Genomic DNA, 55,846 nt, shown 5'->3' with positions numbered 1-55,846 from the left:
ACTGCTAGGCGCCCATCGCCAGCACGCTGACCCGTCTCCCGTGCCCCCACTGCCTACCCTTCCGTAACGCAGCTCGAACGAGTGGCCCAGCACGCCGCGCTGACGGGCCCCGCACCGACACCCCGTCGGCATCCCGGCCAGCCCGTCATGCCCGCGCGCCGGGCCCCCGGAGCCGGGTCCGGTTGGCGTCCAGGGTGGGTCCGGCGCGCGTCCGGCGGGCGTACGCGACGCGTGAGCCAGGGGTACGGGAGGCGTACGGGACCCGCCGCGTCCCCTGCGCGGTGGCCGCCCGGACCGCTCGCGGCGGCGGCCCGCCAGCACGCGGCGCGGCCCGGACCCCCAAGGGGCCCGGGCCGCGCCGCCAGGTCGCCGGCTCAGTCGCCGAGGCCGGCCGGGCTGCCGCCGATGCCGTCGTCGGGGGGCGTGTCGGGGTCCTCGTCGTCCCGCTCGGTCAGCACCGGCGAGCCGTGGTGGGACCAGACCTTCCAGTCGTCCCCGCTGCGCCGGAACACGTTCGTCGCCACCACGAGTTGCCCCACCAGCGGGCCGAGCGTGCCCTCCTCCTCGGCCGGGCCGCCGCTGAGGATGTTCTCCGTACAGGTGACCAGCGCGGTGTCACCGAGCACGGACACCTCGACGTCGGTCAGGAAGAACTGGATGTACTCCGTGTTCGCCATGATCAGCGCGTACGAGCGGAGCACCTCGCTTCGCCCGCGCAGCACCGGCCACCCCGGGTGGACGCAACTCACGTCGCCGTCCAGCCACATCGCGCCGAGCGCCGCCGCGTCGCCGCGCTCCATCGCCTCGTACAGGGCGGTGTTCGCCCGTTCCACCAGTTCGTTGTCCGTACGGGAAGTCACACCGCTCCCTCTGCGTTGGCCACGCCGACCCCACCTACCCCGCTCGCCTCGCACGTTCCGTCTGCCCCTGCCCGCTCCGTCTCCGTTCCGTGCCCCGCGCCCCCGGCCGCTCCCGCGCCGCGCGTCGCGCTCTCGATCGCCCGGGCGACCCGCACCGCGTCCGCGCTGGCCCGCACCTCGTGTACCCGCACCGCCCAGGCGCCCTCGCGGGCGGCGATGGCCGAGACGGCGGCCGTCGCCGCGTCCCGCTCGCGCGCGGGCGGCGGGCTGCCGGCGCCGCCGGCCAGCACCCGGCCGAGGAACCGCTTGCGCGAGGCCGCCACCAGCAGCGGCCGCCCGAGCGCGCGCAGCCGGCCCAGGTTGGCCACCAGCGCCAGGTCGTGGTCGGCCTGCTTCGCGAAGCCGAGCCCCGGGTCGAGGACGATGCGGTCGGGCTCGATTCCGCCGGCCACCGCGCGCTCCAGGCTCTCCTCCAGTTCGGCGACGACCTCGCCGACCACGTCCCCGTAAACGGCCCGGTTATTCATGTCGATGGACTGGCCGCGCCAGTGCATGACGACGAACGGCACCCCGGCCGCGGCGACCATCGGCACCATCGCGGGGTCGGCCGCGCCGCCGCTCACGTCGTTGACCAGCGCGGCGCCGGCCTGCACGGCGAGTTCGGCGACCGAGGCGCGCATGGTGTCCACGCTGACGACGGCGCCGGCGCCGGCCAGCTCCCGCACGACGGGCACCACCCGGCGCAGCTCCTCCGCCTCGTCGACGCGGGCCGCGCCCGGGCGGGTGGACTCGCCGCCCACGTCCACCAGGTCGGCGCCGCTGGCGACCAGGTCGAGACCGTGCTTGACGGCCAGCTCGGTGTCGAACCACTGGCCGCCGTCCGAGAAGGAGTCCGGCGTCACGTTCACCACGCCCATCACGGCGCACCGGTCCCACTCGGGCAGTCCGACCAGTCCGCCGAGACCCAGCCGCCCACCGCCATCACGCAACGTACTCATGCCTCCAGCCTAGGCGGCCCCTCCCGCCGGGCCCCCGGCCGGCGCCCGCTAGCCCGGACTCGCCTGCGAGGCGCCGGCGCCCACGCGCAGGCCCGGCCCGTCGGCCACGTCGGCGCGGCCGGCCTTCGCGGGCGCACCGCCGCCGGGGGCCGAACCGGAACCGCGCCGCCACCACCTGGGGCGCGGCAGCGACAGCGAGACGAAGCCCTCGGCCTGCATCGCGGCGAGGCCGATGCGCGGCAGGTCACGGGTGTTGCGGAAGACCACGAAGCGCGGCTCCCAGCGCGGCTGGAACTTCGCGTTGAACTTGTACAGCGACTCGATCTGGAACCAGCGCGACAGGAACAGCAGCAGCCCGCACCAGCCGCGCAGCACCGGCCCGGCGCCCAGCCTCTCGCCGCGCGCCAGCGCCGAGCGGAACATCGCGAAGTTGAGCGAGACCCGCTGCACCCCAAGCTCCGGCGCGGCCTGCAGGGAGGCCACGATGAGCAGTTCGTTCATGCCCGGGTCGGCGGACCGGTCGCGGCGCATCAGCTCAAGGGACATGCCGTCGCGCCCCCACGGCACGAAGTGCAGCACGGCCTTCAGATCCCCGTACGGGCCGGCGTCCGCGCCCCCGGTCTCGGCGTCCGTGTCGCGCCGGTGCGCCGTGGCGATCACCGCGTCGCCGTCGGCGGGGTCGCCGATCCGGCCGAGCGCCATGGAGAAGCCGCGCTCGGTGTCGGTGCCGCGCCAGTCGGCCGCCGCGCGCTGGACGCGCTCCAGCTCGCCGGGGCCCAGGTCGCGCACCCGCCGCACCCGGGTCTCGTAACCGCCCCGCTGGATGCGCCCGACCATCTGCCGCACGTTGCGCATCGAGCGCCCGCTCAGCGTGAAGTCGGCCACGTCCACGATGGCCTCGTCGCCCAGCTCCAGCGCGTCCAGGCCCGACTCGCGGGTCCACACCTGGCCGCCGGTCTCGCTGCACCCCATCACCGCGGGCGTCCACGAGTGCGCCCTGGCCTCGGCCATGAAGCGCTCGATGGCACCGGGCCACGCCTCCACGTCGCCGACCGGGTCGCCGCTGGCGAGCATCACGCCGGACACCACCCGGTAGCAGACGGCGGCCTTGCCGCTGGGCGAGAAGACCACGGCCTTGTCGCGGCGCAGCGCGAAGTGGCCCAGCGAGTCCCGGCCACCGTGCCGGGCCAGCAGCTCCCGAAGCCGCTCCTCGTCCTCGGCGGTCAGCCGGGCGGCCGGCTGCTCGGGCCGGAAGGCCAGGTACGCGGTGGTCACCACGGTCAGCAGGCCGAGGGCGCCCAGCGAGTAGCCGACCGTGTAACTGACGTCGCCCGTGTAGCGCACCGGGCCCTCGAAGCCGAAGAGGCCCCACAGCACGTGCTGGCACCGGTCCCCGAACGACGGCGAGCCGATGACCTTGCCCGGGTGCGAGCCGACGATGACAAGGCCGAGCACGAGGCTCGCCCCGCCGAGGACGACGAAGTTGGCCAGCGCCTTCCACCGGGTGCGCGGGTCGGGCAGCGCGGCGAACTCGCCCCGGTGCCGTACCAGCACCGCCAGCAGCACCAGGGACAACAGCGCGCCGGCGACGGAGTGCCGGTAGACGAGCTGGGCCGCGGCGCCCGCCGGCAGCAGGCCGGCCGCCGCGATCCAGGCCCGGCGTTTGCGCCGCTTGAGGCCGTGGGCGAGCATGAGGAGCAGCACGCCCACCACGATCGAGGCGGCGGCGGCCAGCGGGCTCACCGCGCCGGGCAGGATCTCCGCCACCGCGTGCAGCCTGCTGTGGCGAAAGCGCGGGAAGACGCCCGCGGCGATGTCGAGCAGGCCGATCAGTGCGCTGGCGGTGCCGATCACGGAGGGGACGGCCTCGGGTCGAGGGCCCCGAGCCACCCGTCGCAGCCTGGTGGCAACCACTTTGGACTCTTCACCGTCTTGCCTTGCAGACATGTACTTCCCGTCGCCCCTGTCAAGAGGATCTGCTGTCCGCTGTTTCACAGCTTTGGTCACATCGCGCGCCCTCTAGGACGGTGATTCACCGCACGGGGTTCATTCCGCGGCACGGGTGACCGGTCGCCCGTCAGAAAGCTCACCATGGGTCTCACCAGCAACAAGGTCGTGACGATCGCCGTCATCATGGCCGTGCTGTTCTTCGCCGCCACCGTCTGGCTGTGGCCGCGGTTGGCGGGGCGTACCCCCTGGGCCGTCCTCGGCCGCGTCGGCACGCTGCTGGCCACCCAGGTCTCGGTGTTCTGCGCGATCGGCCTGTTCGCCAACCAGACCTTCGGCTTCTACGGCTCGTGGGCCGACCTCTTCGGCACCGAGGACACCCCCGGCGTGGTCGTGGACCACGACACCCCGGCCCACAAGCGGGTCAAGGTCATCAGCACCCGCAAGGTCAACGTGCCGGGCGGCGACCGGCCGAGCGTCGGCGGGCGCATCGAGAGGGTCACCGTGCAGGGCCCGACCTCCCGGATCGCCAGCCCGGCGTACGTGTACCTGCCGCCCGAGTACTTCAGCGAGCCCGACCGCGTCTTCCCCGCGACCGTGGTCCTCACCGGCTACCCCGGCACCGCCGAGGCGCTGATCAACGGCCTGAAGTACCCGCAGACCGCGCACAAGCTGGTCAAGCGGGAGGAGATGCAGCCGATGGTGCTCGTCATGCTGCGGCCGACGGTCGCCCCGCCACGGGACACCGAGTGCGTGGACGTGCCGCGCGGCCCGCAGACCGAGACCTTCTTCACCAAGGACCTGCCGCACGCGATATCGGCGCACTACCGCACCGGCAAGGACGCGCGGAGCTGGGGCGTCATCGGCAACTCGACCGGCGGCTACTGCGCGCTGAAGATGACCATGCGCCACCCGAAGGCGTTCTCGGCCGGGGCCGGCCTCTCCCCCTCGTACGAGGCGCCCATCGACCGCACCACCGGCGACCTGTTCGGCGGCAGCAAGCAGCTCAAGCGCGAGAACGACCTGATGTGGCGGCTCGACCACAAGCCCGCGCCCCCGGTGTCCCTGCTGGTCACCAGCAGCAAGAAGGGCGAGCACAACTACAAGGACACCCTGAGGTTCATCGACAAGGTCAAGCGGTTGAACGCGGCCGGCGAGCCGACCCGGATCTCCTCGATCCTGCTGGAGAGCGGCGGCCACAACTTCAACACCTGGCGCCGCGAGGTCGCCCCCACCCTCACCTGGATGGGCAGCCGCCTGGTGGCCCCCGCCTCCCCCGCCACCTGACGCCCCGCGCCGCGCCGGGCCCCCGGCGCGGCGCCGCGCGACACACCGGCCCCCGGCGGCGGGGGCCGGGTCCGGCTAGCGGCCGATGATCAGGCTCATCGCCTCGGAGCGGGTGGCCGAGTCGCGCAGTTGGCCACGGACGGCGGAGGTCAGCGTCTTGGCGCCCGGCTTGCGGATGCCGCGCATCGACATGCACATGTGCTCGCACTCGATGACGACGATCACCCCGCGCGGCTCCAGTATCCGCATCAGCGAGTCCGCGATCTGCGTGGTGAGCCGCTCCTGGACCTGCGGGCGGCGCGCGAAGACGTCCACCAGCCGGGCCAGCTTGGACAGCCCGGTGATCTTGCCGTCGCTGGAGGGGATGTACCCCACGTGCGCCACGCCACGGAAGGGGACCAGGTGGTGCTCGCAGGTGCTGAACACCTCGATGTCCTTGACCAGCACCATCTCGTCGTGGCCCAGGTCGAAGGTCGTGGTCAGCACGTCCTGGGGCTCCTGCCACAGGCCGGCGAATATCTCCCGGTACGCCCGGGCCACCCGCCCCGGCGTCTCCCGCAACCCCTCCCGGTCCGGGTCCTCGCCGACGGCGATCAACAGCTCGCGAATCGCGTTCTCGGCGCGCTTCTCATCGAACTCGCCGATGGTGCTCTCGCCGTCCAGGGTGACCGGGTCGGTCATGGGCGTTGCCTCGTTCCTCGCTCGTGCTGCCGACTCCATCCAGCCGTACAGCCGTACAGCCGCACGCGGGACTCACCCGCGCATCCCGCGCCAAAGGCCGCGCCCCCCAGGCTAGAACCTGGGGGGCGCGGCCTACATTCCGGGCCATGGGCGCCGCCCGTCATCGTGACGAACGCCACCCGGTCCGCGAGCCTGGCGCGGGCTCCCGGACCCGACCGCCACGGGCACCGCCCGGGCGGTGCGATCCGGTGGATCAGGCGTCGCCGCGCGGCGGCTCGTCCTGGAGTTCCGGCGAGTCCTCGGACGTGCCGCCCTTGGCCAGGGTCGCGGACGCGGTGCCGTTGGCCGGGGCCAGCTCGCGGGGCGAGAGCACCGGCGGCCGGGTCGACGGCGTGCGCCGCGAGGAGCCGGTCCAGGCCGGGCGGAGCGGGCGCTTGACGACCGTGGAGAAGATCTCCGCCAGCTCCTCCTTGTTCAGGGTCTCCTTCTCAAGGAGGGCGAGCACGAGGTTGTCGAGCACGTCCCGGTTCTCGACCAGGATCTCCCACGCCTCGTTGTGCGCGTTCTCGATGAGCTTCTTGACCTCTTCGTCGACCAGCGCGGCGACCTCTTCCGAGTAGTCACGCTGGTGCGACATGTCGCGGCCGAGGAACGGCTCGGAGTTGTCGGAGCCGAACTTGATCGCGCCGAGCCGCTCGGTCATGCCGTACTGCGTGACCATCGCGCGGGCGGTGCGGGTCGCCTTGTCGATGTCGTCGGAGGCGCCGGTGGTCGGGTCGTGGAAGACCAGCTCCTCCGCCGCGCGCCCGCCCATCATGTACGCGAGCTGGTCGAGCATCTCGTTGCGCGAGGTGGAGTACTTGTCGTCCTCCGGCAGCACCATCGTGTATCCGAGGGCGCGGCCACGGGAGAGGATGGTGACCTTGTGCACCGGGTCGCTGTTCGGCGACGCCGCCGCGACCAGGGCGTGCCCGCCCTCGTGGTACGCGGTGGTCTTCTTCTCCTTGTCGCTCATGATCCGGGTCCGCTTCTGCGGGCCGGCCACGACGCGGTCGATGGCCTCGTCCAGGGCGTGGTTGTCGAGCAGCTTCTTGTCGCTGCGGGCGGTCAGCAGCGCCGCCTCGTTCAGCACGTTCGACAGGTCGGCGCCGGTGAAGCCGGGGGTGCGGCGGGCGACGGCCTGCAGGTCGACGTCCGGGGCGACCGGCTTGCCCTTCTGGTGGACCTTGAGGATCTCCAGACGGCCCTGCATGTCCGGCCGGTCCACGGCGATCTGCCGGTCGAAGCGGCCGGGGCGCAGCAGCGCGGGGTCGAGGATGTCGGGCCGGTTGGTCGCGGCGATCAGGATGACGCCGCCCTTGACGTCGAAGCCGTCCATCTCCACCAGGAGCTGGTTCAGCGTCTGCTCGCGCTCGTCGTGGCCACCGCCCATGCCGGCGCCACGGTGCCGGCCCACGGCGTCGATCTCGTCCACGAAGACGATGGCCGGGGCGTTCGCCTTGGCCTGCTCGAACAGGTCGCGGACGCGGGAGGCGCCGACACCGACGAACATCTCGACGAAGTCGGAACCGGAGATCGAGTAGAACGGCACGCCCGCCTCACCGGCGACGGCGCGCGCGAGGAGCGTCTTGCCGGTGCCGGGGGGGCCGTACAGCAGCACACCCTTGGGGATCTTGGCGCCGACGGCCTGGAACTTCGCGGGCTCCTGCAGGAACTCCTTGATCTCGTGGAGTTCCTCGACCGCCTCGTCGGACCCGGCGACGTCGGCGAACGTCGTCTTCGGGGTGTCCTTGGTGATCAGCTTGGCCTTGGACTTCCCGAAGTTCATGACCCGGGAGCCGCCGCCCTGCATCTGGTTCATCAGGAACAGGAAGACGACGACGATCAGCACGAAGGGAAGCAGCGACAGCAGGATGCCGATAAACGGATTCTGCTTCGACTGGGAGACCGTGTACCCGTCGGGGATCTGGTCCTTCTCGGCGTTGGCCTGAAGCGTCGTGGCGATCCGGACGCCCTGGTCACCGATGTAGTTGGCCTGCAGCTTCCGGCTGCCCGAGATCTCGTCCTCGCCGTCCTTCAGCTGGATCTTGATCTTGTGCTCGTCGCCGGTCGTCAGCTCTGCGGATTTGACTCGGTTCTTGTCGATCGCATTGACGACCTCGCTGGTGTCCACCGACTTGTAGCCGCCGGACGAACCGACGACCTGCATCAACACGACCACGGCGAGGACGGCCAGCACGATCCACATGACCGGCCCACGGAAGTAGCGCTTCACGTCCATCCATACGGGGCGGAATCGCCCCGTCCCTCCTGCCACAGTGAGGCACGGAACCCTCTCGCGAGAGCTGCTTGTGCGTGCGGTGTTTTACTCGGTCTGAAAAGACTGACCTTCGGACGGTACCCCAGCATCGTCACCAGGCGCCGCCACGGGCGGTTAACGAAATGGCCTTCCCCTGCTTCAACGGTGGGAAACGGTGCCCGGTTCCCACCGTGGCCCGGGGCCGGGGGCCGGCCGGTCAACCGCCGTAGACGTGCGGTGCCAAAGTGCCCACGAAGGGCAGGTTGCGGTACTTCTCCGCGTAGTCGAGGCCGTATCCCACGACGAACTCGTTGGGGATGTCGAAGCCGATCCACTTCACGTCGATGTCGACCTTGGCCGCCTCCGGCTTGCGCAGCAGGGTGACGACGTTGAGCGAGGCCGGGTTGCGCGAGCCCAGGTTCGACAGCAGCCAGGACAGCGTCAGGCCGGAGTCGATGATGTCCTCGACGATCAGCACGTCACGGCCGGCGATGTCGGTGTCCAGGTCCTTGAGGATGCGCACCACCCCGGAGGACTGGGTGCCGGCGCCGTACGAGGACACCGCCATCCAGTCCATCGTGACGGGGGTGGACAGGGCCCGCGCCAGGTCGGCCATGACCATCACGGCGCCCTTGAGGACGCCGACGATCAACAGGTCCTTGCCCTGGTACTCCGCGTCGATCTTGGCCGCCAGCTCGGCCAGCTTCGCGTCGATCTCTTCCTTGGTGATGAGCACCGACTGGAGGTCGGTGCCCATGTCCTTGTCGTCCACCCGCGCCACTCTCGCTTGGTTCACGCTTACCAGGCTCGGGCGAATCAGCCCTGCCGGATGACCAGTCTGCCACCCTGCCTGAGCACCTCGATGCGGCCGGGCAGGTTGATGGCGCGCTGACCGTGCCAACTGGTGATCAGTCGGTCCACCTCCTCGATGTGCCGGGCGAAGAGCGAACCCGCAGGTGAGCCGGCTGCGATGGCCACCCGGCGGAGCACCCTGCGGCGCACGGCGGCCGGCAGGTCGCGCAGCGCGGCGGTGTCGAGCGAATCGATGACGTCACAGGGCTCCGCGGCGGCGCTCGGCCGGGAGCGGGTGAGGGAGCCGACGGAGCCCGTGGGGGAGGCCGGGGACGCGCCGGCGGCGGGGGCCGCGTCGACGGGAGGCGCCACGGACGGTACGGGGGACGGTCCGCCGGCGGGGGCGTCGGCGGTGGGGCGTACGGCGGCGCGGGCGCCGGGGGGCGCGGACGCGGGGCGGGGGGTCGGGTGGGAGGGGGCGGTGGGGCGGGTGGGGACCGTCGCGCGGTCCTTGGGGACGGGGCGGGCGGCGCGGGCGACGGCCTCCGCCTCGGCGGCCCAGGCGTCCAGGGCGTCCGCGTCGTCGCGGGAGAGCTGCGCCGTGCGGGCCAGGGCCTCGACGACGCCCTTGCCGAGCGCCTTCTCCAGCATCGGCAGCGCCTCGTGGCGCACCCGGGAGCGGGTGAACGCCGGGTCGGCGTTGTGCGGGTCGTCCCACACCGGCAGCGACTGGGCCAGGCACGCCCGGCGGGCGGTCTGCCGGTCGAGGTGCAGGAACGGGCGGCGGTAGCGGCCGCCCTCGCCGGAGACGACGGCCATGCCGGACAGCGAGCGGGTGCCCGAGCCGCGGGCGAGCCCGAGCAGCACCGTTTCGGCCTGGTCGTCGCGGGTGTGGCCGAGCAGGACGGCGCGGGCGCCGTACCGCTCCGCGGCGTGGTCGAGCGCCCCGTACCGGGCGTCGCGGGCGGCCGCCTCGGGGCCGCCGTCGCGGCCGACGGCCACGGCGATGGACTCGACGGGGTCCAGACCCAGCGCGCGCAGCCGCTCGCAGACCTCGACGGCGCGCGCGTCGGAGCCCGGTTGCAGCCCGTGGTCGACGGTGACGCCGCCGGCCCGCAGCCCCAGCTTCGGGGCCTCGAAGGCGAGGGCGGAGGCGAGCGCCATGGAGTCGGCGCCGCCGGAGCAGGCGACGAGGATCAGCGGGCGCGGGTCGGCCGCGGTGTCCAGCGGGGAGCCGCCGGGCGCGGGTACGACACTGCGGGCGGCGCCGCCGCGGGCGGTCTCGGAGCCGCGGGCGGCGGGGGGCGAGGGGGGAGCCACGGGCGCCGCGGGAGCGGGCGGGGCGGGGAGGGATGAGGGGGATGAGGGGGAGTTGATGTCGGCGAGGACGTCTTGGAGTACGCGGCGAACCGCCAGGCGTATCGCGGCGACCGCTGGATGGGGACCCATGTCCGTTTCCCATCTTTCAATCGGGGGGTGCCTCGGGAGCCAGATGAGGCTCCAGTCACGCTAAGTATGTAGATGGTGACAGAGCCGAGCTGTTACCCGAGCATCGCACGCCTACCCGTTGCCGAGGGTCCCTCAGACGAGTGATGAAGTGGTCGTTCACCTGCCTCCTGGCGTGCGTGCCCTACGACTCTGCCTTACGGTGCACCCTCGCGACCCAGTCCGCCGGTTTGTGGATCTCGGCCTTGGTCGGGAGGGTGTTCGGGGACGTCCAGACGCGGTTGAAGCCGTCCATGCCGACCTCGCCCACCACGGCCCGTACGAACCGCTCCCCGTCCCGGTACTGCCGCAGCTTCGCGTCGAGGCCGAGCAGCTTGCGCAGCGCCTGGTCGAGCCGGCCGGCGCCGCTGGCCCGGCGCTTCTGGAACTTCTCCCTGATCTCCGCGACGGAGGGCACGACCGAGGGGCCCACGCCGTCCATGACGAAGTCCGCGTGCCCTTCGAGCAGCGACATCACGGCCGTGAGCCGCGCCAGGATCTCGCGCTGGGTGGGGGTCTGCACCAGCTCCACGATGCTGCGCCCACCGCGCTCGACCGGGCCACCGTCGGGGTGCTCGGGGCGGTTCCCGGTCAGCGACTGGGCGGCCTCGCGCAGCCGCTCCAGGAGGGTGGCCGGGTCGACGTCGGTCTCGCCGAGGAACGCCTGGATCTCGGACTCCAGGTGATCGCGCAGCCAGGGCACGGCCGTGAACTGGGTGCGGTGCGTCTCCTCGTGCAGGCACACCCAGAGCCGGAAGTCGTGCGGGTCCACGTCCAGCTCCCGCTCGACGTGCACGATGTTGGGCGCGACGAGCAGCAACTGGCCACCGCCGGTGCCGCCCGGCAGGTCGCGGCTGGCCGGCGCGAACGTCTCGTACTGGCCGAGCACCCGGGAGGAGAGGAAGGAGAGCAGCATCCCCAGCTCGACGCCGGTCACCTTGCCGCCGACCGCGCCGAGCACGGCCCCGCCCGGGCTGGCGGAGCGGCGGGACCGCATCTTGTCGAGCAGTGGCCCGAGCACGGCGCGGAACCCGGCGACGTTCGCCCGCACCCAGCCCGCCCGGTCCACGACCAGGACCGGCGTGTCCGCGAACTCGCCGCCGGCCGGCGCCATCCGGGTGAACGCGCGTACGTGCTCCTCCGACGCCTTGGCGTGCCGGCGCAGCTCCTGGACCGCCGCCCGCGCCTCGTCCTGGCTCACCTCGGGACCCGACCGCGCGAACCGGATGGCGGTCGCCATCGCGAGATTCCAGTCGACCATCTCGACACCACCGATGCTCGTCATGGCTTCACGGTACGTGGGCCTCCCCGATGTGGGGTAGCGAACGATGTTTCCGCTCGGCTGGCGGACATCCCGGCGGCCGGCCCCGCCACCCCGCGTGGCCTGCGCCCCGACCGCCCGCGCCGACCTGTCCGGCCACCCGTCCCGGCCGCTCGTCCCGGCCGGCCCGCTCCGGGAGCCGGCGGGATGGCCCGACGGCCGCCCGACTCAGCGGCAGCCGCAGTTGGCCACCGCCGAGGCCAGCCGGTCGAGCACGCGCTGGGCGGCGGCCGGGTCGGTGCTGCCGTTGGTGAGGAAGGCGAAGGTCAGCAGCCGGCCGTCGGCGTCCACGACCGTCCCGGCCAGGGTGTTGACCCCGTACAGGGTGCCGGTCTTGGCCCGTACGACGCCCCGGCCGACGGCTTCCTTCCCGTACCGGTCGCGCAGCGTGCCGGTGAAGCCGGCGACGGGCAGCCCGGTCAGCACCGGGCGCAGCGCGGGCTGGTCCGGGCCGGCCGCCCGCGCCAGGAGCTGGGCCAGCAGGCCGGCCGAGACCTTGTCGGCGCGGTCCAGGCCGCTGCCGTCGGCGAGGTGGGCGCCGGCCACGGGCAGGCCGAGCCGCTTGAGCCGGGCGGTGACCGCGGCGCGCCCGCCGGCGAAGCTGGCCGGGTGCCCGGTGGCACGGGCGGTGTGCCGGGTCAGGGCCTCGGCGATGTCGTTGTCGCTGTACGTCAGCATGCGCTCGACCAGCGACGACAGCGGCTGGGAACGGACACTGGCCAGCGTCCGACCCGGCCCGCCGGCGCCGCCCTTGGCGTCCTTGGCACCGCCCTTGTCGCGGTCGCTGGTGGGGCGCGGGTCGCCGGTGACCTTGACGCCGCGGTCGCGCAGCAGCTTCGCGAAGGTGCGGGCCGCCTCGGCGGCGGGGTCCTTCACCCGGTCGGCGGGGCCCCGGTCGGAGTCGTCGCGGCGGCCCTCGTCCACCATGAGCGCCGTGACGGGGGCGAGGTTCTCGTTCGGCAGGATCGGGTGCCGGCTGGTGCCGGCGTACAGCGAGGTGTCGTAGCCGAGCCGGACCGTGTGCTCGCCGCGGGCGCGCAGCGCGCGGGCGGTCTCGTCGGCCAACTGGCGCAGGCTGGCGGGGTGCGAACCGTCGGGGCCACGGGTGGCCCGGGCGGTCAGGGTCGGGTCGCCGCCGCCGACCAGGACGATGCGGCCCGGGGCGCCCGGGGCGGCGGTGACGCGGGTGGTCAGGCGGTGGCCTGGGCCGAGGGCGGACAGCGCGGCCACGCCGGTGGCGATCTTGACGGTGGAGGCGGGGATGGCGCCGGTGCCCGCCTTGGCCCCGTAGAGCTGCCGCCCGGTCGCCACGTCCACCACCGCGCCCGCGCGCAGCGGCCCGAGCGCGTCGTCCCGCAGCAGCGGTTCGAGCGCGTCGGCGAGGCCCGGCCCGGTCGGCACCGGAACGGACCGCTCGCCGGTGTCCGGGTTCGCCGACGCGAGGGGCGCGCCGAGCGGGGCGAGCACGGGGGCCGCGTCGGGCGCCCGGGCCGGGTCCGGACCGGGCCGGCCGTCGTCGCCCGGGTGCGCTCCGGAGGCGGCCCGCTGGCGCTCGGCCGTACGCTGGCCGGAGTCCCAGGGACCGGCCGCGACCACGCAGGTCGCCGCGACCGCGAGGCCGACCACGGCGGAACCCGCCGCGAGCAGACCCGTTCGACGCTGCTCCACGGTGGCCGCCCGCCACGGGCCGAGCCACCCGCCAACCCGCCATCTGGCCTCGTCAGGCATCTTCGAGCAGCCCCTTTCGCAACCACATACCTGCGTGAGGGACACTTAACCACCCGAACTATGTGCTGATCATGGAGGAGCCACCCGTGGAGTTCGACGTCACCATCGAGATCCCGAAGGGTTCGCGGAACAAGTACGAGGTGGACCACGAGACGGGTCGCATTCGCCTCGACCGTCGACTCTTCACCTCGACCAGTTACCCGGCCGACTACGGATTCGTGGAGAACACCCTCGGCGAGGACGGTGACCCGCTGGACGCGCTGGTCATCCTCGACGAGCCGACCTTTCCCGGTTGCCTCATCAAGTGCCGCGCGATCGGCATGTTCCGGATGACGGACGAGGCCGGCGGCGACGACAAGCTGCTCTGCGTTCCCGCGTCCGACCCGCGCGTGGAGCACCTGCGCGACATCCACCACGTCTCCGAGTTCGACCGCCTGGAGATCCAGCACTTCTTCGAGGTGTACAAGGACCTGGAGCCCGGCAAGTCCGTCGAGGGCGCCAACTGGGTGGGGCGCGCCGAGGCCGAGGCCGAGGTCGAGGCGTCCATCAAGCGCCTTGAGGCGTCTGGCGGCGCCCACCACTGACGCTCCCGGCGCGCCGGGACCGCGCTGGTCGGCGCGGCCCCGGCGCCCACGCTGCCCGGCCTGCCGACTGGTCGGACCGGTCTGACTGGTCCGATCGGTCTGACCGGTCCGGCCAGGCGGCGTCCGAGCCAGCACAGCACCGATGGGCGGGACCCGAGCCGGGTCCCGCCCATCGGCGTGCCGGGGCGATCCCCGGCGGCGTACGTGCTCCGCGGCGCCCGGCCACCCGCCGTGCGGCGGGCAGCCGCCCGCCCGGGCCGGCGGCGGCGCCCGGGCTAGAAGCCTCGCGTCCGCTTGGCCGCGCGGCGCAGCGGGCCGCCCACGTCCGTACCCGGCACCGGCGCCCGCAGGAAGAGGCGGGCGATCTCGTTGCCGAGGTTCACTCCGATGGCGATGGCAAGGGCCAGCGAGGCCGCGCGGGTGAGCGAGGCGATGCCGGAGTCCATGTTCTTCTGGGCCAGCGCGAGCAGCCCGAAGTACGTCGCGCTACCCGGCAGCAGCGGCCCGATCGCGGCGGTGACGTATGGCAGCGCCGAGGCGTACCGGTAGCGGGACAGTAGCTGGCCGAAGAGGCCGACCAGTCCGGCGGCGGCGGCGGTGGAGGCCACCGCGGGGATGCCGGCCACGTCGTGCATCGAGCCGTAGACCAGCCAGGCCACGCCGCCGTTGAGCGTCGCGAACAGCACCGTGGAACGTTCCTGCTGGAGCAGTACGCAGAACGCCAGGGCCAGCAGCATGGCCGAGAAGAGTTGTACGACGGGTCGTTCGTCGCCGCGGAGCGCCGCCTCCGGGTTGAAGTTGGCGCCCAGCCGCAGGCCCACGTACAGCACCGTGAGCACGCCCACGACGATGCCGACGATCAGGTACATCACCTCGAGCAGGCGCGCGGCGGCGGTGATGTAGTAGCCGGTCAGGCCGTCCTGCACGCCGGCGACCAGCGCTCGCCCGGGGATCAGCGCGAACAGCCCACCGGTGATCACGGCCGAGCCCTGCACGTTGGCGTGGGCCAGGCTGAGCGCGACGCCTATGGCGCCCGGCGGCATCGCCGCCGCCACGAACTGGTAGAACTCCGGCAGCCCGCGCCCGGACGCCAGCCAGGCCAGCCGGTCGCCGAGCATCGCGCCCAGCGCCGCCGCGACGAACACCAGCCAGCCGCCGCCGACCAGCAGGCTCGCCGCGCCGGCCAGCGCGCCGGAGGCCACGGTCAGCGCCCAGCCGGGGTACGGGTGCCGGTTACGCCGTATCTCGGCGAGCCGCCGGTACGCCTCCTCCGTGGTGAAGTCGTCCTGCGAGGTGATGTCGTCGACGAGCCGGAAGACCGCCGCGAGCCGCGTGTAGTCCACCGCTCTGCGCCGCACCGTCCGGCTGGCCGTGATCGGGTCGTCCACCAGCGAGGGCTGGTACGAGATGGACAGCAGCGTGAAGGTGACGGTCGGTTCGCAGCGTTCGAGGCCGTACGCGTGGGCCACGCCGAACATGGCCGCCTCGACGTCCTCGGCGCCCTCGCCGCCGGCGAGCAGGATCTCGCCGATCCGCAGCGTGATGTCGAGCACGCGGGGGACGGCGTGCACGGACTCCTCGTGCTTCTCGACCCGCTCGGGCGCCGGGCGCTCGCCCACCGGCATGCGCAGCATCGTGCGCATCCGGTCCTGCCAGGGCGTCTCCTTGGTCAGCCGGATGACGGGGATGCCGTGCGGGGGCGTGAACGCCGGGCCGCGCGGGGCGCCGCGCGGCGTGCCGTGTCCGGAGGCGGTGCTGCCGATCGGCCCGCCACCGGTGGGCTGGTCGGCCGAGCCGGGCGGGACGAACGCCGAGCCCTCGGCCTCTGTCGGCCCCTCCACCACCTCCGGCGGCAACCCGCTCGGCAGGGCGAACTCCGATGTCGGGTGCTCGTCCTCGGACGGGTGGGAGGGCATCGGCAGACCGAGCGGCGGCGTGAACGCGCTGTGCGCCTCATCCGACTGAGGCTTGTGCTCCCCCGCCTCGTCTATGTCACCCATGCCCGGTCTGCTTTGCGACTGTGACGCCACGTGCCTCTCTCCTCGCCCGCCTTCCGTACCCTCGCCGACGCCTGATCATCGGCCGGGGGCACCCAGTGTGCAACGTCTTCCCGCGTGGGCCCGGGTCACCCACCCGCGTCGGCGCGGGTGGCGGTACGGGCACGCACCGTGACGATGCCAACACGCGGTGACGGCGCCGCGCGCTGTGATGATGGTTGCCCCGCCCGCGCCCGGCGACAGCCTCGACGCGCCCGGCCGCGCCAGCACTGGGGGGTGGCTGACCTGCTAGGGGGCGGCCGTCCGCACGCACGCGTCAGCCCCCGGGGCACCGCCCCGGGGGCTGCTGGTTCGCGCCGGTTCAGCGCCGCGCGTGCCGCCCGCGCGAGCCGGGCGGGTCCTGCGGGCCGTGTGGGTCCTGTGGGTCGTACGAGTCCTGACCGGGCTGCCCGGCGTACGGGTCCCGCGGGGCGTGCGGGTCGTCGGACTGGTACGGCCGCGCGTCGTGGGCCGGGTCGTACGCCGCCTCACCGGCGCCGTATCCCGGCGTCTGGCCGCCGCCGGACGTCGGCTGCGCGCCCTGGCCCGGGTGCGCCCCGTAACCGGGCTGAGCGCCGCGTTCGGGCTGCTGGCCGTACCCCTGTTGGGGCTCGTACGACCCCTGGTAGTCGCCCTGCGGCGCGCCCTGGGCCGGGTAGCCCGGCTGGGCCTGGTGTCCCGGCTGGTGGGGCTGGTGTCCCGGCTGGTGGGGCTGGTGTCCCGGCTGGCCCTGCCCCTGGCCCTGGCCCTGGTAGCCGGGCCCGGGCTGGGGCTGCTGGCCGTAGCCGTCACCGGCCGGGTAGCCGCCCTGGGCGCGCGGGTCCTGGTAGCCCGGCGCGGGGTGGTGCTGGGCCTGCGCGGGCCGCTGGCCCGACGGCCGCGGGTAGCCCTGCTGGGCCGGCCCGCCCGGGTAACCCTGCCCCGGCTGCCCGGGGCTCTGCTGGTGGCTCTGCTGCTGGCCCTGCTGGTGGCCGGGCTGCTGGCCCTGGCGCGGGGGCTGGCCGGGCTGGCCTTGGTGCTGCTGCGGGTGCTGGCCCTGGCGCTGCTGGCCCGGGTGGGGGCGCTGGCCCTGCTGCGGGGTGGTGGTGCCGGCGTGGCCGAAGACGTCGGCACGGGCGCCGCCGGGGCCGCCGAGGCCGGGGCCCGAGGGGCCGCCGCCGATCGGCTCGCCCGGGGTCTGGGGCGTGTCGCCGGCGCCACCGACGTCGGTGGTGGACGGTGCGGCGGTCGAGCGCGCCGTGGCGCCGCCCTCGGCCGCGGCGGCCTTCTTGTTCTGGCTACGGGCGCGCAGCACCTCGATGATGATCGGCAGCACCGAGAGCAGCACGATGCCGATCAGCATCGCCTCGATGTTCGAGTGCACCCATTTGACCTTGCCGAGCGCCGCGCCGAGCAGCGTGACGCCCGCGCCCCACAGCACGCCGCCGATGATGTTGAAGGTGATGAACGAGCGGTAGTTCATCCGGCTCACGCCCGCGATGATCGGCGTGAAGGTCCGCACGATCGGCACGAAGCGGGCCAGGACCAGCGACTTGGGCCCGTACTTCTCGAAGAAGTCGTGCGCCTTCTCCACGTTCTCCTGTTTGAAGAGCTTGGAGTCCGGCCGTTTGAAGAGCGCGGGTCCCACCTTGCGGCCGAAGAGATAGCCGGCCTGGTCGCCGGCGACGGCCGCGACCACCACCAGGAGGCAGACGAGCCACAGGTCCATATCGATCATGTCTGTGGTGACGAAGAGGCCGGTGGTGAACAGGAGCGAGTCACCCGGCAGGAAGAAGCCGATGAGCAGGCCCGACTCGGCGAAGACGATGGCGAGCACGCCGTAGATGCCGAACTGGTCGATCAGGTGGTCCGGGTCCAGCCAACTGGGGCCGAGCGCGAGAGTGGTCACGGGTGACGAGGCTCCTGGATCAGGGGGTGCAGGCGACGCGTGGTGCCCGGCCGCGGTCGGAGGAGCGGAACTGAGTGCGGCTGGGTTCGGATAGTCGGCCCAAAACTATCAACGCCAGACGCCGAGCACCGGTTCCAGGCCGGCCAACCCGGAGCGCTCCGCGTGCGTCATCTCACGCGGACGGGAAACCCGCACCTCACGCGCCCAACCGGCGCGCACCTCACAGAAAGTAGGCGCATGAGCATCGAAGAGTACGGCGGCGGCCAGCAGGAGAACTCCGACATCCTGGTCGTGACGACGAACGACGTGCCGGGCTACGACGTCCAGCGGGTCATCGGCGAGGTCTTCGGGCTCACGGTCCGCTCCCGCCACCTGGGCAGCCAGATCGGCGCCGGCCTGAAGTCCATGGTCGGCGGCGAGCTGAAGGGCCTGTCCAAGACGCTGGTCGAGACCCGCAACGAGGCGATGGAGCGGCTGATCGAGCAGGCCCGGGCGCGCGGCGCGAACGCGGTCCTGATGATGCGCTTCGACGTGGCGTCCGGCTCCGACGTGGGCACCGAGGTCTGCGCGTACGGCACCGCCGTCGTCCTCGCGCCCAGGGTCTGACGGCCGCCCGGGGCCCCGGCCGGCGCGCCGCCGCCGGGGCCCAGGGCTTGGCTACACCGACTCGGACGCGCCGTCGCCGCCGTGCCGCTCCGCGTTGGCCACGATGGCGTCCCGCAGGTAGCCGGCCAGGCCCGGGGCGACGGCCTCGTAGGTGGCGGTGAAGCGCGGGTCCGTGACGTACATCTCGCCCAGCGCGGTGTGCGTCCCGTACGAACAGTCGTAGTACCAGCGGCTGATCCGCTGCCGGTGCTCCTCCGCCAGGTCCATCGCGGCCGGGGACCCGGCGGGGTGTCCGGCGCGCAGCACGGCGACGGTGCGCCGCTCCCAGTCGGCCTCCTCCTCCCTGATCCGCAGCCAGTTCTCCTTGGTGTACGCGGCGGCCTTGCGCCGCGACTGCTCGTACGCCTCCGTCTGGCCCCAGCGGCGCTCCACCTCCGCCGCGTGCGCGTCGGGGTCGTGCTCCCCGAAGACCTCGAACTTCTCCTCGGGGGTCAGGTTGATGCCCAGTGTTCTCGCCTCCATGGCGCGTTCGACGGCGGCGACCATGGCCTGGAGCCGGTCGATCCGGGCGGTCAGCAGACCGTGCTGGCGCCGCAGATGGGCCCGCGGGTCGGCGTCCGGGTCGTCCAGCAGGGCCGCCACCTGATCGAGCGGGAAGCCGAGCTCGCGGTAGAACAGGACGCGCTGGAGCCGGTCGAGATCGGCGTCGGCGTAGCGACGGTGGCCCGCCCGGCTGCGGGCGCTCGGCGAGAGCAGCCCGATCTCGTCGTAGTGGTGCAGCGTGCGCACCGTCACGCCGGCGAACCCGGCGACCTGTCCCACGGTGTAGCCCATCACCCCGCCCTTCCGGTTTCTCGGTACGCCGTCCACGGTGCGTCCTCACGCCGCGTGAGGTGCAAGCCCGCATGTCGGAAAGGGCTTGGGCGCGGGTCGGGCCGGATGGCATCCTGCGCTCCATGCTGGGGATAACGGACCTTCCGACCTACCTCGCGGGCCTCGCGCTGATCATTCTGCTGCCGGGCCCGAACTCGCTGTACGTGGTCTCCGTCGCGGCCCGCCGCGGCCCGCGCGTCGCGTACCAGGCGGCCGGCGGCGTGCTGTGCGGCGACACGGTGCTCATGGTGCTGTCGGCGGGCGGCGTCGCCTCGCTGCTGAAGGCGAGCCCGATCGCCTTCACGATCGTGAAGTTCGCGGGGGCCGGCTATCTGACCTGGCTGGCGATCGGGATGCTGCGCGGCGCGTGGGCGCTGTGGCACCGGCGGGCGGAGCGGGCCGAACTCGCGGACGCGGCGCGCGGCGCGGACGGGGGCGCCGCCGCGGCGCTCTCCACCGAAGCGGCGGAGGCCGCCGGCGCGCGGGCCGGGCAGGGGGCGGCGGCCAAGGACCGGGCCTCGGGCGAGCGGCCGTTCCGGCGGGCGCTCGTGGTGAGCCTGCTCAACCCGAAGGCGATCTTGTTCTTCATCTCGTTCTTCGTGCAGTTCGTCGACCCCGACTACCCGCACCCGGTGCTGTCGTTCGTCGCGCTCGGCGCCTGGGCGCAGTTGTTCAGCATCACCTACCTGTCGATCCTGATCTTCAGCGGCACGTTCCTCGCGGCGACCTTCCGTCGTCGCAAGCGGCTGACGGCCGGCCTGTCGGCCGGCGCGGGCGCCGCCTTCCTCGGCTTCGCCGTCAAGCTCTCCCTGGCCAGCGCGGGGTAGCGCGGGGCACGCGGCCGGCGCCGCCCGCGCGCCGGGGAACGGCACGTCCGTTCCCCGGCGCGCGGGCGGCGCCCGGTGGGTGTGGAGGTCGGGTGCCCTGGCCGGGCGGGGTCAGGCGGACTGGGTCAGCTCGGCGCGGCCGAACAGCAGCGCGTACCCGGACGGAAGCTGCGCGAGGACGCGGTCCAGGAGGAGCGGGCCGGCTATCTGGCCGACGACGGAGAGCACGGCCCCGGCGTCCCAGCGGGTGGTGGCCAGGGTGCCCCCCGTGCGCGTGGACAGGTCCTTGACGAAGGCCCAGCCGGTCAGCGGCTTGAGGGCGGGGATCTCGTCGGTGAAGACGGTGGCGGCCTCGGTGGGGAGGCAGGCGGCGAGGTCGACGCGTTCGTCGCCGGTGAGCTGGCGCCCCAGAGCCGCGAGCACGGCCCGCGTGACGTCCTCGGCCCGCTCCCGGGTGGGGTACGCGCCTTCGTAACGGATCTTCTCCAGCATCTGGTGAAACGTCATGCCGGTGGGGGCACTGGCCGGTTCACGCAGCGAAAGCATGAGGGGTCGCCTTTCTCGTCTTGTGGCATCGCACTGCGCGAGGGCCGACCGGGCAAGCGCCGGCCGGCCCTCGCTGAGGTGAAAGGGGATCTACGAAGGGGAATCCGCGAAAGGGTTCTACGAGGGGGGACCTGCGAAGGGGGATCTTCGCAGGGCATGCCGTGCGAGGCGTGCCGCGCGGGCGGGCCGTGCGAGGCGGGCCGTGCCGCGCGGGAGGCGCCCGGACCCGGGAGGCGGGCGCGCCTCCCGCGCGCTCGACGCGGGGGCGGGGTCAGCCGCTGAGCTGCTTGTCCTCGCCCGCCCCGCCGATCTCGATCCGGCGCCGCTTGGCGCGCTCGGCGATCGGGATCCGCAGGGTCAGCACGCCCGCCTCGTACTCGGCCGAGATGTGGTCGGTGTCGAGCGTGTCGGCCAGCACCAACTGGCGCGAGAACACGCCGAGGGGCCGCTCGGACAGCTCCATCCGCACGTTGTCCGCCCGCACGGCGGGACGGCGCTCGGCCTTGACCGTCAGCATGTTGCGCTCGACGTCGATCTCGATGGCGTCCTTGGCGACACCGGGCAGGTCGAAGACGATCACGTACGTCTCACCCTCGACGTAGGCGTCCATCGCCATGGACGAGGGCCGGGACCAGGTGCCCGTGACGCCGGCGAACTGCTGGGCCAGTCGGTCGAGTTCACGGAAGGGGTCGGTGCGCATCAGCATCGGGGAAACACCTCCAGGACTGGGACGAACTGCCAGTGCGCTTCGGCTGACACCGTTGTAACATGTCATCCAAACGATGACAAGCGGAGTGTCGTCCATCCGATGACGCCGACGGCGTCCCTTTCCGCGACACCCAGTGAGACGCTCAGCGAGAGGACTCCCGTGACCCCTCCTTCCGCACCACGCGAGCCCGCCGCGCCCGGCGACCCGCCCTCGTTCTTCGCCGCCGCGGCGGCGCTGGACGCGATCAACGAGGCCGTCCGCACCGCCCAGCGCGACACCCCCGCCGACGGCGGGACGGCGCCCGAGCACGGCCAGGCCAGCGCCGACCAGGCGCTGGCCGCGCTCCTGCTCCTGCGCGAGCTGCGCGAACAGCTCGCCGGGTGGGAGTCCGGCCTGATCGAGACGGCCCGCGCGGCGGGGTCGAGCTGGGCGGACCTCGCCCACCCGCTGGGCGTGGCCAGCCGCCAGGCCGCCGAGCGCCGCTACCTGCGGGTACGCCCCGGCACCCCCGGCACCACCGGCGAACAGCGGGTACGGGCCACCCGGGAGGGACGGGCCGCCGACCGCTCCGTCACCGCCTGGGCCCGTACCAACGCCGCCGAACTGCGCCAACTCGCGGGCCGGATCACCGCCCTGACCGATCTGCCCACCCCGGCGCGCGCACCCCAGTCCCGGATCGCCGACGCGCTCGGCGACAACGACGCCGCCAACCTGATCACGCCGCTCACCGACGCCCACCCGCACCTCAAGGCCGACCACCCGGACCTCGCGGCCCGCATCGACGCCATCACCCACCACACCGACCGACTGCGCGGCGAGGGCGGCGGACCGGCCGGCTGACCGCCCGGCCCGTCCCCCACCCGGGGCACGTCAGAAGGCGGTGGCACGTCAGACGACAGCGGCACGTCGGGCGCCCGGGGCGCGCTGACCAGCCCGGGGCCGCCACCCGCCCGGCAGGGGTCGGGCTCAGTGCGGGATGGTGTCGATCAGCTCGCGCGCGCCCTGTCGGAGCAGGGCCACGGCCACCGAGGTGCCCAGCGTCGCGGGGTCGAGCGGGCCGGCCCACTCGTGGGCGTCGAGCACGGTCTTGCCGTCCGGCGTGAAGACCCGGGCGCGTAGCGAGAGCCGCCCGTCCCGCTCGGCCCTGGCGTACCCGGCGATCGGCGAGTTGCAGTGGCCCTGGAGGACGTGCAGGAGCATGCGTTCGGCGGTGGTCTCGCGCCAGGTGTCGGCGTCACCGAGGCCGGCCACGGCCTCGATCGTCGCGCCGTCGTCCTCCCGGCACTGGAGCCCGAGCACGCCGGCGCCGATCGGCGGGCACATCGTCTCCACCGACAGCACCTCGCTGGCCAGCTCCGGGCGGCCGATGCGGGCCAGCCCCGAGACGGCGAGCAGCAGCGCGTCCACCTCGCCGGCGGCCAGCTTCTCCAGTCGCCGGTTGGCGTTGCCACGCATCGGTACGCAGGTCAGGTGCGGGTGCGAGACGGCGAGTTGGGCGACCCGGCGCACCGACGAGGTGCCGATCCGGGCGCCGGCCGGCAACTGGTCGAGGGTCAGCCCGTCCGGGTGGACCAGCGCGTCCCGGATGTCGTCGCGCTTGAGGTAGGCGGCGAAAACCGTGCCCGCGGGCAGCGGCCGGTCGGCCGGCACGTCCTTGACGCAGTGCACCGCCAGATCGGCCTCACCGGCCAGCAGCGCCGCGTCCACCTCCTTGGTGAACGCCCCCTTGCCGCCCAGCTCGGCGAGGTCGCCCAGCCACCGGTCGCCGGAGGTCGTCACCGGCACCACCGTGGTCCGGATGTCGGGCCGCGACGCGGCCAACTCCGCGCGCACCCGCTCCACTTGGGCCAGCGCCATGGGCGAGGAACGGGAGACGATGCGAATCAGCTCAGCGTCGGCCATGTCATCCACGATAGGCCGTCACCGGCCGCGCGCCGTCCCGCGCCGCCCCGGCCGGCCCCGACGGCCTCGTCCCAGCCAGCCGGGGGCGCACGCCCGCGCGGGCCGGCCCCGCGCGAGGCTCGGCCCAGCCCCGCGCCGGAAACGGCCCGGGCCCACGCCGGGATCGCCCGGCCCGCGCGAGGATGGGGCCATGGTGCGGACCGAGACCCCGTGGGGCCCGTGGGAGCCGGAGACGCCGGCGGTGGTCGCGCGCCGGTTCGCCGGCGCGTCGACGCCGTGGTGGATCGCCGGCGGGTACGCCATCGAGCTGGCGGCCGGGCACGCCGTCCGGGACCACGCCGACATCGACGTCCTGCTGCTGCGCCGGGACCAGCTCGCGGCGCAGCGCGCACTGGCCGGCTGGGAGTGGTGGGCCGCCGACCCGCCGGGCACGCTGCGCCGCTGGGCGCCGGGCGAACCGCTGCCCGCCTCGGTCCACGACGTGTGGTGCCGGCCGGGTCCGGCGGAGCCCTGGCGCGTGCAGCTCATGCTCGACGAGGCGGTGGGCGAGACGTGGATCTCCCGGCGCGATCCCGGGGTACGCCTGCCGCTGGCGGCGCTCGGCCGCCGCACCCCGACCGGCGTCCCGTACCTCACCCCCGAGGCGCAGCTCTACTACAAGGCCGCCGCGCCGCGCCCCAAGGACGAGCGGGACTTCGCCGCCGCGCTACCGCACCTGACCCCGCCCCAACGGGCGTGGCTCTCCCGCGCCATCGCCCGCACCCGCCCGGCCCACCCGTGGCGCGCCCGACTCGCGGCGACCCAGCGGTGACGACGGCGACGGCGACAGCGGCGACGGTGGCGACAGCGGTGACGGCGGCGACATGACGGAAGGGCCCAGCCGGTTCGGTCTCACGGCGGGCCCGGCCCGGGTCAGCCGTACGCCCGCCACATGTCGCCCACCGCGCGCAGCAGCGAGCCCATGCGGCGTTATGCCCGTATTGTCTACTCGCGGCAAGGGAGAGCAGACCCGAGGGAGCAGTACGCCATGAGCACACCCGCATCCGTGAACGTCGCCGTCATCTACTACTCGTCGACCGGCACGGTCCACGCGCTCGCGAAGGAGATCGCCGACAGCGCGGAGCGGGCCGGCGCCGAGGTGCGGTTGCGCCGGGCGACCGAGCTGGCCCCGCGCGCGGCCATCGAGTCCAACCCGGCGTGGGCCGCGCACGCGGACGCGACCGCCGACATCCCCGAGGCGACCGGTGACGACATGATCTGGGCCGACGCGGTGATCTTCGGCTCGCCCACCCGGTACGGCAACGTCACCTCGCAGCTCAAGCAGTTCATCGACACGCTCGGCGGCCTGTGGCAGCAGGGCAAGCTGGCCGACAAGGTCTACAGCGGCTTCACCTCGTCGGCCACCACGCACGGCGGCCAGGAGTCCACGCTGCTCGCGCTCTACAACACCATCCACCACTTCGGCGGCATCCTGATCGCCCCCGGCTACACCGACCCGTCGAAGTTCGTGGACGGCAACCCGTACGGCACCTCGCACGTCGGTGGCCCGGAGACGCCCATCGACGACAACGCCCGCACGGCGGCCCGCGTCCAGGCCGAGCGCGTGGTCCGCTTCACCCGGGCGATCAAGCAGGGCCTCGCGGCGTGACCCGCGCGGTGCGGCCGGACCCGAACCCGGGCCCGGCCGCACCGGTCGCACCAGCCGCACCGGCCGCGACAGGGCGCTGACCGGCTCCGGCCGGCGCTAGCCGCCGAGGCGCTGGTAGCGCCGCACGGCCAGCGGGGCGAACACCACGATCAGCGCCAGCGGCCAGACGACGGCCAGCAGGCCCGCGTGGTCGACGGCCCAGGAGTCGCCGCCCCAGCCGGGGTTGTCGAACAGGTCGCGGACGGTGGTCGCGGTGGCGGACATCGGGTTCCACTCCGCGATCGCGCCCAGCCAGTCCGGCATCGTGTCGGCCGAGGTGAACGCGTTGGACAGGAAGCCGACGGGCCAGACCAGGATCTGCACCGCCTGCACCAGCTCCGGCTTGCCCGCGGCCATGCCCAGGTAGATCCCCACCCAGAGCATCGCGAAGCGCAGCAGGAGCAGCAGCCCGATCGCCGCGAGCCCGGCGGCGAACCCGCCGTGCCAGCGCCAGCCCATCAACAGCCCCGCCACCAGCAGCACCAACACGCTGACCAGCGACTCGATCATGTCGGCCGCGCTGCGCCCGACGAGCACCGCCCACCTGCTCATCGGCATCGCCCGGAAGCGGTCGAGCACGCCCTTGTTGAGGTCCGTGGTGACCGAGACCATCGTGGACTCGATGCCGAAGGCCATGGTCAGCGCGAGCATCCCGGGGAACAGGAACTCCTTGTAGTCCCCTCCCCCGGCGACGTGCATGCCGCCGCCGATGAAGTACGCGAACATCACCAGCATCATCACCGGGAAGACCAGTCCCACCACGAGTCGCACCGGCTGCCGGGCCCAGTGGGCCAGCTCGCGCCGGGTCATCGTCCAGGAGTCGGTCAGCGCCCAGCCGAGCCGCCCCGCCAGCCCCGTGGGCCGCGCCATCACGGACAGCTCCCCCACGTCCGTCCCTCGCGCGTCCGTCGCCGTCGCCGTCATTCCGCCGCCTCCCCTTCGTTCCGTACGCCCCGCTCGCCCGCCGCGGCCCCCGCCGGGGCGCCGGCCAGCTCCGTCCGGGAGCCCTCCCCGTCCGGGCGCGCACCCGTCAGGTGCAGGAAGACCTCGTCGAGGGTGGGGCGGCGCAGCGCGATGTCCCTGGCCTCGATGCCGGCCGCGGCCAGCGCCCGTACGGTCTCGGTCAGCGCCGCCACCCGGTCCGCGACGGGGGCGCTGACGCGCAGCGCGTCCTCGTCGGTCTCGACGCCGTTCGCGCGCGCCGCCATGCCGAGGACGGACGCGGCGGCCGGGAGGTCCTCCGCGTGGTGCAGCACCACGTCGATCCGGTCCCCGCCGATGGTCGACTTCAGCTCGTCCGCGGTGCCCTCGGCGATGGCGCGGCCGTGGTCGACGACCGTGATGCGGTCGGCGAGCTGGTCGGCCTCCTCCAGGTACTGGGTGGTGAGCAGCACCGTCGTGCCGTCGCCGACCAGCGAGCGCACCGCGTTCCACACCTCGCGCCGCCCCCGAGGATCGAGCCCGGTGGTGGGCTCGTCCAGGAAGAGGACCTGAGGGCGCATAATGAGCCCGGCCGCGAGGTCGAGCCGGCGCCGCATGCCGCCGCTGTACTGCTTGATGGCCTTCTTGCCGGTCTCGGCCAGGCCGAACTGCTCAAGGAGTTCGCCCGCCCGCCGCCGGGCCCGGCCGGCCCCGAGGTGGTAGAGCCTGCCGAACATCTCCAGGTTCTGGAATCCGCTCAGCTCCTCGTCCACCGCCGCGTGTTGCCCGAGCAGCCCGATCCGGTACCGCACCTCGTCGGGGTGGGTCGCCACGTCGAACCCGGCGACGCGGGCCCGCCCGGCGTCGGCCCGCAGCAGCGTCGCGAGCACCCGCACGCTGGTCGTCTTGCCGGCGCCGTTCGGGCCGAGCACGCCGCGTACGGTGCCGCGCGGCACCACCAGGTCGAGGCCGTCCAGGGCCCGGTGCTTGCCGTACCGCTTCTCCAACCCCTCGACGACGATCGCGTGATCGTGGTCAGCCAATGCCTTCCCCTCCAGCCGCCGACCGCGGGACGCCACCGCCCCGCGATCCAGTAGTCAAGTTTGACTAGGAGCGCAGAAGGTACTGCCCGCCCACGCGGTTAGTCAAACTTGATTACTCGACCCGCGACCCCGCCTGCCCCAAGGACCGGCCGGCGGCTACTCCTCGCGCCGCGGCCCGCCCGCCGCCGCGTCACCCGGGTGCGGGACCGTGCCGTACGGGTTCTCGACGCCCTCCGGGAGCACGGCCCGGAACGGCTCACCCTCGCCCGCCATGACGTACGCGCCGCCCTCAAGCCGCTCGATCAGGGCGCGCGTCCAGGCCGTACCGCTGTCCACGGCGGACAGCCACAGCTCCATGATCTCCGCGATGTGCCCGATCGACTCGGCGCCCTCGTCCGGCACGTACGCGTCCGTCACCGTCTCGTGCCAGTCCTCCAGGCCCTTCAGGCGCTGCCGCAGGAGGGCGATCGCCTCGTCGCGCGGCAGGTCCACGATGAACCCGACGCCCGCGCTGAGCACGTCGAGCTTGGGGTTCCAGCTCGACAGCGCCTCCCTGAGCAGGGCGAAGAAGACCTCCTCCCCCTTGTCGGTCAGCTCGTACTCGGTGCGCGGCGGGCCGCCCGCCGTGCTCGGCGCGACGTCGTGGGCGAACAGCAGGCCCTGCTTGGCCATCTGCTTGAGCGCGTGGTAGATCGACCCGGGCTTGGCGTTGGACCACTCGTGCGCGCCCCAGAACTCCAGGTCGTTGCGCACCATGTAGCCGTGCGCGCGCCCGTGCTGCCGCACCGCCCCGAGCACCAGCAACCGCATCGCCGACATCGCCCGCCACCCCATCTCCACGCCACACACACGCCCGCTTGTCAACACCAAGATTAGACGGCCGCCGGAGAGCTACTCAATTTTGACTAGTGGCGCTTCTGACTGACAAGCTCGCCGCCATGACGGAGACGACCACGCCCGTGTTCCCGTGCCGCTCGATCCCGGAAACGCTCGACTTCTACCGCGCCATCGGCTTCGAGACCACCTTCGAGCAGACCAGCCCCAACCCGTACGCGGTGGTCCAACGCGGGGCGATATCCCTGCACTTCTTCGGGATGCGCCGGCACGACCCGGCCACCTCCTACAGCACCTGCCTGATCTCCACCGACGCCGTGGACGCGTTGCACGCGGCGTTCCGCGCCGGCCTGCGGGCGGCGTACGGCAGGGTGCCCACACGCGGCATCCCGAGGATCGGGCCGCTGCGGGACACCACGTACGGCGTGCGGCAGTTCCTGGTGACCGACCCCGGCGGCAACTGCCTGCGGATCGGCCAGCCGACCGGCGAGAGCCTGGAGCACGGGCCGCGGCCGGACGGGGAATTCGCCCGCGCGCTGCACCTGGCGGCGCTGCTCGGCGACGCGAAGGGCGACCACCGGCAGGCGGCCCGCGTGCTCGACCGGGCGCTGGCCAGGGCCGAGGCCAACGTGCCCGACGAGCCGGGCGCCGAGGCGGCCGAGGAGCCGGGCGCCGACGCGGCCGGCGAGCGTCCGACGGCGCCGGAGTGGGTGGCCGCGCTGGTGCTCCGCGCCGACCTCGCGATCCGGCTGGACGAGCCGGAGCGGGGCGCGGAGCTGCTCCGCCGGGCCGACGGCGTCACGCTCACGGCCGAGGAACGGGCCGGCGTGCGCGACGCGCTGCGCCGGTCCGCCGAACTGCGCGAGGAACTGGGCGACGAACCGGGCGCAGGGCCGGCCTAGTTCGCCCCCGGTGACCGGCCGGGCTCGCCCCGGCGCGGGCGGGCGCCCCGTACGCGAGGGGTACGGGGCCGCCCGGTGCGGGCGCGCGGCTCACACCGCGCCGTCCCCCGCCTCGTCCACCAGCACGAACGCGGTCTTCCCGTCGATGGCCTCCCGGATGATGTCCGCGTGCCCCGCGTGCCGGGCCACCTCCTGGATCATGGTCAGCAGAATCCAGCGCGCGGAGCGGTCCCGGTCCTGCGGGTACCAGGGCGCCTCCGGCAGCGTGACGACGACGTCCAGGTCAGGCAGCGAGTTGACGTACTCCTCGGTCTGCCGGGCGACCTTCTCGTAGTACGCGAGCAGGCCGGCCACCGTCTCCTCACCGACCCGCTCGAAGGACTCGTGCCAGGTCTCGTACGTCCGCCGCACGGTCTCCTCCGGGCGCCCGGCGAGCGTGCCCATGATCCAGCCCTGCTCCACCTCGGCCACGTGCTTGAGCAGGCCGAACAGCGACAGCTCGCTCACCGTCGGCTTCTGGGTCGCCTGCTCGTCGGTGAGCCCGAGCAGGGCCCGCCGGATGCCGCCGCGCTGGGCGGCGAGGTAGTTCAGCAGCGCGGCGCGCTCGTCGCCGCGGGGCTCGGCGTCTACGAAAGTGGGCATGGGGTCCGCCTCTCCGGTGGGGCTCTCCGATGGGGCCGGCGCGTTCCCCCGGCCTCGCTGAAGAACACGCTACGCAGCCTCGCGGACAGGTTCTGTCCGCAAGCGGACGCGTCCCGGAACGCCTCGCCAACCGTCCCCCGGCCGGCCCTCCCCCCTCACGCACCGGCCGCCCACCCACGCCCACACCCACACCCACGGAACGCGACAGCCCCGCCGGGACCGGGGTCCGGGCGGGGCGGGGGATGCGGGTGGGGCCGTCGGGCGCGGGCGGTGCGGGTCGGGGCCGGCGCGCCGGGGCGGGTCAGAAGGGGAAGTTGGTGCGGCCGTGCTGGATGGAGATCCACTTCGTGGTGGTGAAGCAGTCCACCATCGCCTCGCCGTTCAACCGCCCCACACCGGAGGACTTCTCGCCGCCGAACGGGACGATCGGCTCGTCGTGCACGGTGCCGTCGTTGACGTGGATCATCCCGGTACGCACCTTGCGGGCCAGCCGCACGCCGCGCTCGATGTCGCCGGTGTGCACGGCGCCGCTCAGCCCGTAGCTGGTCTCGTTGGCGATGCGCAGCGCCTCCTCCTCGCCGTCGAAGGGGATCAGCATCACCACGGGGCCGAAGAACTCCTGCCCGTACACCGACGAGTCGGTGTTGACGTCGGTGAGCACGGTCGGGCTGACCATCGTGCCCTCGACGGTGCCGCGCACCAGGGCGGTCGCGCCGTCGGCGACGATCTGCTCCACCATGCCGCCGATCGCCTCGGCCTGGCCCTCGTTGATCAGCGGGCCGATGTGGGTCTCGGGGTCGCGCGGGTCGCCGACCTTGAGGGCCTTGACCCGGGCGACGAACTTCTCGGTGAACTCGCGCTCGATGGAGCGGTCCACGAGCACCCGGTTGGCGGCCATACAGATCTGCCCCTGGTGCGCGAAGCGGCTGACAACGGCGGCGTCCACCGCGTAGTCGACGTCCGCGTCGTCCAGCACGATCATCGCGCTGTCGCCGCCGAGCTCCAGCACGGTGCGCTTGAAGCCGGCCGCGGCGACGGTGGCCACGTGCCGGCCGACCTTGTCGGAGCCGGTGAAGGAGATCACCTTGGGCACCGGGTGCTCGATGAGCGCGTCACCGATCTCGGCGATGTCCGTGATGACGACGTTGAGCACGCCGGCCGGCAGCCCGGCGTCCTCGAAGACCTTGGCGACCAGCGCGCCACCGCACACCGGGGTGTTCTGGTGCGGCTTGAGCACGACCGCGTTGCCGAGCGCTATGGCCGCCGCCACCGACTTGATCGACAGCAGGAAGGGGAAGTTGAAGGGGCTGACGACGCCGACCACGCCGACCGGCTCCCGGTAGACGCGGTTCTCCTTGCCGTCGATGGGCGAGGGCAGGATGCGCCCCTCGGGCCGCAGCGCGAGCTGGATGGCCTCGCGCAGGAACTCCTTCACGATGTGGAGTTCGAACCCGGCCTTGGCCTGCGTGCCACCGACCTCCGCCGTGATCGCCTCGGCGATCTCGGCCTCACGGTCCTCGACGATGCGCAGCGCCCGCTCGAACACCTGCCGCCTGGCGTACGGGTTGAGCTCGGCCCATCCGCGCTGCGCCCGTTCGGCGGCGCGGTACGCCTGGTCGATCTCCTCGACCGTGGCGATGGTGATCGAGGCGAGCTTCTCCCCGTTGTACGGATCGAAGTCCACGATGTCCCACGAGCCGCTCCCGACCCGCCACTCACCGTCGATGTACTGATAGGCCAACTCGGAGAAGTAGGACATGCCATCCCTTATCTGAAGGCCGGGAGGCGGCTGGCCACCCGGGGGCTGGGCGGGGTCTCCTGATGGTCCGTCATCGTAGTGAGAGCTCACAGCAATTGGAGACGGGCCCTCAGCAAATCCCGGGATTTGGCCGGAGACAAGCTGTCCGACCGCAGCCGTTCCATCGCCCGCTCGTATTGCGTGACCTCCTCGCGCTTGTCGAGGTAGAGCGCGCTGGTGAGTTGTTCCAGATAAACGATGTCCGGCAGGTCGGGTTCCGGAAAGCGCAGCATCGTGAAGGCCCCGCTCTCGCCGGAATGGCCACCGAAGCTGAACGGCATGACCTGGAGCGTGACGTTCGGCTGCTCGGACACCTCGAGCAGGTGCCGCAGTTGGGCGCGCATCACCGCCGCGTCACCGTACGGCCGGTGCAGCGCCGCCTCGTCCAGTACGGCGTGGAACTCCGGGGCCCGCTCGGAGACCAGCAGCTTCTGCCGCTCAAGGCGGAGCGCCACCCGCCGGTCCACCTCGCTCGCGCACGCGTCGCGCTGGCCCCGGGCGACGACGGCGTGCGCGTAGTCCTCGGTCTGCAGCAGGCCGTGAACGAACTGCACCTCGTAGACGCCGATATGGGAAGCGGCGCCCTCAAGGCCGACGTACGTCTGGAACCAGCCGGGCAGTACGTCGCCGTAGCTGTGCCACCAACCCGCCACATTGGCCTCCCGGGCGAGTCCGAGCAGCGCCGAACGTTCCGCCTCGTCCGCGACCCCGTAGAGCGTGAGCAGGTCCTCGATGTCTCGTGCCTTGAAGCTCACCCTGCCCAACTCCATGCGGCTGATCTTGGACTCGGAAGCACGGATCGAATAACCAGCCGCCTCACGCGTGATGCCACGCGATTCGCGGAGCCGTCGGAGCTGAGAGCCCAGGAGGATGCGGCGCACTACCGATCCACTCGACTCAACTGTGGCCATTTCCGTGACCCTCCCTGTACGTTCCGTACCCGCCCGGGCACGCCCCCACGGACCCTCGGCCGCGAAGTCTGCCACTTCCAGGCTCCGTTGAGTGCGCATCTCATTACCCAGATGTGAGATGGACGCAAGTGACCTTGAGAAGAATTCCCCGCCAACGAGCCCAGTTCGGAGCAAACCGGCCACGTGCACGTGCATCTGCCCTTGCATCTGGTCCGGACATTGGGAATCCTGGAACTCGCGCACGTGCACGCTGTTTGCAGATCCAGCCAGGGTCGTCACGGCCACGAATGCCAGGAGTGCCTCGCATGGGGATCAAGGGATCGACCATGGTCGAGCCGTTATGGCAGGGCCTACCTCCCATCGACCCCTCGGCGCTCTCCAACTCCGCGTCCTGCGCGCTGGCAGCCCGCTACGACGCCGTCAGAGGCGCTCGCGAGTTCACCCGCGCCACCCTGCACGGCTGGGACCTGACCCAGCTCTTCGACGACGTGGCACTGGTCGTGTCGGAGCTGGTCACCAACGCGTTGCGGCACGCGCTGCCCGGCGAGGACCGCGAGAGCGTCGGGTCCCGCCCAGAAGCAGGCCATGGGGCCGGGAACGGGGGCGGCCCCATGGCCGTTGCCGAACCGGCCGTGCGGCTGCACCTGATGCGCTGGACCTCGCGGCTGGTGTGCGCGGTGCGCGACCCGAGCGAGGTCAGCCCGGTCACCGGTGACACGGCCCTGTTCCCCGAGCTGAACGGGGCGGCCGAGTCCGGTCGCGGGCTCTACCTGGTCGAGTCGTTCAGCGACAGCTGGGGCTGGCACCCGCTGGCCGGCACGCTGCGCGGCAAGGTCGTCTGGGCCCTGTTCCAACTGCCCCGCGCCGAGGGCTGACCCCCGCGACCGCCGCCCGCCACCGCCCCGCGCCCCGCGCCCCGAACCAACGGTGCGGGGCCGTCCGCCTGCCCGGCACCACCCCGCCGGGGCGGGGCCTGACGGGAGGGGCTTGCCGGGCGGGTCCTCGCGGGGCGGAGTCTTGGCGGACGGGTCCTCGCGGGGGCGGGGTCCTGCCGGGCGTACGGGTCTGGCCGTCGCGCCACCGCGCGCCCCCGCGCGGTCCCGGCGGGGAGCGCGGCGGACAACGCGGCGGGGCCGCGAGGTTGGCGCATATGACTACGGAAGCCCCGTGCGGTCCGTGCCGGGCCACGGGGGCGGCTGAGCGGCCGGAGTCGGGCCGCGCGCGGGACGGCCGGGGCGGGGCCTGTCCCCCGACCGGCTGACGCTCCAACGGCGCCATCACCCCATAGGGCGACCCGAAGCGGCGCCAACGCACCGCGCCCACGAGCCCGACGGCCTCGCACGCGGGCCCCTTCGACGCCGTCCACCGCGCGTGGACGCGCGGCGGAGAGAAGCCGGGACCCGACGAGGGCCCGGCGTCCGCGCGCCCCGTCGGGCCGGCTCCCTCCAGGCGTCTACCGCCCCCACCCCAACCGCACCAGTACGGGCTACGCCGCGCCCGGTTCCCCGGGGCCGGCCAGCCCGGCCGGCCCCGAACCGCGCCGCGCCGCGCCCCCCGGCCGGCACCGGTTCGCGAGCTGGTGCGGGGCCGGCGCCGGGGCCGCTCGGCGGTCATGGGTGGGACGGTCGCGGGCCGGCGCGGGCCGTCGGCCAGCGCGCGGAGGCCCGCCGAGTCGCCCCGGCAATCGCCGGACGCGCGCCGGAAATGCCGCGAACGGGCCGCGCCGCCGACCGGTTCGCCCGGGCGAATCCCGGGATTCCGCCGCCCGATGGGCATTCACCGGCCCCGGGCCGGGGCCGGTCAGCGCCGCGACCGGCTCAGCGCGATAGGGGTCAATCACCCACCAGGTGGTCAAACTCCCCGTCCTTCACGCCCAGCAGCATGGCCTCGATCTCCGCTGGCGTGTAGACGAGCACCGGACCGTCCGGATAGCGGGAATTGCGGACGGCGACGTTTCCGCCCGGCAGTCTCGCGAATTCAACGCAGGAACCCTGTGAATTGCTGTGCCTGCTCTTCTGCCAGGCGACCCCCGGGAGGTCCGTCGCCGCCATGCCGTTATACGCGTGGTGCACAGAACTCTCCGTGGGTGATTGCAGTCGTCAACTACCCCGGATCATAGTCCCGTTCATCTGCTGCTGCATGAGCGGATGCACGTGCACGCGGCGTACCCGAATGATCACCGCGCGGCGTAAGGCAACAACGCCATCTCGCGGGCGTTCTTGATCGCCCGCGCCAACTGCCGCTGCTGCTGGGCGGAGACGCGCGTCACCCGGCGACTACGGATCTTGCCACGATCGGAAATGAACTTACGGAGCAGGTCGGTGTTCTTGTAGTCGATATACGAGACGCCGAGCACGTCCAAGGGGTTGGGCTTGGGCTTCAGGTTTTTGCGGAGCTGCGCGGAGCGAGCCATGGGAAAGAGCGGTCCTTTCGGGAGAGTTCGGGCGAATTCAGCGATGCGGGAGCGCGCGGAAGGGCGCGGAAGGTAGCGATCCGTGCGGCCGAGTACGGGGTCGCGTACTCCGCGTGGTGGCGCCACGTACCGGGGAGTCGGCGTACGCGTTCTCATGGGACACGCGGATATCGCGGGGTGCCGCGCGGGGCGGCTCGGGCCGGAATCGCTAAGTCCAGCACGGTGGGCACGGAGACGGGCACGCTCGGTGCAGTCGCATTCACATGCGGATGTGAATGGAGGTCCTCGCTGAGACGCGTATCACCGGCATGGGTACGTGAATCGCGGGTAAACGAGAGCGAATTCAGAGAACGGGGTCGAGGAGTTCGTCGAACGCGCCCGACAGGGAACGCCAAGCCGTGTGGCCCGCCGCGTATTCCGCGTCCGTCAGCAGACACGACTCAAGGAGCGCGACCAGCCCGTCCCGGTCGAGGCCGGGCGAGGTGAACGTCAGGTGCTGGGCCCGGTCCCCGTGTTCGGGGTGCCAGTCGAGCGCGGCGGCCACCCGGCGCACCGGTGGCACCAACTCCCAGGCCGCGTCCGGCAGCCCGGCCAGCCACGGACCGGCACTCTCCACACACAGCGCTCCGCCCGCCGCGTCCCACGAGAGCAGCGTGTCCGGCCGGTCCGCGAGCCAGAACCGGCCGCGACTGCGGGCCGCCGCGCAGGTCAGGTCCTCCAGGGCGGCGTAGAGCCGCCCCGGGTGGAAGGGGCGCGTCCGGCGCCAGACCAGGGTGGCGACCCCGTCCGCGTCCGCCTCCTGTGGCAGCAGCGCGCACGCCGGGTGCTGCCGGCCGGCCGCCGCGTCCACGTCGAAGGCGGCGAGCGCCGCCGCCGCGAGTTCGCCCACCGCGTCGACCGGCACCAGGCGGGCCGTCGGGTGCAGTTGGGCCACGAGCGCCCGGCCGGTCGACTCCTCCGCCGCCAGGTCCTCGGGCGCGTCCACCGCCGCCGCGCCCTCGGCGTCCGGGTCGCCGGGCGCCAGGACCAGCACGGACGGGTACTCCACCTGTCGCGCCCAGGTGTCCCCCACCGTCCGCTGGTCGGACTCCGCCACCGCGAGGCCGGCCTGCGCCAGGTCGTCGCCGCAGGCCAGGTACGGCACGACGAGCGCGGGGTCGACGGCCGTGAGCACGCCGCCAAGGCGCAGCCCGGGCTGGTCCGGCGCCGCCTGGGCCGAGGCCGCGGCCACGGCCTCCGCCACCGACTGCGGCTCGACCGAGTCCCACAGCTCCACGACGGCCAGCGAGAACCAGCCACCCGCGGCCAGCCGCTCCAACGTCGGCACCAGGTCGGCGCGGAGCGCGCAGCACGCGCAGTCGTTGACCATGGGCACCGCGTCCCGCTCCAGCGTCTCCCGGTGGTCGCGCACCGTGCGGCGCACCGCGCCGTCGCCGGCCGTCGCCAGGTCGTGGTGGACGGCGACGCTGCCGGGCACGGCGCGCAGGAGGCGCTCGACGGTCGCGCGGCGCGCGTCCGCGTGCAGCCCGGCGACGACCGCGACGGTCAGCGCGTCCCGGCCCATCAGCGGGCCCCCCGCCCGCCGTACCGGCGCTCGAACCGCTCCACCCGGCCGGCGGTGTCCAGGACGCGCGCGGTGCCGGTGTAGAAGGGGTGGCTCGCCGAGGAGATCTCGACGTCGATGACGGGGTACGTGTTGCCGTCCGGCCAGTCGATGGTCCTGTCGCTGGTGGCCGTGGACCGGGTGAGGAAGGCGTAGTCGGCCGCGCGGTCACGGAAGACCACCGGGTGGTACGGGGGGTGGATGCCGGGCTTCATGGCGGGGGCTCCTGGGTCTGCGGGTTTCCGCGATGGATGGCGGATGGGGGTGTTGGGCGGTCGGGGGCGGGTCAGCGCTCTTCCCGGAAGGTGACGTGCCGCCTGACGAGCGGGTCGTACTTCCGGAGCTGGAGCCGGTCGGGGTCGTTCCGGCGGTTCTTGCGCGTCACGTAGGTGAAGCCGGTGCCGGCGGTGGAGCGCAGTTTGATCACCGGGCGTAGTTCGTTTCGGGCCATGGCGGCTACTATACAGAAATGGTTTCCATTTTCATTAGGCCGACCGAGCCCGGTTCCGGCCCTGTCCGAGGAGGCGACCTGCCATGTCGGCGCACTGCCAGTTGACGGGCCGCGCGCCCGCGTTCGGCCGCTCCATCTCGCACTCGCACCGGCGCACGCCCCGCCGCTTCGACCCCAACATCCAGCGCAAGCGCTACTGGCTGCCGAGCGAGCGGCGCTTCGTGCGGCTCACGCTGAGCGCCAAGGGGATCAAGACGGTGGACGCGCTGGGCATCGAGGCCGCCGTGGCCCGCGTCCGTGCCCGAGGAGGGAAGGTCTGATGGCCAAGCAGAGCAAGATCGCCAAGAACGAGCGGCGGCGGCTGGTCGTCGCGCGGTACGCGGTGCGGCGCGCGGCCCTCAAGGCCGTGATCCGCGACCCGCGCACCCCCGACGAGGAGCGCCGCGCCGCGCGGCGGGAGCTGGACCGCCAGCCGCGCGACGCGAGCGCCACCCGGGTCCGCAACCGGGACAGCGTCGACGGCCGCCCGCGCGGCTACCTGCGCGCCTTCGGCCTGTCCCGGGTCAACCTGCGCGAACAGGCCCACGCGGGCTACCTGCCGGGGGTGCGCAAGTCGAGCTGGTGACCGGGCCCGCGCCCCGGGGGACGACACCCCCGGGGCGCGCGGCCTCGGCGCCCGGGGGCGGCGAGGCCGGCCCCAGGCCCCGGGTCCAACCCGTCGGGATACGGAAAGGCACGGGCCGGGCGTCAATCGGCGTAAGCGGTTCCGGTTTCGGCCACGGGATTGTCAGACCCCCCTGGAAGACTTCGTGGCATGAGATGGGCGGTGGCAGAGGCGGACGACGGGGGTGTGCGCCTCTGCCCGCTCGATGACGCGGGCCGGCCGAGCGGGCCGGTCCACCAGGCGCGTGACCTGGTGTCCGCGGTGCGCGAGCGGCCCGAGGTGACGCGGTGGGTGTGGCGGTCCACCGCCGAGGTGTACGGCCGCCTGCTCGCCGCGGGCGTGCGGGTCGAGCGGTGTTACGACGTGGAGGTCGCCGAGACGCTGCTGCTCGGGTACGCGGGCCAGTGGGGGCGGCAGCCGCGTTCGCTGGCCTCGGCGTGGGCGCGGCTGCGCGGGCTGCCGGTGCCGGAGGACCCCCCGGTGCGTACGGCCGACACGCAGCCGTCGCTGTTCGAGGCGGGCCCGCCGCCGTTGCCGCCCGGCACCGACCCGCTGGAGGCGCTGCTCGCGGTCTACGCCGACCAGGTGGAGCGCACGGCGGCCGTCGAGCGGCCGGAGCGGATGCGGCTGCTCATCACGGCCGAGTCGGCCGGCATGCTCGTCGCCGCCGAGATGCGGCGGGCCGGCGTGCCCTGGCGGGCCGACGTTCACCGGCAGGTGCTGGCCGAGCTGCTGGGCGAGCGGTACGCGGGGGGCCAGGAGCCGCGGCGGCTGACCGAGCTGGCGGACGAGATCTCGCGCGCGTTCGGCAGCCGGGTGCGGCCCGACCTGCCCGCCGACATCGTCCGGGCGTTCGCGCGGGCCGACATACGGATCGGCTCGACGCGCGCGTGGGAGCTGCGGGAGATCGACCACCCGGCGGTGGAGCCGCTGTTGCGGTACAAGAAGCTCTACCGGCTCTACACCGCGCACGGCTGGTCCTGGCTCCAGTCCTGGGTACGCGACGGGCGGTTCAGGCCCGAGTACCTGCCGGGCGGCACGGTCTCCGGGCGCTGGACCACCAACGGCGGGGGCGCGCTCCAGATCCCCAAGGTGGTGCGGCGCGCGGTGATCGCCGACCCGGGGTGGCGGCTGGTGGTGGCCGACGCGGAGCAGATGGAGCCGCGCGTGCTCGCCGCCATCTCGCGGGACCGTGGGCTGATGGAGGTCGCGGGCGGCGCGCGCGACCTGTACGCGGCGCTGTCCGACCGGGCCTTCGCCGGCGACCGCGCGCAGGCCAAGCTGGCCCTGCTCGGCGCGATCTACGGGCAGACCTCGGGCGACGCCCTCAAACACCTCGCCGACCTGCGCCGCCGCTTCCCGGCCGCGGTCGCCTACGTGGACGAGGCGGCCCGCGCCGGCGAGGAGGGCCGCCTGGTGCGCACCTGGCTGGGGCGTACCTGCCCCGCCGCCTCGCACGGATCCGACGCCGGGGCGGACGAGGCGGGGCTGCCGCAGGCGGAGGAGAGCGCACCGCCGGAGGGCGCGGGGACCGAGGGGGCCGCGGGTTCCACGGGGGCGTACGGGGTCGGCGCGCGGGCGCGGGCCCGTGGGCGGTTCACGCGCAACTTCGTCGTGCAGGGCAGCGCGGCGGACTGGGCCCTGCTGATGCTCGCCGCGCTCCGACGCGAACTGTCCACGCTCCAGGCCGAGTTGGTGTTCTTCCAGCACGACGAGGTGATCGTGCACTGCCCACAGGAGGAGGCGGCCCAGGTCACCGAGGCCATCCAGGCCGCGGCCGACCTCGCGGGCACCATAGCCTTCGGCACCACCCCGGTCCGCTTCCCGCTGACCCCGTCCGTGGTGACGTGCTACGCGGACGCGAAGGAGTGAGGCGGGCACCCGGGGGGGCGCGGGCGCGTACCGGGGCACCGCGAGAGGCGCGGCCCGGGGCTCGGCTCGTGGGCGTCGGCGGGCGCGGGTGATGGGGGGGTCATGCGGGCGGCGTAGTCCAGCGCGCGCCGCTGGCCGGGGGCTCGGACGATGAGCGTGGGGCCGCCGGGCGGGCGGCTCCGGTGTCGCCCGGGCGAGTGGGATAAAGGGAGTGCCTCGTGAGCCTCAGCCTTGAGCAACTGTGCCGCTGTTCGGTGGCCGTCGATCTCGGCGCCGCCCGGACCCGGGTCTACCTCAAGGAGACCGGGCTCATCGTCAACCAGCCGACCGTCGCCGCGGTGAACACCCGCACCGGCTCGCTCATCGCCGTCGGCTCGCTGGCCGAGCGGATGACGGGCCGCACCCCCGGGCACATCCGCGTGGTGCGGCCGGTCAGCGGCGGCACCGTCGTCGACATCGACATCGCCCAGCGCATGCTGCGGTTCTTCGTCGGGGACAAGGTGCGCCGTGCCTGGCGGCGCAAGCCGCTGCTGCGGGCCGCCGTCTGCGTCTCGCACGACGCCGACCCGCTGGCCCGGCGCGCCGCGGCCGAGACGCTGGCCGGGCTCGGCGCGCGCCGGGTCGAGCTGGTGGACACGCTGATCGCCGCGGCCGTGGGGTGCGGGCTGCCGGTGGAGCGCCCCGAGGCCACGATGATCGTCGTCTGCGGCGCGACGACCACGCACATCGCGGTGCTGTCGATGGGCGCGATCGTGGCCGCGGAGAAGATCCCGGTGGGCGGCGACATCATCGACCGGGCCGTGGTCGAGCACCTGCGGACCCGCCACGAGCTGCTGCTGCCCGGCCAGAGCGGGCACCCGTTGCACGAGGTGCTGCGTGGTGCCGACCCGGCCGTCGGGGGCGCCGAGGTGCACGGCAGGGACGTGACCACCGGGCTCGCCAAGTCCGTCCACGTGGACGCCGCCGACGTACGGGCCATCGTGCGCTCGCCGCTCACCGGCGTACTGGACGCCATGCGGGCCGTGCTCAGGCGCTGCCCGCCCGACCTGGTGGCCGACCTCGCCGACCGGGGCGTGGTCCTCGCGGGCGGCAGTGCGCGCCTGACCGGCCTGGACGAACTGCTCGCCCAGGGCACCGGCATGCACACGCACGTCGCCGACCGGCCCGACCTGTGCGCCGTCGAGGGCCTGGGCGCCCTCCTGGAGGGCAAGGTCCAGCCGCTTCCGCTCGGGCCGCTGAGCCGCTGAGGTAGCCCAGCCGCTGAGCCATCGGGTGCCCCTGTGCCCCTGTGCCTCTATGCCCCTGTGCCGCGGGCCTCGCGGCGGCCCGCCGTGGCGGGGCTCCGGGTCGGGTCGGGCGCGCGCGGGGCGCGGGGCGGCGCCACCCGGGGGCATAGGCCACACACGGCGCACCGGGAACTTCCGAGGGGCGCTCGGTGGTTGTCTGGGTGGTTCAAGCCCCGATGCGTAGCGCGCAAGGAGACAGTCATGGCCCTGTGGGACCGGTTGAAGGACTCCGCCCAGACGATGCAGACGCAGTTGCAGGCCAAGAAGACCGAGCTCAAGAGCGGGGCGTTCCGCGACGCCAGCATGGCGATGTGCGCGCTGGTGGCCGCGGCGGACGGTTCCGTCGACCCGGCCGAGCGGCAGCGCGTGGCGGCCCTGATCGCCTCGAACGACGTGTTGCAGAACTTCCCCGCCGACGACCTCCAGCGGCGCTTCGACGAGTACGTCAACCAGTTGACCCGCGACTTCGCGATGGGCAAGGTCGGCGTGTTGCAGACGATCGGCAAGGTGCAGAAGAAGCCGGTCGAGGCGCGTGCCGTGCTCCAGATCGGCATCGTCATCGGCGGTGCCGACGGCGACTTCGACAAGACGGAGCAGGGCATGGTCCGCGAGGCGTGCTTCGCGGTGGGCATCGACCCCTCGGAGTTCGACCTCTGAGGTCTCCCGCCGGCACGTTCGGCGCGCTCGGTGGCGCGCCCGCGCCGCTGGCGCGTGCGCGCGCCCGGTCCGTACCGTGCCCGCCACCGCGCACGCGCCCCGAGGGGCCCTGCGCGGCGGCGGGCGCGCGTGCTTTCGCGCCGGCTACGGCACCGGCGGCCGGTGCGTGTACGTCTTGCTGCGCATCAGGAAGTCGCCGAGGTAGCCGTCGTGCGGCAGCCCCGGCACCAGGACGTGCGTCGGGTGGTCGCCGACGTGCAGGTTGCGGATGGTGGGCTCCTCCAGCAGGCGGGCGACCAGCTCCTGGTCGGAGGTGAGGGCCGTGAGCACGATCGTGTCCCGTAGCGGGCCCACCCCGTCCTCCCGGCCCCACGGCGCGACCCACACGCACGGGAACGGCAGCTCGATCCGGGCCTGCGGCGCGTTCGCGTGGGGCAGTTGGAACACCGCCGGGCGCAGCACCGCCGAGCCGTCGCCGAGTTCGTCGACCACGGTGTCGCCGCCGAGCCACGCCGTGGCGTCCGCGGCCTCGGCGTACAGGAACTTCTCCAGGTCGCGCGCCGCGTCCACCCGCCGCACCGGCAGGACGGCCGCCGGGGACTCCGGCGCAAGGGACGGCAGGTCCGCCAGCCGCTCGGCGATGGCCCGCGCCACCGGCTCCGGGTCGCCCTCGACGAAGACGGCCGTGGCGTTCACACAGGCCGCGCCGGCCTGTTCGCCGACCGAGGCGACGATCGTCTCCAGGTGGCGCTGGACGTCGGCGTCCGCCGTGACGAGGATCTTGGCCCGGCCCGGCCCGTGCGGCAGCACGGTCGTGCTCGCGCGGTACGCGTCCACCACCGCGTCCCCGCCGTACACCATGGCCAGGTCGGCGCCGGTGACCAGGTCGTCGGCGACGCCGTGGTCGCTGGGCAGCAGGACGACGCGGTCCGTACCGAACCCCGCCGCGTGCAGCGCGGAGACCAGCCGGTGCGCGCTGAGCGGCTCGCGCCGCGAGGGGCGGACGGCGACGCGGTAGCCGAGGGCCAGCGCCTCCGCCCACTGCTCGTGGATGCCGGGGTGGTTGCCGGCGGCCAGCACGGCGAGCACGTCACCCCGCCGGATCCACACCGCGTTGCTGGTGCCGTACGACGCGTCCCGGCTGCCGCGCGGCCTGGCCTGGCCGGCGAAGCCGTACGCGCCGGCCAGGCCCGTCGCGACGGCCCGGGTCGCCTCGCGTACGACCGCGATCGGCAGGCCGCTGACCCGGCTGACGGCGTGCTCGTACTCCTGGGCGGTCAGGCCGTTGACGGTGGCGGAGCCGAACAGCCGGCCGGCCTCGGCCAGCGCCGCCGTCCGCTCGGCCACCGGCAGTGGCCGCGCCCGCCGCAACGCCGCCAGGGCGCGCCGTACGTACAGCCGGGGCACCAGGGTCAGCTCCGCGACCGGGTGGCCGGTGACGTCGTGGACGGTCTCCCTGGCCTGCGAGCGGTAGGGCCCGTTCGGGCCGAGGGCGTCGAGGTGGATCAGTTCCGGGGCCTCGGACACGGGTCAGTACACCCCCTCGACCACGGCCGTGCCGGCGAACGTCGGAACCGGCCTGATGTCGGCGACCGCGTCGCCACCGAAGCCCGGGGCGCCCGGGAGCCGCAGCGCGGTGTCCCGCTCGAGGTTGTTGGGGATCAGCATGGCGCGGCTGACGTGGTTCATGACCACCTGGCCGCGTTCGCCGTACGGCACCGGCTCCCCGGTGTCCGGGTCCACGACGCGCATGCTGATGAACGGGTACGGCGGGTCGAAGGTGGACGGGGCGTCGGCGGCAAGACCGGCCCGCTCGTACATGCCACCGCCGACCATGGTGCTGCCGTAGAAGCCGAGCAACTGGGCGTCGGGGAAGACCTCGTCCCTGAGGAGGCCGCGGGTATCGACGCTCATCGAGGCGCCGCCCCAGATGAGGGTGCGCACCTTGCGGTTGATGAGGTCGGCCATCTCCTCGTGGTCGGCCAGTGCCTCGAGGAGCGGCGGCGTGGTGAAGACGACGCCGACGTCCTGGCTGCGCAGGATCCACTCGACCTGGTCCAGGACGTGTTCCAGGTATCTCCTGGTCTCCTCGGACCTGCCCTGCGCGACGCACTTCTTGGCCCACCGCGGGTCGAGGTCGACGGAGAACGGGACGCCGCCCCTGCGGTGCGCCATGGTGCGGCTTATCGGCCCGAATATGTGCGGGCCGCTCGGGCCGATCGTCAGCCAGTTCACATCGCGCGGGACGCCTCGGTCGTCGAGGACCTCGCTGTGCCAGGCGCACAGCTTCTCGTGGTGGTCGGGAAGCCAGGCGACGCGCTTGGGCGAGCCGGTCGTGCCGCCGCTCTCGTACACGTCCACCGGAACACGTTCGTCCCCGTATCCGCGTGGCACGAGATCCGCTATGCGGACGTCCCGTAACTCGTCCACGATGTTCGGGAAAAGCGCGAGATCGGCCTCGGTGCGAATGTCCGTGCGCGGGTCGAAGTCCAGGCTTTTGGCCCGCTCCAGCCAGAAACGGGAACCGGTTTTCGGGTTGAAGTGCCATTCCATGGCGGCGGCGAGCACGTCCGACATGGCCGGCGGCCGCGACCAGGCCGCGTCGAGCACCGAGGGGGCCGGCGCCGCCGGTACGGCCTTTTGGCGGGTGGACCGGGTGGCCCGCTCGGTGAGCACGTCGGCCACCGCCGCCGCCACCCGGTCCGCCTCGTCGTGGCTCATCACCAGGGGCGGGCTGATCAGCACGGTGTTCGGGTTGTTGCGCACGATGACCCCGGCGCGCTCGCGCACCAGCGGCGGCACCCACTCGGCCGACATCGGCTCCCCGGTGTCGGGGTCCCGGGTCAGCTCGACGCCGATCATCATCCCGACCTGCCGGACCTGGCCGACGATGGGCAGCTCCTCCAGCCGGCGCAGTCGGGCGCCGAGGTGGTCGCCCACGTCGGTGGCGGCCGCGAGCAGGTTCTCCCGCTCCACGATGGCCAGGTTCTCCAGCGCCACCGCGCAGGCGGTGGGGTGGCCGCTGTAGGTGTAGCCGCCGACGAACCCCTCGTCGCGGGTGACGACGTCGGCCACCCGGTCGGCCACCAGCAGCGCGCCGAGCGGGACGTAGCCCGAGGTCAGGCCCTTGGCCGTGACGATGAGGTCGGGCGCGACGCCCAGCGCTTCGGCGGCGAACCACCGTCCGATCCTGCCGAACGACGTGATGACCTCGTCCAGGACCAGGAGAATCCCGTGCGCGGTCAGGAGTTCGCGCACCCGTGGCCAGTAGTCGGCGGGCGGTTCGACCACGCCGGCCACGCCGAGGATCGGCTCGCCGATCATGACGGCGATCCGTTCGGCGCCGATCTCCTCGATCATCTCGCGCAGTTCGCGCAGGCAGAACTCGGTGGGGTCCTCGCCCCCGTACAGCTCGGGGTGGAAGGGCATCGGCGGCGTCAGGTGCCGCACGTTCGGCATCATGGGGCCGAATCCCTGGTGGAACATGGGGAATCCGGTCGCCGCCGCGCCGCCGTACGTGATGCCGTGGTAGCCGAAGTTACGGGCGAGGACCCAGGTGCGCTCCGGTTCGCCGCGCCGGTGGTGGTAGAGCCGGGCCATGCGCAGGGCGGCGTCGACCGCCTCGGCGCCGCCGCTGGTGAAGTACACCCGCTCCATCGGCGCGGGCGCCAGCTCGACGAGCCGCTCCGCCAGGTGGATGGAGGGCGCGTTGGTGAACTCGTGGAAGCTGCTGTAGTAGGCGAGTTGGGACATCTGCCCGGCCGCGGCCTCGATGAGTTCGCGGCGGCCGTGACCGACGTGCGCGAGCATGAGCCCGCCGGTGGCGTCCAGGTATTCCCTGCCGTGCGCGTCGCGTAACCGACAGCCGGCGCCCTCGACCATGACGACGCGTTCCGCTGAATCGCCGGGCAGATGGGGGTGGATCAATCGGGACTGGTCCTTTTTCACCAGTGCGTCTGCGTCTATGAGCGGAGGCGTCGCATTGAAGGGCTTCATCGCATCCTCACGTCAATAATGGGAGCAGAAAGTTCCATTCCTAGCGCATTGTGCGGAGACGCCCAGTGTGCAGCAGCGGAGCGGGAGAAGGCAGAGTTCCGGGCGACGGGTCCACCATGTGGAAGCGACAAAGCCTGTTTATCCGGCGCGAATTACTGTGAATTCCCCGTTCCGCGCGGACGGCCGCCCGTCATGCGACGGCGCGCGTTCCGCTTCCGCTCACCACCGCGCCCGGCGGCCACCGCCGCGCCTAGCGGTACGTGTTGACCAGTCGGGACAGATGGCGCCCGGCGATGGCCATGGGCTCCGCGCTACGGGAGACCTGCGCGGCGAGTTCGGCCCCCTCCAGGGTGCTGATCACGGTGTGGGCGAGGTCCCGGGCGTCCTGCTCGGCGATGCCGGCGTGCTGGAACTTCTCGGCGACCAGGCCGCGCCAGCGCTCGAACGCCTCCTCGACGGCCTGCTGGATGTCGGGTATCCGGCCCAGCGTCTCCAGGGCGGTGGCCGTGATCGGGCAGCCGTCCTGCCAGCCCGAGTCGCGCAGGTACTCCGCCACGACCCAGGCCAGCGCGACCACCGCATCGGCCGGGTCGTCCTTGGTGGCCAGGGCGTCGCGCAGCATCTGGGCGAAGTGCTCGTCGGCGTGGCGCACCGCCGCCGTCGCCAACTCCTGCTTGCCGCCGGGGAAGAAGTGGTAGACCGAGCTGAGGGCGACCCGCGCCTCGGTGGCGATCTGCTTGATGGCGGTGCCCTCGTACCCCTGGCGCATCATCAGCCGCGAGGTGACGTCGAGTATCCGCGCCCGGGTGCCCAGTGTCGCGACCATGTCGAACACCCTACCGGTGGAACGTTCATTCCAATCTGTGTACGCTCTGGATGGAACGTTCGCTCCACTCGAACCCGGCGAAGGGTTGTCCTCGTGCGCCACGACCGCGTCACCGCCAACGGCATCGACTTCTCCTACGCGGAGGAGGGCGACGGCCCGTTGGCGCTCCTGCTCCACGGCATGGTGGAGACGCCCCATGTGTACCGACACCTGATACCGGTCCTCGCCGACGCGGGGTACCGGGCCGTCGCACCGTCCATGCGAGGATTCGCCCCCACCCAGATCCCGCCGGACGGCAGCATGAGGCTGGCCGACCTCGTCGCCGACGCCAACGGCTTACACGAGGCGCTCGGCGGCGACGCGAACGCGGTGATCATCGGTAGCGACTGGGGGGCCTACACCACGTGGGGCGCCACGGCCCAGGCGCCCGGCCGGTGGTCGAAGGCCGTGGTGGCGACCATCCCGCCGGTGCGCTTCCTCAAGCCGCTGGATCCGGCCATGATTCACAAGCTCGGTCACTTCTTCTTCTTCCAGATGACCGTGGCCGAACAGATCGTCCCGCAGGAGAACTTCGCCTACCTGGACTGGCTCTGGGACTACTGGAGCGGCTCACTTCCGGGCGTCGACCTCGCTCGCGACATCGAGGCGGGCAAGGACGCGGTGCGCGATCCGGCGCGCCTGCGGCTGGCGCTTGAGCTGTACCGGCAGAACTTCCCCGCACAGACGTACGGCACCGACCGGTGGGAAGGGGGAGAGTTGCTGGCCGCACTGCCCACCCAGCCGACGCTGTACCTGCACGGCAGCGAGGACCCCAGCACCGACCGGGAGACGCTCGCGAGGATCGTGGCCGCGCTGCCCGCCGGGTCGGACGGGGTGATGCTGGAGGGGGTCGGCCACTTCCCGTTCATCGAGAACCCGGCCGAGGTGAACCGGCGCGTCCGCGCGTTCCTCACGGGCTGACCGACGGACGCCGCCGGCCGCCGGCCCCGGTGGGGAGCGGCGGCCGGCGGGCGCGGGCGAGACCGGGATCAGGCCAGGGTGGCGCCGCCGCGCCGGGCGAAGCTGGACATGATCGTGTTGTGGAACGGGCGGATGACGGTGAAGTACCGCTTGCCCGAGGGCTGGTTGTAGCGGACGACGGTGCTGCACGCGCCCTCGGTGCCGTGCGCCCCGTCCCGTACGACGAAGATCACCCGGTAGCTGAGGTGCTTGTCGTCCTTGCCCGCCACCACCTCGTCGGCCGAGACGTCGATGACCCGCATGGGGCCGAGCTTGGCGCCGGGGACGACCTCGCCGGGCTCCTGTACGGCGCCGCCGCGCAGGCCGAACGGCTTGACGATCTTGTCGCGCAGGGACATCAGGGCGATGACCCACTTCGGTGGCGAGCTCATCATGGCCTTGGCGAACTCGGCCGGGGTGGTGCCGGGGGCGACGTCCACCGCCACCGTGTCCACGTGATCGACACCGCCCAGGCTCTTCTCCCCGCTCGGGCTCACGGCCTCGGCGGACTTGCGGACGACAGGTCCTCGCGCCACGTCGCTCTCCTTCTGCGTCCTGCTGGCTTGTTTCGGTCTCGGCCCAAGGCTCGCACGCGCGCCCGCGCGCTCCGCGCACGCGCACACCGCTCGCCCCACTCCCCCGGCGCCCGCCCCACCACGGCGGGCGGGCGCCGCGCGGTCGCTCACACGGTGGCGAGCTTCTCGTCCTTGATCTGGCAGATGACGGCGCCGGCCGACACGGAGGCGCCGACGGCGGCCTCCAGGCCGTGGATGACGCCGGCGCGGTGGGCGTTGAGCGGCTGCTCCATCTTCATGGCCTCCAGGACCACGATGAGGTCGCCCTCCTCCACCCGCTGGCCCTCCTCGACCGCCGCCTTGACGATGGTGCCCTGCATCGGGGAGGCCAGCGCGTCACCGGTGGCCGCGCTGCCCGCGCTCCTGGTCTTCTTCCGCTTGGTCTTGCCCGCGCCGCCCGCAGCGCCGTTGCCGTTGGCGGCTGTTGGGGCGAAGCCGAGTGAGGCGGGGAGGGAGACCTCAAGGCGCTTGCCACCGACCTCGACGACCACGGTCTCACGACCGACGCCCTCGCCCTCACCGTCCTCACCGGCGCTCTCGCCGGGGGTGAAGGGCTTGATGTCGTTGACGAACTCCGTCTCGATCCACCGCGTATGCACCGTGAACGCCTCGGTCGAGCCCGAGCGCTCGGGGGCGAACGCGGGGTCGGCGACCACCGCGCGGTGGAAGGGCAGCGCGGTCGCCATCCCCTCGACCTCGAACTCCTCCAACGCCCGCGCGGCCCGCTCCAACGCCTGCCGCCGCGTGGCACCCGTGACGATCAACTTCGCCAACAACGAGTCCCAGGCCGGACCGATCACCGACCCCGACTCCACGCCCGCGTCCAACCGCACCCCAGGCCCCGAGGGCCCCGCGAACCGCGTCACCGTCCCCGGCGCCGGCAAGAACCCACGCCCCGGGTCCTCACCATTGATCCGGAACTCAAAGGAATGACCCCGCACCGGCGGGTCGTCATACCCCAACTCCTCGCCATCGGCGATCCGGAACATCTCCCGGACCAGGTCGAGACCGGTGACCTCCTCGGTCACCGGGTGCTCCACCTGAAGACGGGTGTTGACCTCGAGGAAGGAGATCGTGCCGTCCTGACCGACCAGGAACTCACACGTGCCCGCGCCCACGTACCCGGCCTCACGCAAGATCGCCTTCGACGCCCGGTACAACTCCGCGTTCTGCTCCGGAGACAGGAACGGTGCCGGGGCTTCCTCGACGAGCTTCTGGTGCCGGCGCTGGAGGGAGCAGTCGCGGGTGGAGACCACGACCACGTTGCCGTGCTGGTCGGCCAGACACTGGGTCTCCACATGCCGCGGCCGATCCAGGTAGCGCTCCACGAAGCACTCACCCCGCCCGAAAGCGGCCACCGCCTCACGCACGGCCGAGTCGTAGAGTTCGGCGACCTCCTCCAGCGAGCGGGCCACCTTCAAGCCCCGTCCGCCGCCACCAAAAGCCGCCTTGATCGCGATCGGGAGGCCGTGTTCGCGGGCGAAGGCCACGACCTCCTCCGCACCGGAGACCGGGTCGGGGGTACCAGCCACCAGGGGAGCGCCGGCGCGTTGGGCGATGTGGCGGGCCGCGACCTTGTCCCCCAGGTCCCGGATGGCCTGCGGGGGCGGGCCGATCCAGGTCAATCCCGCGTCCAGTACGGCCTGGGCGAAGTCCGCGTTCTCCGACAGGAAGCCATAACCGGGGTGGACCGCGTCCGCGCCGGACTCGGCCGCCGCGGCCAACACCTTGCCCATGTCCAGGTAACTGGTGGCCGGAGTGTCACCACCCAACGCGTACGCCTCATCAGCAACCCGCACATGCAACGCGTCCCGATCCGGGTCCGCGTACACCGCCACACTCCCGATCCCGGCATCCCGACAAGCACGGGCAACACGGACAGCGATTTCGCCACGGTTGGCGATGAGCACCTTGCGCATGGGTCTCCGATTCCCTTTTCCCACCGGCCGCGTCACCCGGGCCGGGTGCGTCAGCTCCGCTGACGACGCCGCCGGCGTCGTCACCTTCGTCAACGGCCGAGTGCCGTCAGGCGTGCCGGCCACGGCGGGCCGACCGCCCGCCGCGGCGGCCCGCGTCCCGGGCGCCCCGGGTAAGGCGCCGCTCATGCGGTCCACGACCCGGGCGCGCGGTAGCCGAGGGCGCCGGCGCGGCCGGGGCCCGGATGGTCCCAGCTCACCCGGGGGCGGCCCGGGCCGCGCGCCGGGCCGCGCCGCGCGCCCTGGGCCAGGGTGGCGAACACCGCGGCGAGCGCGGCGACTTCCTCGGCGCCCGGCGCGCCGCGTACGACCCGCAGGTGGGCGTCGTCGGTCGGCGCGGGCGCGGTGCCCGCGGTGGGCTGCTCGTGGACGGCGCTGGGCGCGCCGCCGTGCCTGGTCGCGCCCATCACACCGGCGGGTTTCCGTGCTTGCGGGAGGGCAGGTCGGCGTGCTTGGTGCGGAGCATGGCCAGCGAGCTGATCAGCGCGGAGCGGGTCTCGCGCGGGTCGATGACGTCGTCCACCAGGCCGCGTTCGGCCGCGTAGTACGGGTGCATCAGCTCGCTCTGGTACTCCTTGATCTTTTGCTGGCGTACCGCGTCCGGGTCGTCGGCGGCGGCGATCTCGCGGCGGAAGATGACGTTGGCCGCGCCCTCGGCGCCCATGACGGCGATCTCGTTGCTGGGCCAGGCGAGCGAGACGTCCACGCCGATGGAGCGGGAGTCCATGACGATGTACGCGCCGCCGTACGCCTTGCGCAGGATGACCTGGACGCGCGGGACGGTGGCGTTGCAGTACGCGTAGAGCAGCTTGGCGCCGTGCCGGATGATGCCGCCGTGCTCCTGGTCGACGCCGGGCAGGAAGCCGGGCACGTCCACGAGGCTGACCAGCGGGATGTTGAAGGCGTCGCAGGTCTGCACGAAGCGCGCGGCCTTCTCGCTGGCGTGGATGTCCAGGACACCGGCGAGCGAGGCGGGCTGGTTGGCGACGATGCCCACGACGTGTCCGTCGAGCCGGGCCAGGGCGCAGATGATGTTGGTGGCCCAGGTGGGTTGGACCTCGAAGAAGTCGTGGTCGTCCACGATCTCCTCGATGACCTGGCGCATGTCGTACGAGCGGTTGGGGTCGCCGGGTACCAGGTCGAGCAGCGCGTCGGTGCTGCGGTCGGCCGGGTCCTCGGTCTCCTCGACGGGGGCGGTCTCGCGGTTGTTCTGCGGCAGCATCGACAGCAGGTAGCGGACCTCCTCCAGGCAGCTCTCCTCGTCGTCGTAGGCGAACGCGGCCACGCCGGAGACCGAGGCGTGCACGTCGGCGCCGCCGAGGCCGTTCTGGCTGATCTCCTCGCCGGTGACGGCGCGCACGACGTCGGGCCCGGTGATGAACATCTGCGAGCTCTCGCGGACCATGAAGACGAAGTCGGTCAGCGCGGGGCTGTACGCGGCGCCGCCGGCGCAGGGGCCGAGCATGACGGAGATCTGCGGGATGACGCCGGAGCAGCGGGTGTTGCGCTGGAAGATGCCGCCGTAACCGGCGAGCGCGGTGACGCCCTCCTGGATGCGGGCGCCGGCGCCGTCGTTGAGGGAGACCAGCGGGGCGCCGGCCGACTCGGCCAGGTCCATCAGCTTGTGGATCTTCTGCGCGTGGGCCTCGCCGAGCGCGCCGCCGAAGATCCGGAAGTCGTGCGCGTAGACGAAGACGGTACGGCCGTGCACGGTGCCCCAGCCGGTGATGACGCCGTCGGTGTGCGGCTTCTTGTGTTCCAGCCCGAAGCCGCTGGCGCGGTGTCGGCGCAGCGTCTCGATCTCGTGGAAGGAGCCCTCGTCGAGGAGCAGGTCGATGCGCTCGCGGGCGGTGAGCTTGTTCTTGGCGTGCTGGCGCTCGGTGGCCACCGGGTCGCCCGCGTAGATGCCCTCCTTCAACTCCCTTAGTTTCAGGAGCTGTTCGGGCAGCCCGCCGGTGCTCGGGTCCTCGGGCAGGTCGTCGGTGGTGATCCGCCGATCGTCGGTGATGCTCATGGTGCGCGTCCCCCTGGGCTTTGCTGGTGTCAGGCCGCCGCGGCGGCTGTGGGTGCGAGGGCGTCGAGGGTCTTGGCCATGCGGCGCTCGTCGCCCGTGGTGAACGACGCCAGGTCGGGCACGATGCGTCGGCACAGGCCGCTGAGCACCTTGCCGGGGCCGACCTCGACGAAGTGGGTGACGCCGGAGGCGGCCATCAACCGCACCGACCCGGTCCACCGCACCCGGCCGGCGAGTTGGCGGCGCAGCGCTTCGGTGATGCCGCGCGCGCTGGTGGCGTAGTCGGCGGTGACGCCGGAGACCACCGGGGTGCTGGGCTCGCGGAAGGTGACCTGGTCGAGTTCGGCGGCGAACTCCTCCTCGATGCCGCGCATCAGCGCGCAGTGGAAGGGCGCGCCGACCGGCAGGGCGATGGCCTTCATGGCACCGGCCCGCTGCGCGGCCTCGCGGACCTTCTCGATGGCGCCGGCCTCGCCGGAGACGACCGACTGGCCCGGCTCGTTGTCGTTGGCGACCTCGGCGACCTGGCCGGTCTCGGCCGCGACCTCGGCGCAGATCTCCTCGACGGTGGCCAGGTCGAGGCCGAGCACGGCGGCCATGGCGCCGGGCACCTCCTCGTTGACGCCGGCCATCAACTGACCGCGACGGCGCACCAGGCGCAGCGCGTCGCGCCAGTCCAGGACGCCGGCGGCGACCAGGGCGGTGTACTCGCCGAGGCTGTGACCGGCGACGACGTCGGGGTGCACGCCCCGGTCGCCGAGCACGTCGAGGGTGACCAGGCTGGTGAGGAAGACCGCGGGCTGGGTGATGGCGGTGTCGCGCAGCGCGTCCTCGGGGCCCTCCCAGCACAGCTTGGAGAGCGGGATGCCGAGGATGTCGTCGGCCTGCCGGTAGTAGGTCTCCACCAGGTCGGGGCGGGCCGCGACGAGGTCGAGGCCCATGCCGACCTTCTGCGAGCCCTGGCCGGGGAAGAGGAACGCGGTTTTGCCGCGCTCACCCTCGGCCTCGCCCGCGCCGGAGGCGGCCGGGGCCGCCGCGGTGGCCGGGGCCGTCGCGGAGCCCGTGGCTGCCGGGGCCGCGGAGGAGGCCGTGGCCTCGGGGTGCTGGGTGTCGGTGTGCGTCAAGGCGTACTCCTCACGCGCTCGGCAGCTTGCTGAGGCGCATCGTGTCGTCCGGGCGGGACCGCGGCGGGGCGGTCGGCGGGGTGGCGGGCTTGGTGTCGCGTACGAAGAGGACCACCAGGACCGCGCCGACCAGGGTGATGGCGGCGGCGTACCAGGCGCCGTACTCCATGCCCTCGGTGACGGCCTTCTGCTTGAGCGCGGCGGCGGCCTCGGCGGTCGCCTCGCCCTTGCGCTGGAGGTCGGTCATCTCCTCGGTGGCCGCGTCGGTGCGGTTGCTCATCAGCGCGCCCATGATGGCGATGCCGACCGCGTTGCCCACCTGGCGGATCATGGTGCCGGCGCTGGCGGCCACGCCGACTCGGTCCTGCGGGGCGGAGGAGATGGTCAGCTCGGAGGCGACGGGCATGGCGACGCCCATGGCCAGGCCGGTCAGCAGCATGCCGGGCAGCAGCAGGGTCCAGGAGCCGGAGTCGCCCTTGGGGTCGGCCAGCGTGTAGAGCGCGATGCCGACGGCCATCAGGGTCATCGCGAAGACCAGGGCCTTGCGCACGCCGGCCTTGGCGACGATCCGGCCGCCGACCGGCGCGCCGATCATCAGCATCAGCGTCATCGGCAGCAGCCGCACGCCGGTCTCCTGGGCGCTGAGGTCCAGGCCGGTCTGGAGGTAGATCGACAGGTAGAAGATCACCGAGAACATGCCGGCGCCGAGCAGGAACGAGGTGGCGATGCTGCCGCCGAAGGACGGCCGGCGGAACCAGCTCAGGTCCATGATGGGCGCCCTGGAGCGGGCCTCGACGGCCAGGAAGCCGGCCAGCAGGACGACGCCGCCGCCGAGCAGCCCGAGCACCCGGGTGGAGGTCCAGCCCCAGGAGTTGCCGTTGATCAGGGCCAGGTTGACGCAGAGCAGCGAGGCGCTGAGGGTGACGAGGCCGGGCAGGTCGATGGAGTTGCCGCTGCTCGCGCGGCGCTGGTCGGCGCCCATGCCGGCGAGGGCGGCGAAGATGACGACCGCGCCGATCGGTACGTTGATGAGAAAGATCCACTCCCAGCCGGCGTGGTCCACCAGGAGGCCGCCGATCAGCGGGCCGAGCGCGGTGGCCAGGCCGCCGACGGCGCCCCACATCATGATGCCCTTGGCGCGCGCCTTGCCCTCGAAGGAGGAGTAGACGATGGCCAGCGTCAGCGGCATGACGACGGCGCCGCCCACGCCCTGGACCACGCGGCCCACGTGCATCGTGGTGATGTGCTCGGCGCCGAGCAGGGTGATCTCGCCCGCGGCGGCGCACAGCACCGAGCCGGCGAGGAAGATGACCACGCCGATGACGTAGATGGCCCGCTGCCCGAACAGGTCACCCAGCCGGCCCGCGGTGACGATGAGGACGGCCAGGGCCAGCATGTACGCGTTGGCCACCCACTCCAGGTCGTCGAAGGTGGCGTCCAGGTCGTCGCCGATGGTCGGCATGGCCACGGTGACGACGGTGACGTCGAGCAGCGCGATGAACAGGCCGAGCAGCGCGGCCAGCAGGGTCAGTCCGGGCTTGTTGCGCGGTGGCAACGCCCGTAGGTGCAGGGTGTTTCCCGACATGAGGTGTCCTCGTGCCCTTCGTCTCGGTGTCAGCCCGCCCGCTGGCGGTCCACGAACGCGATGATCAGATCGGCCACTTCCTGCGCCTGTTCCACGTGGCAGAAGTGGCTGAAGCGGGGGTCCATGCACAGCTCGGCGCTGGGCATGTCCGCCTGGAGCGCATCGGCACGATCGCCCAGCATCCCCGGGTCGTTGGGGCTGCCGATCACCAGCGTGGGAACCGATACGTGGGAAAGCGCGAGCGAGGACGCCGCGCTGTACTGGTCGAAGAGGGCCAGGAACGCCTGGGGGCCCATCTTCTCCAACATCTTGCGCACCATGGTGTTGAAGATGTCGGGGTCCATCGTGTGGGCCCGCGGGCCCAGCCGGGTCTGGAGGCCGGCGGTCATCACGGCCGCGAACTGCTGCCGGAAGCCGTCGAAGATCGCCCAGTCCACGGGTTGGGTGGGCGACCAGTAGAAGGGTGAGAGCAGGATCAGCGCGTCCAGCTTGGGGTTGGCGCCCGAGGCCAGCCACTGGAGCACGGAGTTGGCGCCCATGGAGTGCGCGATGAGCACCGAGACCGGCTCGGGCATCATCTGCAGGCCGCCCTCGATCCACTGCCCGCTGGTGGCCCGGGCGCGCCAGCGGTAGGTGCCGCCGGAGCGCCAGGGCATGTCGAGCGGGAAGCTGCGGAAGCGCCCGGACAGGAGCTGGCTCAGCTTGGTGTAGCTGCTCCAGTCGTCCTCCAGGCCGTGTACGAGCGCGGCGGCGGGCAGCTCGGCGAACCGGTGGACGGCCAACTCCTCGCCGTACAGCAGCGACGCCTTCACCGGGGCGGGTCCGGACTCGGGGCTCATGCCCGGCTCCGGGGCGGTTCGAGGCGCAGCAGGGTGAGGTTGCCGCGCGGGCCGAGGGCGCCGACCACGGCGCTCTCGCGCACGCCGCGCACCAGGTGCTGGGCCAGGCCGAGTACGGGCGTGGCCGACGCCTGTGGGGCGCCGGTGGTCACGGTCAGGGCGGTGGTCGCGCCGCGCGTCTTGGCCCAGTCCTCGGCGGCCTGGGCGGCGTGCGCGCCGCCGGTGGCCGGCAGGGACAGGTGCAGCACGCCGGGCGGGGTGCCCAGCGCGTCGAGCGCGGCGGCCAGCACGCGCTGGGCGGCGGCCGGGTTGCCGGGCACCGTGCGCCGGGAGCCGCCGGTGAGCAGGGCGTGCACGGTGGCGCCGCGCTCGGCGGCGCGCTCGGGGCGCTCCAGGTGCAGCAGGCAGGCGCCGGCCGCGTCCACGCCGGGCCCGGTGACGGTGCGGGCGGCGGCCGGCGGGCGGCCCTCGACGGCGCCGACCAGCACCGCGTCGGCCCGGTCGGCGGCCATCGCGCGGGCGCCGACCAGCGCCGACTCCAGTCCGGCGGTGAGCGGGTTGACCAGCGTGATGTTGAAGGCGCGCAGGCCGTGCGCGATGCCGAGCCGGCCGGCGGGGACGTTGACGGAGAAGTTGGGGCACTCGACGGGGCTGATGCCGGCGATGCCCTCGGCGAGCAGGGCCCGGTCGATGCGGTCCACGACGGCGTCGACCGCGAAGTTGGTGCCGAGCGCGACGCCGACCCGCTCGGGGGCGTGCTCCGTGGCGCCGTCGGCGGCCTCGTTGGCGTGGGCCAGGGTGAGTTGGACGGCGGCGAGCGCGGCCCGGGTGGCCTCGGGCAGGAACCGCCAGCCGCGCT

The 55,846-nt window shown here is 73.1% G+C and carries 52 protein-coding genes (1 of these 52 only partly in view); 15 read left to right on the top strand and 37 right to left on the bottom strand.

Annotation, left to right across the window (positions count from 1 at the left end; all coding sequences use genetic code 11):
• Positions 1-374 precede the first annotated feature (374 nt).
• From OYE22_RS18165 to OYE22_RS18155, 3 genes are all read right to left on the bottom strand, one after another.
• Positions 375-860 (bottom strand): nuclear transport factor 2 family protein, encoded by a 486-nt coding sequence (locus OYE22_RS18165; RefSeq protein ID WP_277321392.1) that lies wholly within the window; start codon positions 858-860, stop codon positions 375-377.
• Positions 857-1,813: a dihydropteroate synthase gene (gene folP, locus OYE22_RS18160; RefSeq protein ID WP_277324188.1), complete on the bottom strand. Its 957-nt coding sequence runs from the start codon at positions 1,811-1,813 to the stop codon at positions 857-859. The genes OYE22_RS18165 and folP overlap by 4 nt, the downstream gene beginning before the upstream one ends.
• Before the next feature lie 93 nt (positions 1,814-1,906).
• Complete coding sequence (locus OYE22_RS18155) at positions 1,907-3,805, bottom strand: phosphatidylglycerol lysyltransferase domain-containing protein (protein WP_277321391.1); 1,899 nt, start codon at positions 3,803-3,805, stop codon at positions 1,907-1,909.
• Positions 3,806-3,949: 144 nt separating this feature from the next.
• On the opposite strand from OYE22_RS18155, the gene OYE22_RS18150 reads away from it, so the two are divergent.
• A complete protein-coding gene (locus tag OYE22_RS18150; protein ID WP_277321390.1) occupies positions 3,950-5,092 on the top strand; it encodes an alpha/beta hydrolase-fold protein in 1,143 nt (380 codons plus the stop codon).
• Between the two features lie 75 nt (positions 5,093-5,167).
• Here OYE22_RS18150 and folE read toward each other — a convergent pair whose 3' ends face one another.
• The 6 genes from folE to dacB form a co-directional block, all read right to left on the bottom strand.
• Complete coding sequence (gene folE / locus OYE22_RS18145) at positions 5,168-5,773, bottom strand: GTP cyclohydrolase I FolE (RefSeq protein ID WP_277321389.1); 606 nt, start codon at positions 5,771-5,773, stop codon at positions 5,168-5,170.
• Between the two features lie 253 nt (positions 5,774-6,026).
• Positions 6,027-8,054, bottom strand: a complete 2,028-nt coding sequence (gene ftsH, locus OYE22_RS18140; protein WP_277321388.1) for an ATP-dependent zinc metalloprotease FtsH — start codon at positions 8,052-8,054, stop codon at positions 6,027-6,029.
• A gap of 235 nt (positions 8,055-8,289) precedes the next feature.
• Positions 8,290-8,829, bottom strand: coding sequence for a hypoxanthine phosphoribosyltransferase (gene hpt, locus OYE22_RS18135; protein WP_176166198.1), 540 nt, complete (start codon positions 8,827-8,829; stop codon positions 8,290-8,292).
• Between the two features lie 59 nt (positions 8,830-8,888).
• On the bottom strand, positions 8,889-10,184 hold the full coding sequence (gene tilS, locus OYE22_RS18130; protein WP_277321387.1) for a tRNA lysidine(34) synthetase TilS: 1,296 nt from the start codon (positions 10,182-10,184) through the stop codon (positions 8,889-8,891).
• Positions 10,185-10,494: 310 nt separating this feature from the next.
• A complete protein-coding gene (locus OYE22_RS18125; protein ID WP_277321386.1) occupies positions 10,495-11,634 on the bottom strand; it encodes a zinc-dependent metalloprotease in 1,140 nt (379 codons plus the stop codon).
• Positions 11,635-11,838: 204 nt separating this feature from the next.
• Positions 11,839-13,398, bottom strand: a complete 1,560-nt coding sequence (gene dacB / locus OYE22_RS18120; protein WP_277321385.1) for a D-alanyl-D-alanine carboxypeptidase/D-alanyl-D-alanine-endopeptidase — start codon at positions 13,396-13,398, stop codon at positions 11,839-11,841.
• Between the two features lie 86 nt (positions 13,399-13,484).
• Here dacB and OYE22_RS18115 point away from each other — a divergent pair, with 86 nt between their 5' ends.
• Positions 13,485-13,982, top strand: coding sequence for an inorganic diphosphatase (locus OYE22_RS18115; protein WP_176166200.1), 498 nt, complete (start codon positions 13,485-13,487; stop codon positions 13,980-13,982).
• A 275-nt stretch (positions 13,983-14,257) separates the two neighbouring features.
• On the opposite strand, the gene OYE22_RS18110 is transcribed toward OYE22_RS18115, so the two are convergent.
• Together OYE22_RS18110 and OYE22_RS18105 are read right to left on the bottom strand one after the other, a co-directional pair.
• The gene (locus OYE22_RS18110) at positions 14,258-15,982 is read right to left on the bottom strand and encodes a threonine/serine exporter family protein (RefSeq protein ID WP_277321384.1); all 1,725 of its coding nucleotides are present in this window, start codon (positions 15,980-15,982) and stop codon (positions 14,258-14,260) included.
• Between the two features lie 358 nt (positions 15,983-16,340).
• Entirely contained in the window at positions 16,341-17,906 is a 1,566-nt protein-coding gene (locus OYE22_RS18105; protein WP_277321383.1) for a VTT domain-containing protein, read from the bottom strand.
• A 237-nt stretch (positions 17,907-18,143) separates the two neighbouring features.
• Here OYE22_RS18105 and OYE22_RS18100 point away from each other — a divergent pair, with 237 nt between their 5' ends.
• On the top strand, positions 18,144-18,512 hold the full coding sequence (locus OYE22_RS18100; protein WP_277321382.1) for a YbjQ family protein: 369 nt from the start codon (positions 18,144-18,146) through the stop codon (positions 18,510-18,512).
• A gap of 51 nt (positions 18,513-18,563) precedes the next feature.
• Here the strand turns inward: OYE22_RS18100 and OYE22_RS18095 are convergent, their stop codons facing one another.
• Entirely contained in the window at positions 18,564-19,346 is a 783-nt protein-coding gene (locus OYE22_RS18095) for a MerR family transcriptional regulator (protein ID WP_277321381.1), read from the bottom strand.
• A gap of 122 nt (positions 19,347-19,468) precedes the next feature.
• On the opposite strand from OYE22_RS18095, the gene leuE reads away from it, so the two are divergent.
• Entirely contained in the window at positions 19,469-20,212 is a 744-nt protein-coding gene (gene leuE, locus OYE22_RS18090) for a leucine efflux protein LeuE (protein WP_277324187.1), read from the top strand.
• 111 nt (positions 20,213-20,323) lie between these two features.
• Here leuE and OYE22_RS18085 read toward each other — a convergent pair whose 3' ends face one another.
• Positions 20,324-20,758, bottom strand: a complete 435-nt coding sequence (locus OYE22_RS18085) for a DUF2267 domain-containing protein (RefSeq protein WP_277321380.1) — start codon at positions 20,756-20,758, stop codon at positions 20,324-20,326.
• 271 nt (positions 20,759-21,029) lie between these two features.
• Positions 21,030-21,464: an Hsp20/alpha crystallin family protein gene (locus OYE22_RS18080; protein ID WP_277321379.1), complete on the bottom strand. Its 435-nt coding sequence runs from the start codon at positions 21,462-21,464 to the stop codon at positions 21,030-21,032.
• A 162-nt stretch (positions 21,465-21,626) separates the two neighbouring features.
• Between OYE22_RS18080 and OYE22_RS18075 the strand changes: the two genes are divergently transcribed.
• Positions 21,627-22,307, top strand: a complete 681-nt coding sequence (locus tag OYE22_RS18075; protein WP_277321378.1) for a type III effector protein — start codon at positions 21,627-21,629, stop codon at positions 22,305-22,307.
• 126 nt (positions 22,308-22,433) lie between these two features.
• Here OYE22_RS18075 and hemC read toward each other — a convergent pair whose 3' ends face one another.
• Positions 22,434-23,369, bottom strand: coding sequence for a hydroxymethylbilane synthase (gene hemC / locus OYE22_RS18070; protein WP_277321377.1), 936 nt, complete (start codon positions 23,367-23,369; stop codon positions 22,434-22,436).
• A 190-nt stretch (positions 23,370-23,559) separates the two neighbouring features.
• Here hemC and OYE22_RS18065 point away from each other — a divergent pair, with 190 nt between their 5' ends.
• Both OYE22_RS18065 and wrbA read left to right on the top strand, forming a co-directional pair.
• Entirely contained in the window at positions 23,560-24,180 is a 621-nt protein-coding gene (locus OYE22_RS18065) for an amino acid transporter (protein ID WP_277321376.1), read from the top strand.
• 216 nt (positions 24,181-24,396) lie between these two features.
• Positions 24,397-25,017 (top strand): NAD(P)H:quinone oxidoreductase, encoded by a 621-nt coding sequence (gene wrbA, locus OYE22_RS18060; RefSeq protein ID WP_277321375.1) that lies wholly within the window; start codon positions 24,397-24,399, stop codon positions 25,015-25,017.
• Positions 25,018-25,113: 96 nt separating this feature from the next.
• Here the strand turns inward: wrbA and OYE22_RS18055 are convergent, their stop codons facing one another.
• The 3 genes from OYE22_RS18055 to OYE22_RS18045 all read right to left on the bottom strand — a co-directional run bounded on the left by OYE22_RS18055 (position 25,114) and on the right by OYE22_RS18045 (position 27,839).
• A complete protein-coding gene (locus OYE22_RS18055; RefSeq protein WP_277324186.1) occupies positions 25,114-25,926 on the bottom strand; it encodes an ABC transporter permease in 813 nt (270 codons plus the stop codon).
• Positions 25,927-25,976: 50 nt separating this feature from the next.
• Positions 25,977-27,020, bottom strand: coding sequence for an ATP-binding cassette domain-containing protein (locus OYE22_RS18050; RefSeq protein ID WP_277321374.1), 1,044 nt, complete (start codon positions 27,018-27,020; stop codon positions 25,977-25,979).
• Positions 27,021-27,176: 156 nt separating this feature from the next.
• Positions 27,177-27,839 (bottom strand): PadR family transcriptional regulator, encoded by a 663-nt coding sequence (locus OYE22_RS18045; protein ID WP_277324185.1) that lies wholly within the window; start codon positions 27,837-27,839, stop codon positions 27,177-27,179.
• Positions 27,840-27,958: 119 nt separating this feature from the next.
• Between OYE22_RS18045 and OYE22_RS18040 the strand changes: the two genes are divergently transcribed.
• Entirely contained in the window at positions 27,959-28,756 is a 798-nt protein-coding gene (locus OYE22_RS18040; RefSeq protein WP_277321373.1) for a VOC family protein, read from the top strand.
• A 90-nt stretch (positions 28,757-28,846) separates the two neighbouring features.
• Here OYE22_RS18040 and OYE22_RS18035 read toward each other — a convergent pair whose 3' ends face one another.
• The 3 genes from OYE22_RS18035 to OYE22_RS18025 all read right to left on the bottom strand — a co-directional run bounded on the left by OYE22_RS18035 (position 28,847) and on the right by OYE22_RS18025 (position 32,107).
• A complete protein-coding gene (locus OYE22_RS18035; RefSeq protein WP_277321372.1) occupies positions 28,847-29,398 on the bottom strand; it encodes a DinB family protein in 552 nt (183 codons plus the stop codon).
• 301 nt (positions 29,399-29,699) lie between these two features.
• Entirely contained in the window at positions 29,700-31,157 is a 1,458-nt protein-coding gene (locus OYE22_RS18030; protein ID WP_277321371.1) for an aldehyde dehydrogenase family protein, read from the bottom strand.
• A gap of 86 nt (positions 31,158-31,243) precedes the next feature.
• Positions 31,244-32,107, bottom strand: coding sequence for a helix-turn-helix transcriptional regulator (locus OYE22_RS18025; RefSeq protein WP_277321370.1), 864 nt, complete (start codon positions 32,105-32,107; stop codon positions 31,244-31,246).
• Positions 32,108-32,412: 305 nt separating this feature from the next.
• Here OYE22_RS18025 and OYE22_RS18020 point away from each other — a divergent pair, with 305 nt between their 5' ends.
• Positions 32,413-32,982 carry an ATP-binding protein gene (locus OYE22_RS18020; protein ID WP_277321369.1) on the top strand — a complete coding sequence of 190 codons (570 nt, stop codon included), beginning with the start codon at positions 32,413-32,415 and terminating at the stop codon, positions 32,980-32,982.
• A 957-nt stretch (positions 32,983-33,939) separates the two neighbouring features.
• Here the strand turns inward: OYE22_RS18020 and OYE22_RS18015 are convergent.
• From OYE22_RS18015 to rpmG, 5 genes are all read right to left on the bottom strand, one after another.
• Entirely contained in the window at positions 33,940-34,179 is a 240-nt protein-coding gene (locus OYE22_RS18015; RefSeq protein ID WP_176162521.1) for a DUF397 domain-containing protein, read from the bottom strand.
• A gap of 104 nt (positions 34,180-34,283) precedes the next feature.
• Positions 34,284-34,520 carry a 30S ribosomal protein S18 gene (rpsR, locus tag OYE22_RS18010; RefSeq protein ID WP_176162522.1) on the bottom strand — a complete coding sequence of 79 codons (237 nt, stop codon included), beginning with the start codon at positions 34,518-34,520 and terminating at the stop codon, positions 34,284-34,286.
• Positions 34,521-34,863: 343 nt separating this feature from the next.
• Entirely contained in the window at positions 34,864-36,084 is a 1,221-nt protein-coding gene (locus tag OYE22_RS18005) for a GTP-binding protein (RefSeq protein ID WP_277321368.1), read from the bottom strand.
• A complete protein-coding gene (locus tag OYE22_RS18000; protein ID WP_277321367.1) occupies positions 36,084-36,338 on the bottom strand; it encodes a type B 50S ribosomal protein L31 in 255 nt (84 codons plus the stop codon). Before OYE22_RS18000 ends, OYE22_RS18005 begins: the two co-directional genes overlap by 1 nt.
• 71 nt (positions 36,339-36,409) lie before the next feature.
• Positions 36,410-36,574 (bottom strand): 50S ribosomal protein L33, encoded by a 165-nt coding sequence (gene rpmG, locus OYE22_RS17995; RefSeq protein ID WP_176162525.1) that lies wholly within the window; start codon positions 36,572-36,574, stop codon positions 36,410-36,412.
• 83 nt (positions 36,575-36,657) lie between these two features.
• On the opposite strand from rpmG, the gene rpmB reads away from it, so the two are divergent.
• The 5 genes from rpmB to OYE22_RS17970 all read left to right on the top strand — a co-directional run bounded on the left by rpmB (position 36,658) and on the right by OYE22_RS17970 (position 41,053).
• Positions 36,658-36,894, top strand: coding sequence for a 50S ribosomal protein L28 (gene rpmB, locus OYE22_RS17990; protein WP_277321366.1), 237 nt, complete (start codon positions 36,658-36,660; stop codon positions 36,892-36,894).
• The gene (gene rpsN, locus OYE22_RS17985; protein ID WP_277321365.1) at positions 36,894-37,199 is read left to right on the top strand and encodes a 30S ribosomal protein S14; all 306 of its coding nucleotides are present in this window, start codon (positions 36,894-36,896) and stop codon (positions 37,197-37,199) included. Before rpmB ends, rpsN begins: the two co-directional genes overlap by 1 nt.
• Positions 37,200-37,388: 189 nt before the next feature.
• On the top strand, positions 37,389-39,110 hold the full coding sequence (locus OYE22_RS17980; RefSeq protein ID WP_277321364.1) for a bifunctional 3'-5' exonuclease/DNA polymerase: 1,722 nt from the start codon (positions 37,389-37,391) through the stop codon (positions 39,108-39,110).
• A 218-nt stretch (positions 39,111-39,328) separates the two neighbouring features.
• Complete coding sequence (locus tag OYE22_RS17975) at positions 39,329-40,357, top strand: rod shape-determining protein (RefSeq protein ID WP_277321363.1); 1,029 nt, start codon at positions 39,329-39,331, stop codon at positions 40,355-40,357.
• A 240-nt stretch (positions 40,358-40,597) separates the two neighbouring features.
• Positions 40,598-41,053, top strand: coding sequence for a TerB family tellurite resistance protein (locus tag OYE22_RS17970; RefSeq protein ID WP_277321362.1), 456 nt, complete (start codon positions 40,598-40,600; stop codon positions 41,051-41,053).
• Between the two features lie 144 nt (positions 41,054-41,197).
• Here OYE22_RS17970 and OYE22_RS17965 read toward each other — a convergent pair whose 3' ends face one another.
• The 3 genes from OYE22_RS17965 to OYE22_RS17955 form a co-directional block, all read right to left on the bottom strand.
• A complete protein-coding gene (locus OYE22_RS17965) occupies positions 41,198-42,580 on the bottom strand; it encodes an aldehyde dehydrogenase family protein (protein ID WP_277321361.1) in 1,383 nt (460 codons plus the stop codon).
• 3 nt (positions 42,581-42,583) lie between these two features.
• Positions 42,584-44,980, bottom strand: a complete 2,397-nt coding sequence (locus OYE22_RS17960; protein WP_277321360.1) for an aminotransferase class III-fold pyridoxal phosphate-dependent enzyme — start codon at positions 44,978-44,980, stop codon at positions 42,584-42,586.
• A 319-nt stretch (positions 44,981-45,299) separates the two neighbouring features.
• Entirely contained in the window at positions 45,300-45,875 is a 576-nt protein-coding gene (locus OYE22_RS17955; RefSeq protein ID WP_277321359.1) for a TetR/AcrR family transcriptional regulator, read from the bottom strand.
• A gap of 93 nt (positions 45,876-45,968) precedes the next feature.
• Here OYE22_RS17955 and OYE22_RS17950 point away from each other — a divergent pair, with 93 nt between their 5' ends.
• Positions 45,969-46,835 carry an alpha/beta hydrolase gene (locus OYE22_RS17950; RefSeq protein ID WP_277321358.1) on the top strand — a complete coding sequence of 289 codons (867 nt, stop codon included), beginning with the start codon at positions 45,969-45,971 and terminating at the stop codon, positions 46,833-46,835.
• Between the two features lie 68 nt (positions 46,836-46,903).
• Here OYE22_RS17950 and OYE22_RS17945 read toward each other — a convergent pair whose 3' ends face one another.
• The 8 genes from OYE22_RS17945 to OYE22_RS17910 form a co-directional block, all read right to left on the bottom strand.
• Positions 46,904-47,410 carry a DUF2867 domain-containing protein gene (locus OYE22_RS17945; protein WP_277321357.1) on the bottom strand — a complete coding sequence of 169 codons (507 nt, stop codon included), beginning with the start codon at positions 47,408-47,410 and terminating at the stop codon, positions 46,904-46,906.
• Positions 47,411-47,556: 146 nt separating this feature from the next.
• Positions 47,557-49,368 (bottom strand): biotin carboxylase N-terminal domain-containing protein, encoded by a 1,812-nt coding sequence (locus OYE22_RS17940; protein ID WP_277321356.1) that lies wholly within the window; start codon positions 49,366-49,368, stop codon positions 47,557-47,559.
• A 182-nt stretch (positions 49,369-49,550) separates the two neighbouring features.
• On the bottom strand, positions 49,551-49,832 hold the full coding sequence (locus OYE22_RS17935) for an acyl-CoA carboxylase epsilon subunit (RefSeq protein WP_277321355.1): 282 nt from the start codon (positions 49,830-49,832) through the stop codon (positions 49,551-49,553).
• On the bottom strand, positions 49,832-51,439 hold the full coding sequence (locus OYE22_RS17930) for an acyl-CoA carboxylase subunit beta (protein ID WP_277321354.1): 1,608 nt from the start codon (positions 51,437-51,439) through the stop codon (positions 49,832-49,834). The genes OYE22_RS17935 and OYE22_RS17930 overlap by 1 nt, the downstream gene beginning before the upstream one ends.
• Before the next feature lie 29 nt (positions 51,440-51,468).
• The gene (gene fabD / locus OYE22_RS17925) at positions 51,469-52,563 is read right to left on the bottom strand and encodes an ACP S-malonyltransferase (RefSeq protein ID WP_277321353.1); all 1,095 of its coding nucleotides are present in this window, start codon (positions 52,561-52,563) and stop codon (positions 51,469-51,471) included.
• Positions 52,564-52,573: 10 nt separating this feature from the next.
• Positions 52,574-54,148: an MFS transporter gene (locus OYE22_RS17920; RefSeq protein WP_277321352.1), complete on the bottom strand. Its 1,575-nt coding sequence runs from the start codon at positions 54,146-54,148 to the stop codon at positions 52,574-52,576.
• A 29-nt stretch (positions 54,149-54,177) separates the two neighbouring features.
• Positions 54,178-54,987 (bottom strand): alpha/beta hydrolase, encoded by an 810-nt coding sequence (locus tag OYE22_RS17915; RefSeq protein ID WP_176162538.1) that lies wholly within the window; start codon positions 54,985-54,987, stop codon positions 54,178-54,180.
• On the bottom strand, positions 54,984-55,846 hold the 3' portion of the coding sequence (locus OYE22_RS17910; RefSeq protein ID WP_277321351.1) for a beta-ketoacyl synthase N-terminal-like domain-containing protein. 181 nt of this gene lie beyond the right edge of the window; the window shows 863 of its 1,044 coding nt (coding positions 182-1,044); its start codon lies beyond the right edge, outside the window; it ends in the stop codon at positions 54,984-54,986. The genes OYE22_RS17915 and OYE22_RS17910 overlap by 4 nt, the downstream gene beginning before the upstream one ends.

Origin of the sequence: Streptomyces sp. 71268 (genome assembly GCF_029392895.1) — a bacterium.
Lineage (GTDB): Bacteria > Actinomycetota > Actinomycetes > Streptomycetales > Streptomycetaceae > Streptomyces.
Note: the sequence above shows the minus strand (reverse complement) of the source record. Positions and strands in the feature narration are given on the sequence as shown.

Bases quoted from the DNA above. Each gene is read 5' to 3' on its own strand.
- OYE22_RS18155 (WP_277321391.1), bottom strand. From the start codon at position 3,805: ATGTCTGCAAGGCAAGACGGTGAAGAGTCCAAAGTGGTTGCCACCAGG.
- OYE22_RS18150 (WP_277321390.1), top strand. From the start codon at position 3,950: ATGGGTCTCACCAGCAACAAGGTCGTGACGATCGCCGTCATCATGGCC.
- folE (WP_277321389.1), bottom strand. From the start codon at position 5,773: ATGACCGACCCGGTCACCCTGGACGGCGAGAGCACCATCGGCGAGTTC.
- ftsH (WP_277321388.1), bottom strand. From the start codon at position 8,054: ATGGACGTGAAGCGCTACTTCCGTGGGCCGGTCATGTGGATCGTGCTG.
- hpt (WP_176166198.1), bottom strand. From the start codon at position 8,829: ATGGGCACCGACCTCCAGTCGGTGCTCATCACCAAGGAAGAGATCGAC.
- OYE22_RS18125 (WP_277321386.1), bottom strand. From the start codon at position 11,634: ATGACGAGCATCGGTGGTGTCGAGATGGTCGACTGGAATCTCGCGATG.
- dacB (WP_277321385.1), bottom strand. From the start codon at position 13,398: ATGCCTGACGAGGCCAGATGGCGGGTTGGCGGGTGGCTCGGCCCGTGG.
- OYE22_RS18110 (WP_277321384.1), bottom strand. From the start codon at position 15,982: ATGGGTGACATAGACGAGGCGGGGGAGCACAAGCCTCAGTCGGATGAG.
- OYE22_RS18100 (WP_277321382.1), top strand. From the start codon at position 18,144: ATGAGCATCGAAGAGTACGGCGGCGGCCAGCAGGAGAACTCCGACATC.
- OYE22_RS18095 (WP_277321381.1), bottom strand. From the start codon at position 19,346: ATGGGCTACACCGTGGGACAGGTCGCCGGGTTCGCCGGCGTGACGGTG.
- leuE (WP_277324187.1), top strand. From the start codon at position 19,469: ATGCTGGGGATAACGGACCTTCCGACCTACCTCGCGGGCCTCGCGCTG.
- OYE22_RS18085 (WP_277321380.1), bottom strand. From the start codon at position 20,758: ATGCTTTCGCTGCGTGAACCGGCCAGTGCCCCCACCGGCATGACGTTT.
- OYE22_RS18080 (WP_277321379.1), bottom strand. From the start codon at position 21,464: ATGCTGATGCGCACCGACCCCTTCCGTGAACTCGACCGACTGGCCCAG.
- hemC (WP_277321377.1), bottom strand. From the start codon at position 23,369: ATGGCCGACGCTGAGCTGATTCGCATCGTCTCCCGTTCCTCGCCCATG.
- OYE22_RS18065 (WP_277321376.1), top strand. From the start codon at position 23,560: ATGGTGCGGACCGAGACCCCGTGGGGCCCGTGGGAGCCGGAGACGCCG.
- wrbA (WP_277321375.1), top strand. From the start codon at position 24,397: ATGAGCACACCCGCATCCGTGAACGTCGCCGTCATCTACTACTCGTCG.
- OYE22_RS18055 (WP_277324186.1), bottom strand. From the start codon at position 25,926: ATGGCGCGGCCCACGGGGCTGGCGGGGCGGCTCGGCTGGGCGCTGACC.
- OYE22_RS18045 (WP_277324185.1), bottom strand. From the start codon at position 27,839: ATGTCGGCGATGCGGTTGCTGGTGCTCGGGGCGGTGCGGCAGCACGGG.
- OYE22_RS18040 (WP_277321373.1), top strand. From the start codon at position 27,959: ATGACGGAGACGACCACGCCCGTGTTCCCGTGCCGCTCGATCCCGGAA.
- OYE22_RS18035 (WP_277321372.1), bottom strand. From the start codon at position 29,398: ATGCCCACTTTCGTAGACGCCGAGCCCCGCGGCGACGAGCGCGCCGCG.
- OYE22_RS18030 (WP_277321371.1), bottom strand. From the start codon at position 31,157: ATGTCCTACTTCTCCGAGTTGGCCTATCAGTACATCGACGGTGAGTGG.
- OYE22_RS18025 (WP_277321370.1), bottom strand. From the start codon at position 32,107: ATGGCCACAGTTGAGTCGAGTGGATCGGTAGTGCGCCGCATCCTCCTG.
- OYE22_RS18020 (WP_277321369.1), top strand. From the start codon at position 32,413: ATGGGGATCAAGGGATCGACCATGGTCGAGCCGTTATGGCAGGGCCTA.
- rpsR (WP_176162522.1), bottom strand. From the start codon at position 34,520: ATGGCTCGCTCCGCGCAGCTCCGCAAAAACCTGAAGCCCAAGCCCAAC.
- OYE22_RS18005 (WP_277321368.1), bottom strand. From the start codon at position 36,084: ATGGGCCGGGACGCGCTGACCGTCGCGGTCGTCGCCGGGCTGCACGCG.
- OYE22_RS18000 (WP_277321367.1), bottom strand. From the start codon at position 36,338: ATGAAGCCCGGCATCCACCCCCCGTACCACCCGGTGGTCTTCCGTGAC.
- rpmG (WP_176162525.1), bottom strand. From the start codon at position 36,574: ATGGCCCGAAACGAACTACGCCCGGTGATCAAACTGCGCTCCACCGCC.
- rpmB (WP_277321366.1), top strand. From the start codon at position 36,658: ATGTCGGCGCACTGCCAGTTGACGGGCCGCGCGCCCGCGTTCGGCCGC.
- rpsN (WP_277321365.1), top strand. From the start codon at position 36,894: ATGGCCAAGCAGAGCAAGATCGCCAAGAACGAGCGGCGGCGGCTGGTC.
- OYE22_RS17980 (WP_277321364.1), top strand. From the start codon at position 37,389: ATGAGATGGGCGGTGGCAGAGGCGGACGACGGGGGTGTGCGCCTCTGC.
- OYE22_RS17970 (WP_277321362.1), top strand. From the start codon at position 40,598: ATGGCCCTGTGGGACCGGTTGAAGGACTCCGCCCAGACGATGCAGACG.
- OYE22_RS17955 (WP_277321359.1), bottom strand. From the start codon at position 45,875: ATGGTCGCGACACTGGGCACCCGGGCGCGGATACTCGACGTCACCTCG.
- OYE22_RS17940 (WP_277321356.1), bottom strand. From the start codon at position 49,368: ATGCGCAAGGTGCTCATCGCCAACCGTGGCGAAATCGCTGTCCGTGTT.
- OYE22_RS17935 (WP_277321355.1), bottom strand. From the start codon at position 49,832: ATGGGCGCGACCAGGCACGGCGGCGCGCCCAGCGCCGTCCACGAGCAG.
- OYE22_RS17930 (WP_277321354.1), bottom strand. From the start codon at position 51,439: ATGAGCATCACCGACGATCGGCGGATCACCACCGACGACCTGCCCGAG.
- OYE22_RS17920 (WP_277321352.1), bottom strand. From the start codon at position 54,148: ATGTCGGGAAACACCCTGCACCTACGGGCGTTGCCACCGCGCAACAAG.
- OYE22_RS17915 (WP_176162538.1), bottom strand. From the start codon at position 54,987: ATGAGCCCCGAGTCCGGACCCGCCCCGGTGAAGGCGTCGCTGCTGTAC.